The organism is Sphingomonas qomolangmaensis (genome assembly GCF_024496245.1).
In the GTDB taxonomy this organism is placed as follows: Bacteria; Pseudomonadota; Alphaproteobacteria; order Sphingomonadales; family Sphingomonadaceae; genus Sphingomonas; species Sphingomonas qomolangmaensis.
In genome coordinates this window covers 853,902-909,408 of record NZ_CP101740.1, presented here as the reverse complement: position 1 = coordinate 909,408, position 55,507 = coordinate 853,902, and the positions used below count along the sequence as shown (strand labels likewise).

58 protein-coding genes and 1 tRNA gene (2 of these 59 only partly in view) are annotated in these 55,507 nt (G+C 65.7%); 12 read left to right on the top strand and 47 right to left on the bottom strand.

Annotated features, from left to right (window positions below; all coding sequences use genetic code 11):
• The 3 genes from ntrX to hflX all read left to right on the top strand — a co-directional run.
• A protein-coding gene (gene ntrX / locus NMP03_RS04380) for a nitrogen assimilation response regulator NtrX (protein WP_256507309.1) crosses the window boundary here: on the top strand, nt 1-536 show its 3' portion. Its footprint begins 844 nt before the window's first position; 536 of the gene's 1,380 nt are visible here — the last part of the coding sequence; its start codon lies beyond the left edge, outside the window; its stop codon occupies nt 534-536.
• A 128-nt stretch (nt 537-664) separates the two neighbouring features.
• Nucleotides 665-1,156, top strand: a complete 492-nt coding sequence (gene hfq / locus NMP03_RS04375) for an RNA chaperone Hfq (protein ID WP_256507308.1) — start codon at nt 665-667, stop codon at nt 1,154-1,156.
• Nucleotides 1,153-2,439 (top strand): GTPase HflX, encoded by a 1,287-nt coding sequence (gene hflX, locus NMP03_RS04370; protein WP_256507307.1) that lies wholly within the window; start codon nt 1,153-1,155, stop codon nt 2,437-2,439. Before hfq ends, hflX begins: the two co-directional genes overlap by 4 nt.
• Nucleotides 2,440-2,443: 4 nt before the next feature.
• On the opposite strand, the gene mazG is transcribed toward hflX, so the two are convergent.
• The 10 genes from mazG to NMP03_RS04320 are packed head-to-tail and all read right to left on the bottom strand — an operon-like array spanning nt 2,444 to nt 11,598.
• Nucleotides 2,444-3,184: a nucleoside triphosphate pyrophosphohydrolase gene (gene mazG / locus NMP03_RS04365; protein WP_256507306.1), complete on the bottom strand. Its 741-nt coding sequence runs from the start codon at nt 3,182-3,184 to the stop codon at nt 2,444-2,446.
• Nucleotides 3,185-3,243: 59 nt separating this feature from the next.
• A complete protein-coding gene (locus tag NMP03_RS04360; protein WP_256507305.1) occupies nt 3,244-3,855 on the bottom strand; it encodes a retropepsin-like aspartic protease family protein in 612 nt (203 codons plus the stop codon).
• On the bottom strand, nt 3,852-4,616 hold the full coding sequence (locus tag NMP03_RS04355) for an MBL fold metallo-hydrolase (protein ID WP_256507304.1): 765 nt from the start codon (nt 4,614-4,616) through the stop codon (nt 3,852-3,854). Before NMP03_RS04355 ends, NMP03_RS04360 begins: the two co-directional genes overlap by 4 nt.
• Nucleotides 4,613-5,389 carry a TatD family hydrolase gene (locus NMP03_RS04350; RefSeq protein WP_256508004.1) on the bottom strand — a complete coding sequence of 259 codons (777 nt, stop codon included), beginning with the start codon at nt 5,387-5,389 and terminating at the stop codon, nt 4,613-4,615. Before NMP03_RS04350 ends, NMP03_RS04355 begins: the two co-directional genes overlap by 4 nt.
• A complete protein-coding gene (gene metG, locus NMP03_RS04345) occupies nt 5,389-6,945 on the bottom strand; it encodes a methionine--tRNA ligase (RefSeq protein WP_256507303.1) in 1,557 nt (518 codons plus the stop codon). Before metG ends, NMP03_RS04350 begins: the two co-directional genes overlap by 1 nt.
• 53 nt (nt 6,946-6,998) lie before the next feature.
• Entirely contained in the window at nt 6,999-7,973 is a 975-nt protein-coding gene (locus NMP03_RS04340) for an AAA family ATPase (protein WP_256507302.1), read from the bottom strand.
• Nucleotides 7,970-8,593: a dTMP kinase gene (tmk, locus tag NMP03_RS04335; protein WP_256507301.1), complete on the bottom strand. Its 624-nt coding sequence runs from the start codon at nt 8,591-8,593 to the stop codon at nt 7,970-7,972. Before tmk ends, NMP03_RS04340 begins: the two co-directional genes overlap by 4 nt.
• The gene (locus tag NMP03_RS04330) at nt 8,590-9,753 is read right to left on the bottom strand and encodes a D-alanyl-D-alanine carboxypeptidase family protein (protein ID WP_256507300.1); all 1,164 of its coding nucleotides are present in this window, start codon (nt 9,751-9,753) and stop codon (nt 8,590-8,592) included. The genes tmk and NMP03_RS04330 overlap by 4 nt, the downstream gene beginning before the upstream one ends.
• Before the next feature lie 29 nt (nt 9,754-9,782).
• Nucleotides 9,783-10,586: an SPOR domain-containing protein gene (locus tag NMP03_RS04325; RefSeq protein ID WP_256507299.1), complete on the bottom strand. Its 804-nt coding sequence runs from the start codon at nt 10,584-10,586 to the stop codon at nt 9,783-9,785.
• A complete protein-coding gene (locus NMP03_RS04320; protein ID WP_256507298.1) occupies nt 10,570-11,598 on the bottom strand; it encodes a lytic murein transglycosylase in 1,029 nt (342 codons plus the stop codon). Before NMP03_RS04320 ends, NMP03_RS04325 begins: the two co-directional genes overlap by 17 nt.
• A 150-nt stretch (nt 11,599-11,748) precedes the next feature.
• Here NMP03_RS04320 and NMP03_RS04315 point away from each other — a divergent pair.
• Nucleotides 11,749-11,838, top strand: a tRNA-Ser gene (locus NMP03_RS04315).
• Nucleotides 11,839-11,969: 131 nt separating this feature from the next.
• On the opposite strand, the gene NMP03_RS04310 is transcribed toward NMP03_RS04315, so the two are convergent.
• Both NMP03_RS04310 and NMP03_RS04305 read right to left on the bottom strand, forming a co-directional pair.
• The gene (locus NMP03_RS04310) at nt 11,970-12,464 is read right to left on the bottom strand and encodes a hypothetical protein (RefSeq protein ID WP_256507297.1); all 495 of its coding nucleotides are present in this window, start codon (nt 12,462-12,464) and stop codon (nt 11,970-11,972) included.
• A 9-nt stretch (nt 12,465-12,473) separates the two neighbouring features.
• A complete protein-coding gene (locus NMP03_RS04305; RefSeq protein ID WP_256508003.1) occupies nt 12,474-12,668 on the bottom strand; it encodes a helix-turn-helix domain-containing protein in 195 nt (64 codons plus the stop codon).
• Between the two features lie 182 nt (nt 12,669-12,850).
• Here NMP03_RS04305 and NMP03_RS04300 point away from each other — a divergent pair, with 182 nt between their 5' ends.
• The 3 genes from NMP03_RS04300 (at nt 12,851) to NMP03_RS04290 (ending at nt 13,897) form a co-directional block, all read left to right on the top strand.
• Nucleotides 12,851-13,117 carry a hypothetical protein gene (locus NMP03_RS04300; RefSeq protein WP_256507296.1) on the top strand — a complete coding sequence of 89 codons (267 nt, stop codon included), beginning with the start codon at nt 12,851-12,853 and terminating at the stop codon, nt 13,115-13,117.
• The gene (locus NMP03_RS04295) at nt 13,110-13,367 is read left to right on the top strand and encodes a hypothetical protein (RefSeq protein WP_256507295.1); all 258 of its coding nucleotides are present in this window, start codon (nt 13,110-13,112) and stop codon (nt 13,365-13,367) included. Before NMP03_RS04300 ends, NMP03_RS04295 begins: the two co-directional genes overlap by 8 nt.
• 113 nt (nt 13,368-13,480) lie before the next feature.
• Entirely contained in the window at nt 13,481-13,897 is a 417-nt protein-coding gene (locus tag NMP03_RS04290; RefSeq protein WP_256507294.1) for a helix-turn-helix domain-containing protein, read from the top strand.
• A 20-nt stretch (nt 13,898-13,917) separates the two neighbouring features.
• Here NMP03_RS04290 and NMP03_RS04285 read toward each other — a convergent pair whose 3' ends face one another.
• Nucleotides 13,918-16,386 carry a hypothetical protein gene (locus NMP03_RS04285; RefSeq protein WP_256507293.1) on the bottom strand — a complete coding sequence of 823 codons (2,469 nt, stop codon included), beginning with the start codon at nt 16,384-16,386 and terminating at the stop codon, nt 13,918-13,920.
• A gap of 3 nt (nt 16,387-16,389) precedes the next feature.
• Nucleotides 16,390-16,821 (bottom strand): Bbp16 family capsid cement protein, encoded by a 432-nt coding sequence (locus tag NMP03_RS04280; RefSeq protein ID WP_256507292.1) that lies wholly within the window; start codon nt 16,819-16,821, stop codon nt 16,390-16,392.
• Between the two features lie 35 nt (nt 16,822-16,856).
• Here NMP03_RS04280 and NMP03_RS04275 point away from each other — a divergent pair, with 35 nt between their 5' ends.
• Nucleotides 16,857-17,222 (top strand): hypothetical protein, encoded by a 366-nt coding sequence (locus tag NMP03_RS04275; RefSeq protein WP_256507291.1) that lies wholly within the window; start codon nt 16,857-16,859, stop codon nt 17,220-17,222.
• Here NMP03_RS04275 and NMP03_RS04270 read toward each other — a convergent pair.
• The 16 genes from NMP03_RS04270 to NMP03_RS04200 form a co-directional block, all read right to left on the bottom strand.
• A complete protein-coding gene (locus NMP03_RS04270; protein WP_256507290.1) occupies nt 17,219-19,684 on the bottom strand; it encodes a lysozyme family protein in 2,466 nt (821 codons plus the stop codon). The two genes, NMP03_RS04275 and NMP03_RS04270, sit on opposite strands and share 4 nt — an antisense overlap.
• Entirely contained in the window at nt 19,675-21,732 is a 2,058-nt protein-coding gene (locus NMP03_RS04265) for a hypothetical protein (protein ID WP_256507289.1), read from the bottom strand. The genes NMP03_RS04270 and NMP03_RS04265 overlap by 10 nt, the downstream gene beginning before the upstream one ends.
• Entirely contained in the window at nt 21,732-22,244 is a 513-nt protein-coding gene (locus NMP03_RS04260; protein WP_256507288.1) for a hypothetical protein, read from the bottom strand. Before NMP03_RS04260 ends, NMP03_RS04265 begins: the two co-directional genes overlap by 1 nt.
• A gap of 13 nt (nt 22,245-22,257) precedes the next feature.
• Nucleotides 22,258-22,899, bottom strand: coding sequence for a hypothetical protein (locus tag NMP03_RS04255; protein WP_256507287.1), 642 nt, complete (start codon nt 22,897-22,899; stop codon nt 22,258-22,260).
• 19 nt (nt 22,900-22,918) lie between these two features.
• On the bottom strand, nt 22,919-23,287 hold the full coding sequence (locus NMP03_RS04250) for a helix-turn-helix domain-containing protein (protein WP_256507286.1): 369 nt from the start codon (nt 23,285-23,287) through the stop codon (nt 22,919-22,921).
• Entirely contained in the window at nt 23,284-23,619 is a 336-nt protein-coding gene (locus tag NMP03_RS16195; RefSeq protein WP_406698205.1) for an HGGxSTG domain-containing protein, read from the bottom strand. Before NMP03_RS16195 ends, NMP03_RS04250 begins: the two co-directional genes overlap by 4 nt.
• Before the next feature lie 189 nt (nt 23,620-23,808).
• Complete coding sequence (locus NMP03_RS04245; protein ID WP_256507285.1) at nt 23,809-25,110, bottom strand: AAA family ATPase; 1,302 nt, start codon at nt 25,108-25,110, stop codon at nt 23,809-23,811.
• Nucleotides 25,107-25,439 (bottom strand): hypothetical protein, encoded by a 333-nt coding sequence (locus NMP03_RS04240; protein WP_256507284.1) that lies wholly within the window; start codon nt 25,437-25,439, stop codon nt 25,107-25,109. The genes NMP03_RS04245 and NMP03_RS04240 overlap by 4 nt, the downstream gene beginning before the upstream one ends.
• On the bottom strand, nt 25,436-25,768 hold the full coding sequence (locus NMP03_RS04235; RefSeq protein WP_256507283.1) for a hypothetical protein: 333 nt from the start codon (nt 25,766-25,768) through the stop codon (nt 25,436-25,438). Before NMP03_RS04235 ends, NMP03_RS04240 begins: the two co-directional genes overlap by 4 nt.
• On the bottom strand, nt 25,765-26,079 hold the full coding sequence (locus tag NMP03_RS04230) for a hypothetical protein (RefSeq protein WP_256507282.1): 315 nt from the start codon (nt 26,077-26,079) through the stop codon (nt 25,765-25,767). Before NMP03_RS04230 ends, NMP03_RS04235 begins: the two co-directional genes overlap by 4 nt.
• Nucleotides 26,080-26,225: 146 nt before the next feature.
• Nucleotides 26,226-26,390: a helix-turn-helix domain-containing protein gene (locus NMP03_RS04225; RefSeq protein ID WP_256507281.1), complete on the bottom strand. Its 165-nt coding sequence runs from the start codon at nt 26,388-26,390 to the stop codon at nt 26,226-26,228.
• A gap of 106 nt (nt 26,391-26,496) precedes the next feature.
• A complete protein-coding gene (locus NMP03_RS04220) occupies nt 26,497-27,090 on the bottom strand; it encodes a hypothetical protein (RefSeq protein ID WP_256507280.1) in 594 nt (197 codons plus the stop codon).
• A gap of 13 nt (nt 27,091-27,103) precedes the next feature.
• A complete protein-coding gene (locus NMP03_RS04215; RefSeq protein WP_256507279.1) occupies nt 27,104-28,447 on the bottom strand; it encodes a tyrosine-type recombinase/integrase in 1,344 nt (447 codons plus the stop codon).
• Between the two features lie 74 nt (nt 28,448-28,521).
• Nucleotides 28,522-29,229, bottom strand: a complete 708-nt coding sequence (locus NMP03_RS04210) for an alternative oxidase (protein WP_256508002.1) — start codon at nt 29,227-29,229, stop codon at nt 28,522-28,524.
• A gap of 40 nt (nt 29,230-29,269) precedes the next feature.
• A complete protein-coding gene (locus tag NMP03_RS04205; RefSeq protein WP_256507278.1) occupies nt 29,270-29,800 on the bottom strand; it encodes a GNAT family N-acetyltransferase in 531 nt (176 codons plus the stop codon).
• Nucleotides 29,801-29,898: 98 nt separating this feature from the next.
• Nucleotides 29,899-30,834 (bottom strand): L-lactate dehydrogenase, encoded by a 936-nt coding sequence (locus NMP03_RS04200; protein WP_256507277.1) that lies wholly within the window; start codon nt 30,832-30,834, stop codon nt 29,899-29,901.
• 144 nt (nt 30,835-30,978) lie between these two features.
• On the opposite strand from NMP03_RS04200, the gene NMP03_RS04195 reads away from it, so the two are divergent.
• The gene (locus NMP03_RS04195; protein WP_256507276.1) at nt 30,979-33,522 is read left to right on the top strand and encodes a cation-translocating P-type ATPase; all 2,544 of its coding nucleotides are present in this window, start codon (nt 30,979-30,981) and stop codon (nt 33,520-33,522) included.
• 48 nt (nt 33,523-33,570) lie between these two features.
• Nucleotides 33,571-34,560 carry a L,D-transpeptidase gene (locus NMP03_RS04190; RefSeq protein ID WP_256507275.1) on the top strand — a complete coding sequence of 330 codons (990 nt, stop codon included), beginning with the start codon at nt 33,571-33,573 and terminating at the stop codon, nt 34,558-34,560.
• Nucleotides 34,561-34,588: 28 nt separating this feature from the next.
• Here NMP03_RS04190 and NMP03_RS04185 read toward each other — a convergent pair whose 3' ends face one another.
• The 13 genes from NMP03_RS04185 to rpsB all read right to left on the bottom strand — a co-directional run bounded on the left by NMP03_RS04185 (nt 34,589) and on the right by rpsB (nt 46,874).
• Nucleotides 34,589-35,041, bottom strand: a complete 453-nt coding sequence (locus tag NMP03_RS04185; RefSeq protein ID WP_256507274.1) for a hypothetical protein — start codon at nt 35,039-35,041, stop codon at nt 34,589-34,591.
• A gap of 161 nt (nt 35,042-35,202) precedes the next feature.
• Nucleotides 35,203-35,445 carry a 50S ribosomal protein L31 gene (rpmE, locus tag NMP03_RS04180; RefSeq protein ID WP_256507273.1) on the bottom strand — a complete coding sequence of 81 codons (243 nt, stop codon included), beginning with the start codon at nt 35,443-35,445 and terminating at the stop codon, nt 35,203-35,205.
• A gap of 99 nt (nt 35,446-35,544) precedes the next feature.
• Nucleotides 35,545-36,027, bottom strand: a complete 483-nt coding sequence (gene fabZ, locus NMP03_RS04175; RefSeq protein ID WP_256507272.1) for a 3-hydroxyacyl-ACP dehydratase FabZ — start codon at nt 36,025-36,027, stop codon at nt 35,545-35,547.
• Nucleotides 36,024-36,674: an OmpH family outer membrane protein gene (locus NMP03_RS04170; protein WP_256507271.1), complete on the bottom strand. Its 651-nt coding sequence runs from the start codon at nt 36,672-36,674 to the stop codon at nt 36,024-36,026. The genes fabZ and NMP03_RS04170 overlap by 4 nt, the downstream gene beginning before the upstream one ends.
• 35 nt (nt 36,675-36,709) lie before the next feature.
• Nucleotides 36,710-39,508, bottom strand: a complete 2,799-nt coding sequence (bamA, locus tag NMP03_RS04165) for an outer membrane protein assembly factor BamA (protein WP_256508001.1) — start codon at nt 39,506-39,508, stop codon at nt 36,710-36,712.
• An 88-nt stretch (nt 39,509-39,596) separates the two neighbouring features.
• A complete protein-coding gene (rseP, locus tag NMP03_RS04160; RefSeq protein ID WP_256507270.1) occupies nt 39,597-40,730 on the bottom strand; it encodes an RIP metalloprotease RseP in 1,134 nt (377 codons plus the stop codon).
• A complete protein-coding gene (locus NMP03_RS04155) occupies nt 40,727-41,884 on the bottom strand; it encodes a 1-deoxy-D-xylulose-5-phosphate reductoisomerase (protein WP_256507269.1) in 1,158 nt (385 codons plus the stop codon). Before NMP03_RS04155 ends, rseP begins: the two co-directional genes overlap by 4 nt.
• Nucleotides 41,881-42,672: a phosphatidate cytidylyltransferase gene (locus NMP03_RS04150; RefSeq protein WP_256507268.1), complete on the bottom strand. Its 792-nt coding sequence runs from the start codon at nt 42,670-42,672 to the stop codon at nt 41,881-41,883. The genes NMP03_RS04155 and NMP03_RS04150 overlap by 4 nt, the downstream gene beginning before the upstream one ends.
• Nucleotides 42,669-43,394 carry an isoprenyl transferase gene (locus tag NMP03_RS04145; protein WP_256507267.1) on the bottom strand — a complete coding sequence of 242 codons (726 nt, stop codon included), beginning with the start codon at nt 43,392-43,394 and terminating at the stop codon, nt 42,669-42,671. Before NMP03_RS04145 ends, NMP03_RS04150 begins: the two co-directional genes overlap by 4 nt.
• Nucleotides 43,395-43,533: 139 nt before the next feature.
• Nucleotides 43,534-44,091, bottom strand: a complete 558-nt coding sequence (frr, locus tag NMP03_RS04140; RefSeq protein ID WP_256507266.1) for a ribosome recycling factor — start codon at nt 44,089-44,091, stop codon at nt 43,534-43,536.
• Between the two features lie 12 nt (nt 44,092-44,103).
• Entirely contained in the window at nt 44,104-44,826 is a 723-nt protein-coding gene (gene pyrH / locus NMP03_RS04135) for a UMP kinase (protein ID WP_256507265.1), read from the bottom strand.
• A gap of 119 nt (nt 44,827-44,945) precedes the next feature.
• Nucleotides 44,946-45,878, bottom strand: coding sequence for a translation elongation factor Ts (tsf, locus tag NMP03_RS04130; protein WP_256507264.1), 933 nt, complete (start codon nt 45,876-45,878; stop codon nt 44,946-44,948).
• A gap of 96 nt (nt 45,879-45,974) precedes the next feature.
• Nucleotides 45,975-46,874: a 30S ribosomal protein S2 gene (rpsB, locus tag NMP03_RS04125; protein WP_256507263.1), complete on the bottom strand. Its 900-nt coding sequence runs from the start codon at nt 46,872-46,874 to the stop codon at nt 45,975-45,977.
• Between the two features lie 274 nt (nt 46,875-47,148).
• On the opposite strand from rpsB, the gene NMP03_RS04120 reads away from it, so the two are divergent.
• Nucleotides 47,149-47,370, top strand: coding sequence for a hypothetical protein (locus NMP03_RS04120; protein WP_256507262.1), 222 nt, complete (start codon nt 47,149-47,151; stop codon nt 47,368-47,370).
• Here NMP03_RS04120 and NMP03_RS04115 read toward each other — a convergent pair.
• Nucleotides 47,321-48,103 carry a CDP-alcohol phosphatidyltransferase family protein gene (locus tag NMP03_RS04115; protein ID WP_256507261.1) on the bottom strand — a complete coding sequence of 261 codons (783 nt, stop codon included), beginning with the start codon at nt 48,101-48,103 and terminating at the stop codon, nt 47,321-47,323. The genes NMP03_RS04120 and NMP03_RS04115 overlap by 50 nt on opposite strands.
• Complete coding sequence (locus NMP03_RS04110; RefSeq protein WP_256507260.1) at nt 48,103-48,834, bottom strand: phosphatidylserine decarboxylase; 732 nt, start codon at nt 48,832-48,834, stop codon at nt 48,103-48,105. Before NMP03_RS04110 ends, NMP03_RS04115 begins: the two co-directional genes overlap by 1 nt.
• Nucleotides 48,835-48,955: 121 nt before the next feature.
• On the opposite strand from NMP03_RS04110, the gene NMP03_RS04105 reads away from it, so the two are divergent.
• Nucleotides 48,956-50,176 (top strand): NADP-dependent isocitrate dehydrogenase, encoded by a 1,221-nt coding sequence (locus NMP03_RS04105; RefSeq protein ID WP_256507259.1) that lies wholly within the window; start codon nt 48,956-48,958, stop codon nt 50,174-50,176.
• Between the two features lie 115 nt (nt 50,177-50,291).
• Here NMP03_RS04105 and NMP03_RS04100 read toward each other — a convergent pair whose 3' ends face one another.
• Nucleotides 50,292-51,923, bottom strand: a complete 1,632-nt coding sequence (locus NMP03_RS04100) for a long-chain fatty acid--CoA ligase (RefSeq protein WP_256507258.1) — start codon at nt 51,921-51,923, stop codon at nt 50,292-50,294.
• A gap of 86 nt (nt 51,924-52,009) precedes the next feature.
• Nucleotides 52,010-55,507: the 3' portion of a DNA polymerase III subunit alpha gene (gene dnaE / locus NMP03_RS04095; RefSeq protein ID WP_256507257.1), read on the bottom strand. The gene runs 60 nt beyond the window's last position; the window shows 3,498 of its 3,558 coding nt (coding positions 61-3,558); its start codon lies beyond the right edge, outside the window; the stop codon is at nt 52,010-52,012.

Here is a 55,507-nt window from a genome sequence, read left to right as displayed (position 1 = left end):
TGATCGACGAGATCGCCGAGGGGCGGTTCCGCGAGGATCTGTATTACCGACTCAACGTGGTGCCGGTCGCGATCCCGTCGCTCACCGAACGGCGCGAGGATATTCCCCCGCTGGTCGAGCATTTCGTCGCGCATTATGCCGCCGAACGCCGCGTGCCGACCCCCGACATCGCGGGCGACGCGATGGTCGCGCTGCAATCCTATGAATGGCCGGGCAATGTCCGCCAGCTGCGCAACGTCGTCGAGCGCACCGTCATCCTGACGCCGGGCAACCGGATCGGCCGGATCGATCTCGACTTGCTGCCGCCAGAAGTGCTCGGTACCGGCAGCGACGGCGGGCAGGGGATGGGCGCGGGGGCGATCATGGGAACGCCGCTGCGCGAGGCACGCGAAACCTTCGAGCGCGAATATCTGCGCGTCCAGATCCGCCGCTTTTCGGGAAATATCTCGCGTACCGCCAGCTTCATCGGGATGGAGCGCTCGGCGCTGCACCGCAAGCTCAAGCTGCTCGGGATCACCGAAACGCGCGACGAATGAGCCTCCGGCTGGACGTTCGCGGGCCGGCTTCCTAGATTAACGGCGCGGGCGCAGCGATGCGCGCGCGACCGACGTCGGGGAACGGCGCATTCGCGGGACATGTCCCGCCAAAAACAAAGGCAGCCATCATGGCCGAAAAGCAAACCTCGCTGCAGGATCAGTTCCTGAACGCGCTCCGCCGGACCAAGACTCCGGTCACCATGTTCCTGGTCAAGGGCGTCAAGCTGCAGGGCATCGTCACCTGGTTCGACAATTTTTCGGTGCTGCTCCGCCGCGACGGCCAGTCGCAGCTGATCTACAAGCATGCGATCTCGACGATCATGCCTACCGGCCAGATGGACCTGGCACCGATCATCGAAAGCGTGGCAGCTTCGCAGGCCAAGCAGCCGGTTTTGCAGGAGATCTTCCTCACCGCGGTGCGCAAACAGGCTGAGCCGGTGACGATGTTCCTGGTCAATGGCGTGATGCTGCAGGGCCAGATCGCGGCGTTCGACCTGTTCTGCATGCTGCTCCAGCGCGACGGCATGTCGCAGCTCGTATACAAGCATGCGGTATCGACGGTGCAGCCAGCCAACCCGCTGAACCTGGCTGACGAGCAAACCCAGCCGGACGCGACTTGAGCACCGGCTTCGAACGCGACGGTGAGGATTTCGCGCGTGGCGCGCGGGCGATCGTGGTGCTGCCCGACCAAGGCGGATCGACCCGCGACACCGATGCGCGGCTCGAAGAGACTGCCGGCCTGGCAGCAGCAATCGGCGTCAAGGTGCGCGAGCGGATCGCCTTCCGCATCCGCGCGCCCAAGCCCGCGACGTTGCTGGGTGCGGGGCAGGTCGAACAGCTGGCCGAGAAGGTGCGCGACGACGCCATCACCCTCGCGGTGTTCGATTCGGCGCTGACCCCGGTACAGCAGCGCAACCTCGAGACCGGGCTCGGCTGCAAGGTGATCGACCGCACCGGGCTTATCCTCGAGATCTTCGGCGAGCGCGCGCGCACTGCCGAAGGCCGGCTTCAGGTCGAGCTGGCGCATCTCGACTATCAATCGTCGCGACTGGTGCGCAGCTGGACCCATCTCGAACGCCAGCGCGGCGGTTTCGGCTTTCTCGGCGGTCCGGGCGAAACGCAGATCGAGGCCGATCGTCGGCTGATCCGCGATCGGATGGCGCGGTTGCGGCGCGAACTCGACCAGGTCAGCCGTACACGCTCGCTCCATCGCGATCGGCGGCAGCGTGCACCGTGGCCGGTGGTGGCGTTGGTCGGCTACACCAATGCCGGCAAATCGACGCTGTTCAACCGGCTGACCGGCGCCGCGGTGATGGCCGAAGACCTGTTGTTCGCGACGCTCGACCCGACCTTGCGCCAGATCCAGTTGCCCGGCGTCGACAAGGCGATCCTGTCGGACACCGTCGGCTTCGTCTCGGACCTGCCGACTCAGTTGGTGGCATCGTTCAAGGCGACGCTCGAGGAGGTCATCTCCGCCGACCTGCTGATCCATGTCCGCGACGTCGCGCACCCTGACAGCGACGCGCAGCGCGCCGATGTTGAAAAGGTACTGAGCGAAATCGGCGTTGCCGAGACGACGCCGCGGCTCGAGGCGTGGAACAAACTCGACCTGCTTGACGACGAAGCGCGCGAATATCTCACCAACAAGGCGGCGGCGCGCGACGATGTCGCGATCCTGTCCGCGCTGACGGGGGAGGGTGTCGATGCGATGATCGAGGTCGCCGCCGCGCGGCTGACGCAGGGGCATCGGCGCTATCATCTGACGCTCGAAGCCGGCGACGGGGCGGGGGCTGCCTGGCTCCACCAGCACGGCGAAGTGCTCGATCACTGGATCGAGGAGGGCGATGCGATCTACGAAGTCCGGATGGCGCCCGCCGATCGCGTGCGGTTCGCCCAGCGCTGAAGCGTCAGCACCGGGCTTCGCTCGCCTTTGCGCCAAGCCACAGCGCTTCCTTTTCGTCGAGGCTCAGGCCGGGGAAATCGCTGCCGGCTTGCCGCTCCATCGCGCGGAAACGGCGTTCGAACTTGGCATTGGCGGCGCGCAGCGCGGCTTCGGGATCGACGCCCTGGTGCCGCGCCCAATTGACGACCGAGAATAGCAGATCGCCGATCTCTCCCTCGATCTCGCTCGGCGATGCGCCCTCGACCTCGGCGAGCTCTTCGTCGATCTTCGCGCGCGCGCCGCTGGCGTCGGGCCAGTCGAAGCCGACGCGGGCGGCGCGTTTCTGCAGCTTTTCGGCGCGCAGCAAGGCAGGCATCCCCAGCGCCACGCCGTCGAGCGCGCCCGAATCGGCACGCGCATGGCGTTCGGCGGCCTTCATTTGTTCCCAGCCAGGGAAATCCACCGCGTCACCGAAGATATGCGGGTGGCGGCGCGCCATCTTGTCGCTGACCGCAGCGACCACGTCGGGCAGCGCGAAAGCACCGGCTTCCTCGGCCATCCGGCTGTGGAACACGACCTGGAGCAACAGGTCGCCGAGTTCGTCCTTGAGGTCGATCATATCGCCGCGATCGATCGCATCGGCGACTTCATAGGCTTCCTCGATCGTATAGGGCGCGATCGAGGCGAAGCTCTGGGCAAGATCCCATTCGCAGCCATGCTGGGGGTCGCGGAGCCGTGCCATGATCGCCGTCAATCGCTCAATCATCTGACCTCCGAGTGACGCTATCCGTCGAACTGATAATATATATTATGTTAAATACAAGATCACGGTTGGCGGTCGGGCTCGAGGATCAGCGTGCGTTGCTCGACGCGCCACGACCCCAATCGCGACAGGAAGTTCATGCCGATCACGTTCACGTCGCCGAAGCTCGGCGCCACCACTACCGAAAGGTCGCGGGTTTCGAGTTGCCCGTCAATCGACACGGTTTGCGCCACCCCGCGCCGCGCCGATACGGTGCCGTTCGCCGTGTTGAGCAACACCGGCAAGCCGGCGCGCGATACGTCGATGCCGGCGCGCTCGGCGGTTTCCACCGACAAGGCAGTGATCGTCGCACCGCTATCGATCAGCATCCGCGTCGGCTCGCCGTTGATCGACACGCGCGCATAGAAATGGCCGTCGGGCGATTGGCGGATCCGCACGGTATCGCCCTCGACCGACTGGCCCGAAATTCCGAGCCTTTCACCGACCCCGCCCAGCGCCATCTCGATTCTGTCGCGGTTGAGTACCGCGACATAGATCAGCCCGATGATCAGCACCCAGCTGATCAGCGACCGCAGGAACAGCCCCAACGACATCCGGCGCAAGCTCAGCGAACTCAGCACCAACACCAGCACCCCGATTCCGAGCACCAGGTTGAGCGTGTCGTCCTCGGTCATGCGATGATTTCCATCCCGTCATAGCCGGGTTCGACCCCCGGCGGCAGCGATGCCCGCAGCGCCGCATAGTCCATCGACTGGTCCATGTGGATCAGCGCGGCAAAACGCGGCCGGATACGCGCGATGTAGTCGAGCGTGGCCTCGAGATGGGGGTGCGAAGGATGCGGCTGGTGGCGAAGCGCATCGACCACCCAGACGTCGCATCCTTGATACAAAGTCTCCATATCGCCCGTAAGCTCATGGAAATCTGTCGAATATACGATAGATGAATCCCCATGGTCGAAGCGAAGGCCGGCGCTCGTGATGTCGCCGTGCGGCTGATCGACCACGCGCACCACGACATCGCCGATCGTCACGCTATCATCCAACGGTTGCAGCCCGACCGTCGGCGGATACGCGCCGCGACCGTGGAAGACATAGGCGAACCGCCTTTCCAGTCCCGAGAAAGTGTGCGGCCGCGCATAGCCTGCGACCTGCCGACCGCGATTGTGCGCGATCTGGCGCAGATCGTCGATACCGTGGGTGTGATCGGCATGATCATGCGTCCAGATCACCGCATCGACGTCGCCGACATCGGCCCGCAGCAGCTGCTCGCGCATGTCGGCACCGGTGTCGATCAGGATACGCGTCGTCGCCGTGGAAACCAGCGCCGCGCAGCGGGTACGGCGGTTGCGCGGCTCGCCCGGATCACACGCGCCCCAGTCGTTGCCGATCCGCGGCACGCCGCTCGACGTGCCCGATCCCAGCAAGCGGATTTTCACGCGTGGGTCTTGCCGAACAGGGTGTGGAAATTCTCGGCGGTGGCCTTCGCCAGCACCTCGACCGGCTCCCCGCGCAGCTCGGCGAGGAACGCTGCGGTGTCGGCGACGAACGCGGGCTCGCCCAGCCGTCCGCGATGCGGCACCGGCGCCAGGAAAGGTGCGTCGGTCTCGATCAGCAGCCGATGGAGCGGCAGCCGTGCGGCGATCGCCTGCAGTTCGCGCGCGCTCTTGAAGGTCACGATACCCGAGATCGAGATGTAGAAACCCAGCGCAAGCGCTTGATCTGCAAAGCCGCTAGTGCCGGTGAAGCAGTGGATTACCCCGCCAAGGGCCCCCTTCCCCAGCTCGTCGCGCAGGATAGAGACGGTATCGTCCTCGGCGTCGCGGCTGTGCACGACGATCGGCAGCCCGGTTGCGCGCGCGGCGGCGCAATGCGCGCGGAAGATGATCGCCTGCGCCGCGCGGTCGCTATGGCCATAGTGATAGTCGAGCCCGCATTCGCCCAGGCCGACGACGCGCGGATGGTCGGCCGCTGCGGTCAGCGCATCGGCATCGACATGCGGGTGCGCATCGGCGTCGTGCGGGTGGACGCCGATCGTCGCCCAAACATCGGGCTCGCGCTCGGCGGTCGCGACGACGTCGCCCCACTCGCTCTCGCGCGTCGAGATGTTGAGCATCGCCCCCACCCCGCGCGCCCGCGCCCGCGCCAGCACCGCCGGCTGTTCGTCGACCAACCCCTTGTAGTTCAGGTGGCAGTGACTGTCGGCCAGCATCATGCCGCCGGTTCCTCCTCGGGGATTTCCAGTCGAGGGAAGATGGGGGTTGGCGACGCGATCCGAAACCCCGTCGCTGCGTGCGCGGCGTACCAGCCTTCGTCGGCAAGGGCCGCGTGGCTGCGATCCTCGACCCCCAATTGGTCGAGCATCGCGCCGGCGGCAGCTGGCACCACCGGCAGGATCGTGATCGCGCACAGCCGGATCGCGCGGATCAGCGTGCCGAGCACCGCCTCCATCCGCTCGGGATCGGTCTTGCGCAGCGCCCAGGGCGCCTGCGCATCGATATATTGGTTGCAGGCGAACACCCCGCGCATCCAGGCCTCGAGCGCCTGGGTGAGCCCGTGATCGCCGAACAGCCGGACGAACTCGGCGTTCGCTTCGCCCACGGTCGCCAGCAACGCCGCGTCGGCAGGGTCGCCGCGCCCCGCCCCCGGCATCGCGCCGTCGAGATTCTTGGCGATGAACGCCAGCGTGCGCTGCGCCAGATTGCCGAAGCTGTTCGACAGATCGGCATTGGCGCGCATCGCGATCGCGCGCGGCGAATAGCTGCCGTCCTGCCCCCAACCAATGTCGCGCAGCAGGAAATAGCGCAGCGCATCGACGCCGAACGCATCGGCGAGCGCCATCGGATCGGCGACGTTGCCGAGCGACTTCGACATCTTCTCGCCACGGTTGAGCACGAAGCCGTGGCCGAACACTTCCTTTGGCAGCGCGAGCCCCGCCGACATCAGGAACGCCGGCCAATAGACCGCGTGGAAGCGGACGATGTCCTTGCCGATGATGTGCGACGCCGCCGGCCAATAGCGCGAAAGCTCGCCGCCATCGGGATAGCCCGTGCCGGTGAGGTAGTTGGTGAGCGCATCGACCCAGACATACATCACATGGCCGTCGCTGCCCGGCACCGGCACCCCCCAATCGAAGCTGGTACGCGATACCGACAGGTCGATTAGCCCACCCTCGACGAAGCGGAGCACTTCGTTGCGGCGACTTTCGGGGCGGATGAAGCCCGGATTGGCGGCGTAGAAATCGAGCAAGGGCTGCTGATATTTCGACAGGCGGAAGAACCAGGTCTCCTCGGCGGTCCATTCGACCGGAGTGCCTTGCGGCGAGAGCTTGATGCCCCCTGCCCCCTCGGTCAGTTCCTTTTCCTCGTAGAAGGCTTCGTCGCGAACCGAATACCAGCCTTCGTAACGATCGAGATACAGGTCGCCGGCGTCCTGCATCGCCTGCCAGATCGCCTGGCTCGCGCGGTAATGTTCGGGCTCGACGGTGCGGATGAACCGGTCGCATGAAATGTTCAGACGTTGCGCCATGTCGCTGAAATATCCCGACATCTCGTCGGCAAGGTCGCGCACCGGCACGCCGCGGTCGCGCGCGGTCTGCACCATCTTCAGCCCATGCTCGTCGGTGCCGGTCTGGAAGCGCACGTCGCGCCCCGCCTGGCGCTGGAAGCGCGCAATCGCGTCGGCGGCGATCATTTCATAGGCGTGGCCGATATGCGGCTTGCCGTTGGGATAATGGATCGCGGTGGTGATGTAATAGGGTTCGGCCATGCGCGGCGTTTAGGGGGTGGGAGGGGCGTGGCACAAGCCCTGTCACCCGTTGGTCAGCGTGCCAGCCTGGCCACGATCCCGCCGATTTCGAACACCGCTGCGCCGGCATCCTGCGACAGTCCGATCGCCGCGCCCGCCACGTCCTTGGCGGCGGCATGCGCGTCGAGCGCATCGCGCAGCGCCCTGCCCTCCAGCAGCCGCGCCCGCTCGGCGAGAAAGGCGGGCACGCGTTCGAGGAAAGCCACATAGCGTGGATGCGCGGCCTTTACCCCGAGCGCCTTGGCGAGCCGCGTGCGGATCGCATTGTCGGCATCGCCGCGATCGGCGAGCAGCGTCAGGTCGCGCTCGATCGACGCCATGTCGAGCCCGGCAAAGCGCAGCGCGCGCCCCGGCGACCCCGCGCCTGCGCGTACCAGCACCGCGATCTCGTCGTCGCCCGCCTCGGGCAGTTCGTGCCGCAGCACCGCCGCCACCTCGGCATCCTCGATCGCGGCGAAGCGTAGCAGGCGGCAGCGCGAGCGGATCGTCGGCAACAGCCGCCCAGGCGCATGGCTCACCAGCAGGAAGATCGTCCCTGCCGGCGGCTCTTCGAGGTTCTTGAGCAGCGCATTGGCGCCGCCGCGCTCTAGATCGTCGATCGAATCGATCAGCACCACGCGGCGCGACGACATCGACGGCTTGGTCGCAAACATCGGCTGGAGCGTGCGCACCTGCGCGATCGTGATGCTGCGCGCGATGTCCTGCTCGGGCTTGTCGGCGTCCTTGGGCAGCCGCGCCAGCAGCCGGAAATCGGGATGCGACCCGGCATCGAGCAACGCGCCGATCCGATGCCCCGCCGGCACTGCGGCGGTAGGGTCGAGCGAAGGATCGGCGGCATGGGCCAGCATCCGCCGCGCCATATCATGCGCGAACCCCGCCTTGCCGGTGCCCTCAGGACCGGTGATCAGCCACGCATGATGCAGCGACCCGCCCGCCATCGCCGCGGCGAACGCGGCGCGCGGCGCGGCGTTGCCGACCGCTGGCGTCATGGCAGCAGGTCGGCGAGGCCGTCGAGCATCGCCTGGGTCACCTCCGGAGCCGACCGCGCCGCGTCGATCCGTCGCACCCGATCGGGCTCGTTCGTCGCGATCGCCTCGAACCCTGCCGCGACGGCATCGTGAAACGGCGCATCGCGCGCTTCGAACCGGTCGTTGGCGGCGCCGTCGCGCGCGCGCGTCCGCTGCTGGCCCGCCGCGCGCGGCAGCGCTAGGAAGAAGGTGCGATCGGGCAACAACCCCTTCGATCCGAAGCCGTGCAGCGCCAGGATCGCGGCATCGTCGATCCCCTGTGCCCCCTGATAGGCACGCGTCGAATCAAGATAGCGATCGCAGATCACCCACGTCCCCGCCGCGATCGCCGGGCGGATACGCTTCTCGACATGATCGGCGCGCGCCGCGGCGAACAGCAATGCTTCGGCATGCGCGCTCCACCGCGCGACATCGCCCTGCATCAGCAGCTGGCGGATCGCCTCGGCGCCCTCGCTCCCGCCCGGCTCGCGCGTGACGAGCACGGGCAGCCCGCGCGCTTCGAGCGCGGCGGCGAGCGCGGCAGCCTGAGTCGACTTTCCCGCCCCCTCGCCGCCCTCGAGCGAGATGAAGCGCCCGATCAAGCGAACAGCGACATCAGGCCCGCCCAGACGCGCCCGAAGAAGCCAGCTTCCTCAACCGCGGCTTCGGCGACCAGCGGCATCCGCTGTTCGCCGGTGTCGGCGCTGGTGATGACCAGGTCGGCGATGTGCTGGCCCGCGGCGATCGGCGCCTTGATCGGCCCCTGATACACCACCTTGACGGTCACCGGCGCACTGGTGCCCGAGGGTACGGTGATCGACAGGTCGCGCGGCGCGACCAGCCCGACGGTCGCCTCGCCGCCCAGTTGGACGTCGGCGGTCTCGACGCGCTTGCCCTTCTTGACGATCGGCCGCGATTTCCACGCGCCGAAGCCCCATTCCATGAAGCGCACCGATTCGCTGATGCGCTGGTTCGCGCTGGTCAGCCCGGCAAGCACCATCACCAGCCGCCGCCCGCTCTGCTCGGCCGATCCGGTGAAGCCATAGCCCGCTTCCTCGGTGTGCCCGGTCTTCAACCCATCGGCGCCGTCGACGCGCCCGAGCAGCGGGTCGCGATTGGCCTGGGTGATCGCGTTGCCGCCCATCGTCTGGCCCCAGGTGAAATCGCGGCGGGTGTAGAACTTCTTGTAGAGCTGCGGATGCTGCTCGATCGTCACCTTGGCGAGCGTCGCCAGGTCGCGCGCGGTGACATAGGTGCGGCCTTCATCGGGCCAGCCGTTCGAATTGCCGAACCGGCTGTTGCTCAGGCCGATCGCCTTGGCGCGCTGGTTCATCAAATTGGCGAACGCTTCCTCGGTGCCGGCAATCCCCTCGGCGAGCACGACGCAGGCGTCGTTCCCCGACAGCACGACCACGCCGTACAGCAGATTCTCGACGCTCACTTCCTCGTTGGGCGACAGGAACATCGTCGAGCCCGCCTTGGGGCCGTGCCAGCGCTCCCAGGTCTCGGGGCGGACGCGGAACTTCTGGTCGAGCTTCAGCTCGCCCTTCTGGAGCATGTCGAAGATGACATAGGTCGTCATCATCTTGGCCATCGACGCCGGCGGCATGCGGCGATCGGCGTCCTTGGCATACAGCACGGCGCCCGACGACAGATCCTCGATGAACGCCACCGGCGCAGGCGTGTCATAGGGCGGACGCTGCGCCGAAGCGGGCATCGCCAGCGCGAGGAACAGCGGCGGCAGTACGAGCAGTTTCTTCATGGAAAACACGAACCCTGGTGGCTTGAGGATCATTTCGAACGAAAGACGGTGGCGTCGCGATAGCCGCTTCCGGCGGCGCGTGCGCGGGCCGAATTGGCGGCAGTGGCATCTGGAAACGGTCCGAGCTGGACGCGCCAGAAGCGGCCTGCGGCGATCGAGCGGCCGTTCAATTGGCTCGCCAGCGCCCTGGCGCGCGGCTCGCTGGAGAGCGCGGCGACCTGGACGAACCAGGTGCCGGTGGCAGCGGGCTTTGGTGGCGCAGGTGCCGTAGGCACCGGGCGAGGCGATGCGGGCTTGGGGGCTGGCTTTGCGGCAGCAGGCTTGGGCGGCGCCATCGGCGTTGGCGTGGGTAGCACCGCCGCCATCTGCTTGCGCAAGCCGTTGAGCAGCACCGGCGGCGCATCGAGCCGCGGCAGCCCGGGACGCCCCGCCTGCAACGCCGCCTGATCCTGCGGCGAAGGCGTCACGCCGCGCACCCGAACGCCGGCCTGCGCCGCAATGCCAAGCGCCGAAAGCGCGCCGGGTGCCAGCGCGATCACTTGGCTACCTGCGGGCAGCTGCGCGACGATCGGCACCAGGATCGTTCGGCCGGTGTCGAGCGCGGTTACCTCGGCGACGCTCCCCATCGGCAGCGTCGCATGGGCAGCACCGATCGGATTGTCGAGCGCGCTCGCCAGCCCCACCGCGCCGACTTCGTCGTAGCGCTTTATCTCGCCCGAAGTACCCAGCGGTCCCGAAGCCGCGACGACTTCGGCGGGCGGCGCGTCCTGCGCCGACGCCGCCCCCGCAGCGCCCAGCAGGCCGAGGATCAGGAACTCAGCGCGAGACTTCATCGGCCAGCAACCCCACCGAAAGAGCATAGAAGTTCGAACAATTATAATCGAGGATGACGCGATAATTGCTCGTCAGCAGGAAGGCGGTGCGCCCCTGGCCATCGGGTTCGAGCAAGGTCGCCTGCACATTGTCGGCGGGCAACGCGCCGCCCTGCGGGGTCACCCCGAGCGCGCGCCATTCGGCGATCGTGCGCCACTGGCTATGCCGGTCGAACACCCGCGGACAGCGCGGCGAGACGGTGCGGGTTTCGAGCGGCGCACGCGCGAGGCCTGCGGGCACGTTCACCGCAACGCCCCAGGGCTGGCCGCGCCGCCAGCCGGCGTTCGACAGATAATTGCCGATCGACGCCAGCGCATCGGCTTCGCTCGCCCAGATATTGGCGTCACCATCGCCATCGCCGTCGACCGCGAGCCGCAGGTAGACCGACGGCAGGAACTGCGGATAGCCCATCGCGCCCGCCCAGCTGCCCTTCAGCCGCTCGCGCGGCACGCCGCGATCGATGATCTTGAGCAGCGCGATGAACTCGCCTTCAAACAGCGGCCGGCGGCGTCCCTCGAAGGCGAGCGTGGCGAGCGAGCGCGGCAGATCGAAATCGCCGGTATAGCCGCCATAATTGGTCTCATGCCCCCAGATCGCGACCAGGATCGATCCGGGCACGCCATAACGCTGCTCGACCGCGCGCAACGTGTTCAGGTTGCCGCGATAGGCGCTGCGACCGCGTCCGATCCGCGCGGCATCGACATGCCGTGCGCGATAGGGGGCAAAGTCGGAGATCGGCGCATTGGGGCTCGAACTGCCCGGCTGGTCGCGATCGAGCTCGATCACCCGCGGGTTCACCGTCAGCGAGGGCAGCACCGAATTGAGCGTGCGATCGCTCACCCCCTCGCGCAGCGCCTTGCTTCGCACCGTCGCCAGATAGCTCTGGAAGCTCGCATTGTCCTGAGCGGCCGCCCCGCCGCCCAAGCCGCCGAGCGCAATGCCGGCCAGAAGGATCGCCCCGAAAATACGCATTACACAGCTCCACCCCGGCCCCGCCGGCCGTGGTGCCGACTATTGGCACACTCCCCCCCGGTGCTGGAACCCCTTGGCGAGCGCGGGCTTGCAGAAAACCCGCCGACCTGCGTAATCGGGGCGTGCCAGCATGCTGAGTGGCCGGCATGCGGAGAGGTGGCCGAGTGGTTTAAGGCAGCGGTCTTGAAAACCGCCGTGGGTGGAAGCTCACCGTGGGTTCGAATCCCACCCTCTCCGCCATTGCTGCGCCAGTTTACAGCGCGTTTGCAGGAACTTAGCGGCATTGACCGCTAGTCGATCCCACATTCCATACCACTTACCGAAAGGGCTTTACGATGCCGATTTCGGCTCGGGTCAACCGAATCGAGCGATCAGGTTTCGGGACTATCCGGATCGTGAAAACCGGTGCGGCGCGGCTCTTCGCCAGCCTGCACTGGCAAGGCTTGCAGCATCACGTTTAGCTGCGTGACGTGCTGCACGGCGCTCACCCGATGGCCATTTTGATCTTCACCCGAGAACACAAGTTTGTCGGGAGCCAGATACGAGATACGCTGTGGAAACATCAGAGACCCCGATGGCCCGCCGACGAAGCAGAGGAAAGCTTCTTCATCCTCGGTCAGGCTATCCTCGAAGTTTTTCACCTCACCCAATATTTGAGCGCACGTGATTTCCGCGGCTTCCATTTGATAACGTGAAGCCTCAGCAACCTGGCGGGATCGCTCGCCTTGCTCGGCTACCCTTCGATTACCTTCTTCAAGTGCTTCCTCCATCGCGTCCGTGTTAAAAGCACTGATGGACGGGTACAGAGGTGTTGATAAGCGGCGAAGGGACATGTTGAGATTTGGCAGCTTCTGGTCATTGCTCATGAAATATTCCTATCCTGCTCGCGTCTGATAGACACCGCCTGCCATCTTGCCGCTGTCTATGAACCGTATGCGCCGCGATTCGAACGCGGATCGCAGAGCCTGGGCCGTTTCGTCCTGCACCGACTGTCCTAGCTCGAACCGCGCTGCTGTCGCGCGACCGACGCCCGCCGCTTCCGCCAGATCGGAAAGCGACCAGTCGAGCATCACGCGAGCCATCTTAGATTGTTGAGGCGTCATGCTGATAACTGTATTATCAGAACGCGATTGACGCAACCCGATTAACTATGATAACAGCGTTATCACCCTCGAAGGAGGGTGGCCGGATGGGGGAAGGTAGTAGCTCCCCCACATCCGGCCTGACCCTGACGTCTGTTAAGGAGACAATCATGGCTACCGATCCCAGTACCACAGGCATGCCGCCGCGCGTACCCACTTCTGCCGATTTCGACCTAACGAAGTTGGACGATGTCTCATCGAAAATGGACGTTCTCAAATCGTTGATTTGGGTGGCGATCGATCTGCAGCAGGCTGACGCCTACCACGCGGAAAACCTGATGCACGGCGCTTTGTTGGTGCATCAGGTCTGCGACGAAGCGATCTGCGATGTTCATAACGACCTGCTGGCGATCCGCCGGGAGGCGTCAAATGGTTGACCCTGCACCGTTCCGGATCAACGACGTGACGATCGAGCATAACGAAGCCCCCGACTATTTGGAACAGGCCCACGCGGTTGCATCGTGCCTGGAGCTAGCCGCCAGCGAAGACGCGAGGGCGAACCGGCAAATCTTGGTCGCAGCGGCCAATGCGGTCGGCACACTGATACTGCTGGCATCGCAGGCACATGCCAAGGAGCGCGAGGAAACTAACGCCCTGTGGCACACTCGCGGTTCGGCGCTCGCCTAATATCTCCCGATTCGCCGAACGGCTGACAAAATACCCGGTCCGTCGAAAGGCGGGCCGGTTCTTTTTGAGGGCGTGCCATCTTCGACCACTGCATCGAACTGGTGGAGCCGACCATGATCTGTCGTGTGAAGGACAATCGACGCGAACTGTACGACTCGGGAATGAGCGACGCGAAGATCGCACGGTCGATCGGCCGCGATAAGTTTACGATCTCGCATTGGCGAACCAGATACGGGCTGCCGGCCCATTTCATTACACCACCCTCGCAGCAGCGGCACTTCCCCACTCTTTACGAGAATGGTCAAAACGACTCCGACATTGCCCGCATAGTCGGTTGTCACCGTTCCGCCGTTCAACGATGGCGTAAGCGGTCCGGCTTTCCGAAGATACAGGCACGGCGACGGATACTTCCGCGGGTGCGAATAATCAGCCTGGACTATGCGTTCGAGAGCGGCGCTACATTTCACTCGATCATCGCGGATGAGAGCTGGTCGAACTGGCTCGAGGAAAACGGCGCTACCGTCTGGTGAGACATCGCCCCGGCCTAGGCTCACCGCGAGCGTACGGCGTTCTCCAATCGTGGGCCCCGCTTAGGTACTTCGGTACCCGGGGCCCACCAATATTCCTGCCCATTGTCGCGCGCCCACTGCTCCAGCTCGAATTTCGAGTTGAGATAATCCGGGTCGGTTTCCTCGGCCAAGCGATCGAGGATGGTCCGCTCATACGCGGCGCGCAGGTACCAGATATTGCCGCCGGGGGTGTACCGCTTCGCGAACCGCGTGGCGGCCTTGCCGGGGTTGCCCTCGCGCACGGTGCCGTCGTCCCGCTCATTGGGCAGCGCCGTGCGAATCGCCGATCGGGTGTCGTTGACCAGCCCGTACATCGGCCCCAGCGCGAAGCCTGCCAGGCTGTTGATGCGATCGCTGCTGACCGATCCGATCAGATCGCCGAAGATGCCCAAGCCGCCGCCCTGCAACGCTGCATCAGCCCAGAACTCCTCATCATCCATCGGGCGCGGGTCGCGGCCCTTGGCGATTTCGCGCAACTGGATCGCCGCGGCACCGAACAGTGTCATGCCGACGAAGAACTGCCCGCCATATGCCGCCGCCCGGTACGGCCCCAGCATCGCCATGCGCTGCCCCTGTTGCATCATCAGCGAGAACGCGAACGATTTGAACTGGAAGCTGTTGCGCAGGAACTCGCCCTGCAGCGTGCCGGGCCGGGTGCCGGCGATCATGAACGATCGCGCGCTGGCGCTGCTTTCCTGCACCGCTGCCGACGTCTCGCCCAATACGAAGTCCATCAGGCGGCCCGATGCCTCGGGGTCCTGCACGTTGCGGGCATTGACCCATTCGGCCCCGCTCAGCCGCTCAGGGGGCGCGGTGCGAATCGCCTCCCACTGCCTGGCGTCGATGCCATAGCGCTCCATGCCGGTGCGTAGCTTCTCGGGCAGCTTGCCGAACACCAGCCCGCGGTTGTCACCCAGCTCGCCAAGCAGATCGAGCCCGAACGCCCGCTGCCCTGCCTCGGTCCATTTGTTCAGCCCCGACACGCGCAACACGTCGTCGGCGATCACGGACGTGATTTGCGGGCCATGGGTTTCCCCATAATAGCGCGACAGTCCCAATAGCGCCCGGCTGGCGTCGCGCATCCCGAGCCCCAGCCGGATCGCCAGCTTCCGATCGCGGGACGATGCGGGGTTCAACTGGCGAAGGTATCCCGCCAGCACGTTCGTTTGCGGAAGGCCGACAAGCTTGCGGGTCATCAGCTGGGTGTTGATGTCCGATATCGCCGACAGCGGGGCCGATCCGAGCAGCGAGGCGGTGAGCAGATCGCGCGCGCCCGAGACCCCTTTGAGCGCGATGTACGACGGACGTTCCATCCAGCCCTCGGCCAGCACCGGGACGTTGTACCGGCCTTGCAGGTAATCCCAGAGTCGCTCGGTACGCTCCCGCCCGCCAGAGGTGCCGGCGACGACACCAGGGCGAAGCTTATCGGATGCCGCTTCCGCACGATCCACCGTATCAAGCAGCAAGCGGACCGTGGCGTTCGGGTTCGGACCGAACCGCTCTAGCGCGGCAATGTCCGATGCCATCCCGCGGATATGGCCCAGGATCGCATTGAACGGGGCGCCGGTGCCGTAGACAGCATCATAGCGCATCCATGCGTCGCCATCGCGAAAGACGAATTCCCGGTGATCCGCGCGCGTGCTGGCCAGCTTCAATTCGCCGGCAAACGTTGCTTCGGCTTCCCCGATCAGCCCGCCGGTGCGGATGGCCTCATAGGTGTTGCGCAGCACGTCCGACAGCCGTTCCTCGGTGAGCTTGCCGCCCGTATCCGGGTCGCGCATCGCGGCGGTGTCCAGCTCGCGCAGAACGTCCTCCCGCCATTTGGCATAGCCTGCCCGGCGCACCTTCAACGGGTCGTGCGTGTGGGTCAGCCCGAACCCTTTCAGCTTGCCGATATTGCCGCCGGCCGCGTTGAAGCGCTGGCGCAATCGTTCGAACACGTCGGTTACGGCGTCGGCGAACACTTTCGAGCGCGCGTTGCCGGTCGATTGGCCATGCAGCTCGCGCACGACGTCGGACACGCCCTCGCGATCCTTCGGCTGACCAAGGAAATCCCGGCGGTGGCGCTGGATGAAGTCGGACAGGTCAGCCTGCGCCTGGAAGTCGATAGCTTCGGCGCGGCGCACGATGTTCTCGTACGGGGCTCGGGCATCGCCATCCATCATGGCGCGGATCCCGGCATAGCCCGATTCGCCCTTGAACTTGCCAAGGTCCGCCAGCGCTCGTTTTTGTGCCGATACCTGCAACATCGTCTGGCGCTTCTTGAGCGCCGACTGTGCCACCAACTGCTTGAGCGTTTCTTCGCTGGCCTGCGCCGCCGCAGCCTCGGGGCTCATCCGCTTGGCGAATTCGGTCTCGAGTTGTTCGAATAGAGCGGACATGCGCCGGCCGCGCGCCGCGTCGATCTCGCCGCGTTCCACCATGCCGGGGATGCAGTTGCCGAGTGACATGGCTCAGTACCCGTGCGTTTCGAAGCGTGGCCGTTCCGCCGATCGCGTCTCTATGCCGGTCGTCAGCCCAGCCGTGATCGAGCCCGCGGTGAACGAACCACCCTGCGGCGTGAAGCGAAACCCGAAATAGGGCTTGGTTGTGGCCGGCAGCGGCGTGTCGACCAGGACCCTTTGCCCGAGCAGATCGGCTGCGATCGCACCGGTGGTGCCAAGCACTTCGACATTGGCCGTCAGCGCCGAATTGTCAGCTTGGATCATGTCAACTGTGATGCCCGTTGCGGCGCCCGCGAAGTCCGCCTCGACCGCGGCGAAGCATCGCAGCTTGCGGGTTCGATCTGCCCCCACCAGATCGCGCATCAGTAGGGAATCGTCGGATACCGCGGCACCAGTGATAGCCTGCCATTCCGAGCAGAGCAGTTCCTTGTCGGTCAGCATGTGATATAGCCCCTCAATCTGGGATGGAGCGAAGCATGAATTGGAATCAGCGGGATCGCCGGACCATCATCACCGTCGCTGTCATCGCATTGTGGCCCATCATAGGCCTGGCGGTGGCCCTTATTGCGGGAGGAAGCACAGGCGCTTGGACTGCACTGGCGATTGCGCTGGTGCCGGTGCTTGGCGGTCTCGCCGCCCTTTGGTTCCTGTTCGTCAACCGGATGGAGATGGAGCACGCGGCGCTTGGTCTGGTCTTTGGCCTGCCCGTGCTGATCTACGCCTTCGGAGTGTGGCCTGCGGTCGCTGTTCTCGCCGTGTCGGCTGTCATGCGGCTCATTGGCGCGGCGATCGCCGCCCGCCGCGCACCACCCCCTGCTACCCTGCCAATGTCGGCCCGTTAGGGGACCATGCAGGCGCGCGCTGCCAGAATAGCGGCAGCGTCGTCATCCAGATCCTGCAGCACGTCAGCCAGCCGGGCTACTTCGCCTTCGTCGCTCAACCGTACCGGCGTGTCCGGAGCTTCGACCGCAATCATTCGCACATCGTGCTCTATCGTCTCGTCGAGCGATCGAGGCGTGGCACTGTCGAACGGGTCATCGTAGCGCGCCAGCGTCTCGCGCGATGGTGGTGCGCTATCCCTTCCGGCCAGGGCGACAGGAGCGTCGCCTCGTGGCGGGAACGCTACACCCACGTTGCCCGTCAGTCCGCCCTCCGTGACGTCTCTACCCTCCCTCGCCGCGGTCGCCGACAACCGAGCAATAATCCGGTTCTGCTGTGCCGATGGGCGCGCGGATCGCCGCAGAGCTAATTCGCCGCCAAATGTCGTTATCGCCGCAAAGCCAGACAGGTCTGTAGCACCAGCCTCCGCCGCAAACGCGTCGTGCGATACGCCGTCATTGAGCAAGTAGATCTTGCCATCAGGCGATATGACATACGCCCGCTGAATAGAGGATGCGTCTCTAATCAGGTCACCAGCTCGGATGACAGTGGCTTGGCCTTGCAGAAGGTCAGGTTCCGGCCGAGCGGCCGGTGCCGTTCGCTCTCGCGGTGCCCGCCACGCATCAGCGGCAGCAGGATCGATCGATCGCACCCGCGCGCCGGCGGCGTCAGGCGCGACAGGAGCAATATCGTCCAGGATCGCCCGCGGCACGTCGACCGGGACAACATCGCCGCCGCCCGCAATGGCTATTGCCTCGGCTTCGGTCTCGAAAGCACGGGTATCATCCCCCGCCGAACGATAGAGGCGAGCCGAATCGGTGCCCCCGATATCCACGGCCTGCGGTGCCGGATCGTCGGCGATTGCGGTCCAGCGTCGCTCGGCGGTCTGCACCACATCTTCGATATCCGCATCGGCACGGGCGAGCGCCGCTTCTTCGGCATCCACGGCCCGCTGAGCGGTGGCCCATTCTTCGTCGGCGTCGAACTGGTCGCGTCGCAGGGTCGGCGCAGTGTCCGGCGCCTCCCCCATGCGCGAGTGCGCCCATTCGATCGTATCGCCCACCGTGCGACCGCGCAGGAACGGATTGGCCTCCACCACCTTGCGTCCGACGATGGCCTCGATCGGTGCGTCACGGCCCGCGCGAAGGATGGCCTGGCCACCGCCCTGTCCGAAGACGTGCATCAGGTACAGATTGCCGCCGGTCTCGCGCGCTCCAACCCGTGCCAGCGATGCTGCGTTGTCGTTGGTCAGCACCTGCATGAGGCGATCCTGCAAGCCGCCATCGGACCGTTGCGCCAAGCGCTGGGCATCGGACATCGTGCCGCCGACGACGCGCTTATGGTAGGTCAGCCAGGTGCTATCAAGGAACTGATAGCGCCCGGTCGCGGTCGATCGCGTGTTTCGAGCCGCATCGTTCCCACCGCTCTCGGCGCCGCGCAGCCGCCGGTAATAGGCATCGCGTGAAACCGGCGGGGGCGGCGCGGTCGGTGGTATGCTGGCGGGGTTATCCAACGCGCGCTCGGCAGCGTTCAGGCGAGCGGCATGGCGTTCGCTATCCCGCCCGGGGTTGAATGGGCTTGTCGCCGCGATCTCGACTTCGCGTTCGAGCTCGCCAACCGCCGCCCGTTCGGCTGGGGTCGCGCTGTCGAGGCCTACGCGCGCCTTGAAGCTCTCGATCAGGTCCGCGACCGGACCCGCCAGCCGGCTTGCACCGCGCACCACCAGTTCGCCGCCGCCTTGCAGCACGCCCGCGCCTACGCCTGCGGTGCCGATGTTGGCTGCGGCTTCGGTCCCGGTCAGCGTTTCGCCCCGCTTGGCACGCTCGTTGGCGATCAAGGGCTGCTCGACGGCTTCGGTGGTCGCGCCGATCACTGCCTGGTTGAGGATCCGGCGCGCGATAGTGGTGCCGCCCCCGCCACCGATGGGCGCGGTCAGCAGGTTGAACGGATCGAGCACGCCGGCAGCGAGTGACCCGGCACCCCATGCGACCGTGCCCCCGCGCTCGACAGTCCTTTGATCGGCGGCGCGGCGTTCCTGCACCCGCTTGAGCGTTGCCGCCCTGAATTCGTCGACGGTGGTAGGCGTGCCCTTCATGAAGTCCGGCTTGCGAGCCCGTACCGCCGCCAGATCCTCGAACACCCGCTGCTCGTACACACTGCCGCCGCCGCGCCCGGTGCTCACATAGGAATTCATCGACCGCCCGGTCTCTGCCTGCAGGGCTTCGACCAGCGGGCCATAGTCGTTGACCACCTCCTGTTCGGACTGAGATGGCCAATCGTCCTGCACCACCCGAAACGACGACGTGAAGGTCTCGGACCACGACGAACGCGGCATGGCCTCGGGCTGAGCGCGGGGCTGCGCTTCCAGATCGACCTCGTAGAACGACAGCGGATCGCGCGGCCGGCGGTCCTGGCTCATTTCCATGGCAGCCTCGTAACGTCGATTGTGTAGGGCTGCCCGCGCACGTTCTTGGACTGCACCAGCCCGGCGCCAGACTTGTCGCGGAACCCATAGACGGTCTCGCCAAGCCGAACCGGGATGAGCTGCCGTATCTGCCCTAGCGATACGTTCGTGCCATCGGGCCAGACCGGGCTTCCGTTGATCGAAGCGCCGATCAGGTCGTCACGCTCGCCGCGCGCGATACGACGCATCAGGCCGTCATGGGTCCAGCCGGAAGGCAGCGAGACCGGCACGCCCTGCACGCGGGTAAAGCCGCCGATCACCTGTCCCTGCCCATTGCGATACTGCCCGGTCACCGTCGCAACCGCGGTGCGGAAAGCATCGGCGCTCCAGGCGGTGCCCCCGGCCCGCGTCGTGCGTGCGAAATACAGCGACTTGGCCGCGTCGAACACGTCCCCGGCATAGTCAGGCATCCCCGCCAGCGCCGGCCCCGCATACTGATTGAACAGCAACCGGGCTTCCTGTGCCCTGAACGCGTCCGGGTTCGTGCGCTGGGCATCAGCGCCCCGCAACACGTCGCGAGCATTCATGCTGCCGCCGGGCTGAAGCATCAGCGTCGATGCGATCCGGAACGCGCCATCGTCCGCGCCCGCCACCTGCTTGGCTGCACCACGAATGGCGCGCGGATCGCGAAAGCGGGCGATCTCCTCGAGTGCCTTCGTCCGTTCAGCGGAGTTGCCGGCGACAAGGGCGCGCAACTGGGGCAGTTCAGCCTCGGTCAGTGGCTCGATCGAGGGGCTGCCATACCGCCGGGCAGCGGCCAGCGCGGTATTCGCCCGGCGCTGGAACGACGCGTCATCGCTCAGGGGCGCGAGCTGCTGACCGGTGGCCAACTGCAGTTGCGCCATCAAGCCGCCCGGTGCGTCCAGCCGCGCCTTGGTCTGGTCACGCACTTTGCGCAGCCCGTTCAATTCGGCTGCCTGATCGGGCACCAGCCCCTTGCCTGCCGTCTGTGCCGTCAGTTCGTTGATTCGACCGTCGATATCCGACAGCGACGCGCCCCGATATTGCTCGGTGACACGCGTTTCGCCCGCCCTTAGGCGGGCAGAAGCCGCCGACGAGCTATCGTCCAGCGCTTCATAGCCGATGGCCAGCGCCTCCCAGTCGGCAGCACCACCCGCGCCGGCATCGAGGTTGACCCGCAAGGTATCGAGCTGCTCGCGCTGTTCGCGCCGCTGCTGTGCAGCCTGGGCCTCGACTTCGGCCTGTTGACGACGGGCTTCCGCTTCGTTCCGTGCCCGCTGCACCCGGATACGATCGCTGACCTGTCGGCCTTGGTCTGGCGTGAAGCCGCCTTCGTGCTGGCGATACCAAGCTTCGGCGTCTTCGACACTGGCGTCGATCATCCGCGTGGCGACGTCGGTGCGGATATCCGATTCCGCGCGCAACCGCTCTTGCTGTAACTGCTCCTCCGACCAACCATTCATCGGACGGCGGGCCATGTCCCCGAGATAGTCCCGCGCCTGCAGCACATATTGCTCGACCAGATCGGGGTCCTGCCATGCGGCACCGCCGTTCATCTTGGCCGACGACACGAGCGCCTCGGTCTGGGCATTATCGAACTTCGACCGCTCGACCGCCGTGTGGCGGGCCAAGGCGCTATCGAATTGCAGGATTTGCGGGGTCACTCGTTCCTTGAACAAGGCCTTTGCGCGAGGCGCGGTCAGCCCATCTTCGGCTTCGCGGGCCTTGGTCCTGAGCGCCTGCGTGGTCGGCGTGTAGGCGTCCAGCGCGGCCTTGCCGCCCCTGAACATGGCACCTTCGTTCGGATCGTAAACGAGCGTCGACGCCTCGGCATCCCAGTTGATCAGCGCCTGTTTCGCCTCGCGGTCGTCCTGCTCGGCCTCGATCTGGGCACGAAGCTCCGCGGCGTCCATCACTTGCCCGGAAAGCTCTCCCAGCCCCTTGGCGATGCCAGCCGCCAGGCCGGTTGTGTCAGTGGGGCGAAGGCGCTGCCGCGCTACCGGATCCAGCGCGACGCGGTTGCCTTGTGAGCCGACGACGACGACCATCAGTAAATCCCCCCGGCAGACACGCCGTAGGGGTTGCGAGCCCGGCCCATCCGCTTGAACTGCTGCGCACTACCCAGGGCCGACGAAGCCACCCCGAAGGCTCCACTGATCGCGGCGCCGGTGGCGGCGCTGCGTTGCGCTGACGCTTCACCCCGATAGTTCGCCGCCTCCCGTTCCATGCCGCGCGCCTCGCGCGTTGCGTTTTCGCGGATCGTGGCGGCGTCCTGCTGTCCGACGCGCGCCGTATCGGCCACGAAGCTGGCAGCCGATCCGAACGTCAAGTCGATGCCGTTTGCGGCCATGGCGGCCCGTTGTGCCCCCATCGTCGATGCGGTCTGACGCTGCGACCGTTCCTCCTCGGTGCGTCCGCGCGCCAGGGCATCGCGGGCGGACTCCTGCTCGAGCGCCGCGTTGCGATCGGCAACGGCAGCGCGATACCGGGCCTGCTGGACATTCCCTACGGTCGCCACCGTGCCGGATACAGAGGTCATCACCGCCGACGCGGCCATCATGCCTGTTACCGGATCAAGACACATCGCTGAGGTCCTTCAGTTCGGGCAGCGCTTCGCTCAGGAAGCGGCGGAGACCCGCATGATCGACGATATCGCCAAGCTTCACCCCGCGTGCGCTGGTCGCGTAATTGGCAAGCGTGGCGTCGCGGATGCCGCTCTCGTAGACGGCACCCAGCATCCATCGGACGTGGTGTTCCCGCCCGAGCTGCCGGGTCAGGTTCTCCCGGCGCTCCTGCTGTCGGAACGCGTCGGGGTGCGCGAGGTGCTCGTAGGCGGCTTCGGCGATCTCGATATCGGACCGGGCAATCGTCTCGATCCCCTGCTTGATGGACGCGAATGCCTGATCGATCTGTTCAGCCGCCGCCTGGCGTACCGACAGCGCCTTAGCGACAGCCTGCGCGGCACCGGCGCGACGGGCCAGCTTGGCCGCTTCCTGCGCCTCCAAAACGAGCTTGGTTGCCGGCTCCCGTGCCTGCTCCAGCTCCTGTATCGTGGTCTCGGCTTCGTCGACGTCATGCCGCGCACGCCTGAGCGCTTCGCCATCGCCGCGGCCTTCGAGGTCGGCGAGCACCTGCTTGTTTAGCCGGGACTTTGCGCCCCCGAGCGCGCCGCGCGCGATCTGCAGCCGCGTGTTCAGTTCCGTCAGTGCGTTCATGTTCGACCCCTCAACCAATCTAGGTCAAGGCTAGCCGCGATTGTCGCTGGTGGGCTGCGAGACGCACATGCTCAAACGCTCGACGCGCGTCCGACCGGAATTGCGGGTCGGTGTTCCATTGAGCGCGCGCCGCCCGCTGCGCACGGGCGACCGATGAATGGTCGCGCCCGATCGCGCGGGCGATGGCGGGATAGGAAAAGGCGAACTCAGTCGCAGCGATGTAGATCGCCATCATGCGCAACCGTACCGTCTCTTCGTCCAATGCTGGGGAACGCATCAGCGCGACGACTTCGGAATCGCCCTGAGCGACCGCGAAGATCGCGCGGCAAAGGGCTGGGTGCGTGCCGGTGTGAAGCGCCAGTGCCTCCGCTGTCTGGTGCGCGATCATGAATTCCCGCCCTTTGCCTCGCGCGCGCGCATGGAAAGCTCCCGAAATGCGGGTGCGGGTGGCGATCCAACCTCAACATTTCCCACCCTTTCATGGGGTTCGGATCGCCCCCCGACCGAAACGCTGCACTTTCCGGGCCGGATATCAGGTTTTGCGGGGTTCTCATGGGGTTCGGATGCCCACCTCTTTGCAAAGTTCGCCTTCGCCGCGGCTTTCCCGGCCTCGGTCTTCGGGCCCTTCGACATGCCGCCGTGGAACTTGCAGCGCCCGTTGAGATAGATCGAGGTGAGCAGGCACGCGTTGCCCCGGCGCGTCTTGGCACCACACTGCATCCCTACCAGATCGGCCGGAAGGGGCCTATGCGGAGGGGGCGGATAGGGACAGCCTGCGTCCCACCAGCGCGCGTTCCGTTCGGCGCTCGCCTCGTGGTGTTGGCGATATCGCTTCCGGCGATCGGGCGTCGATTCCTGCGGTGACCTCGCGTACGCGCGTGCGCGGGCGCGTATTGCTCCCACTTCCATCTAATCCTCCCATCCTGGCACGGGTTCGTCGCCTGTTTCGCCGGGGGCGAAGATGAGCGCCGACTTGGCGGTTGGGACGGGCGGGACAACGGGACACTCCCTAAAGGGAGTTGTCCCGCCTGTCCCGGTGTCCCGGTCCCGTCCCGCCGGTTGTCCCGGCACTGTCCCGGCAAGGTGGTGCGTGATCCACGCCCATTCCTCCCAAACCCGCACAACTCCGGCGTTTCTCAGCGCTGGGAGGGCGCGATTGAAGGCACGCTTTCCCGTGTCCCGGTTATGTCCCGCCCCTGTCCCGGCAGCGGAAATCGACTTGTCCCGCCACGCATCGAGCGACGCGACCTTGCCGACCCGTCCGCGGTCGATTGCCCCCTCGGGAATGGCGGTCGGGATCTGCGTTCCCTCGGTCTCGAGGAGCTCGCCTAGTTGCTCGTAAACGAGGCGGTTGCCGGCGCTGAGCTTGCCAACGGCCATGGCGAATGGATCGCGGACGCGGTTGGTGTCGATCTCGGTGGGTTCAACTACGCAAGACGTTACCGTTTCGCCGTCCTCATCCTCACCAAGCTCGACGACGCGCAGGTTGAACAGCATTCGCTCGCCAAGCTCGCCGTCCTTCTGCTTGGTCACTTCGGCCCGCTTCGTCGCGCCAGCCTCGATGAGCACGACGGTGTCGACGCCGCCCTTCAAGCTGCTGTGGCCTCGCGGCTCGGTGCTTTCGGCATCCTTGGGGCGGTGATGCACCGGAACCACGCAGCACGAGAATTCAGCCGACAGCCGCTGGCAGTTGCTGACGTAGGTGGCCATGTCGTCGGTGTTCTCCTTGCCCGCGCCGAAGGTCTTCGACAGCGTGTCGATGACGATCAGAACCGGCTCAGCATCGAACGCCGCCGCTTCCGCGCGCACCGTTGCGGCAAGGGCCTTCACGTCGGCGTCAGGGGCCTGCAGGTCGATCGGGCAAGGGATCAGGCTGAAGGGAATATCGCCTTCAACTTCGTGGTGCCGGCGGAAGGCAACGATGCGATTGCGCAAGCCGCTGACGCCCTCGGCACCAACATAAATCACCAGCCCCTGCCGAACCTTGCGCCCCAGCCAATCCCAGCCGAGCGCGATGTGCAGCGCCCCGTCGAGCACGAAGAAGGTCTTTCCGCTGCCGGGATGCCCGTAGAACAACGCCAGGCCAGACGCAGGCAGCAGTCGCTTCACCAACCACAACCCGCTGAGCTGGGGTTGTATGTCCGAGAAGCGTTCTATCGGCAGCAAGCGATAGTCGTCGGGTTCGGTCGCGAACTTTGCGGCGGCCCTCATAGCTCCACCTTTCCACGCTCGAGGTTGCGGGCGGCTTCGACCATCAGCCAAATCGCCATGCGGATGTGCAACAGCGCGTGTGTCGAATGCCCCGACAGTGCCGCCAGCGTTCCGATGCGCGCGGCTTCGGCAAGGACGGGATAAGCGTCCGGTCGGCATCGATTGCACCCTGCCGCCGCCTGGTCGCGTAGCTTCATGATCTCGACGCGCGTGCCGATCGCCATATCGTCGATGTTCGGCAGATGGGTGCGGATCGAGGCGCGATAGGCGTCCTCGTCCGGTGCTACCGGGAACACGTCAGCAAGCGTGATCTTTGCGGGCGCGTTCATGCCGCGTCCCCGATCGAATCGAGCTGGTTGATATGGAAGGGCCGCATATGGCGCTCGCCAGGACGGACATAGGCAACGGGCAGCCGATGCTTGCACCACGCCTGAGAGACGACCGCCTTCGCCTCGTCATGGCTTGCGCCGACGTAGAGCCAGTCCGGTTTCTTCCAGACACCGTATCGGCGCTCCATCAGGGCGACGCTCCATTGGCCACCGATCGTTTGCCGCAAGACGAGCGACCTGATCACCGCCAAGCGCGGCGATCGGCCAGTCGAAGCGCGCGCAGCACGGGCGCGGAACCAGTCGGTCGCCGGATAGACATGCGCGCTCATGCCGCGTGTCCCCCGTCAAAGTTATCGCGCGGCCAAAATTTGCCCGGTCCAAAATCTGGATCAATGATGCCTACGTGATCCCAGATCAGCAGACGTCCGTGGCGCCACGAAGCCGAATTCGCCATTTCGATCGCATCGGCTGCCGCACCATCGCTGAACACTTTCAGGCAATGCCAAGGGTCGCGATGGCTGGGGCCTCGTGGACCGGCCAATGCGACGTACAGGTCATTGGAAATGCCGCGAGTGATCTCGACGATCTCGTACCGACCAGCGGCCGGCGGGAGCTCGAAGGGGATGATCTCGGCGCTCATTTGGCACCGACCTGTGCGAACTGACGCAACCGATGCTGGCGGGTTGTATCCGGAAGGTCCCTCGACCGGATCGGCCCTGCGGTTTCAGTCCCCGCGGGGCCTTTTCGCTTTTTGGGGGGCGACCCCTTTCTAATAATGGACACCGGTCACGCCGCTTCGACTAGTTGGCGAATGCTGTCGGTTCGAATGAGCGTGCGCCGGCCAAGCTTGACCCGCTTCAGATGGCCTTCAGCCATCAGCTCGTAAATCTTGGTGGTGCCGATGCCGAGGACGCGCTTGGCTTCCTCGACCGATACGGTGATTGGTTCCATTTCTTCTCTCCGGCGACCGGCGAAAGCCAGCGACGAAGAGCGTTATTGAAATTAGCGGCCCAACTATCGCCGCGAAATACCGCGAAATACGGCGAAATTGATTTCGCTAGGACCGCATTCGATCGATTGTGCGCCTTATCAGATCGTTGGTTTGTCGGGGATCAGGCCCCTCTATCCCACGTAGGGCTAGCCGATTTGCGATAGCATTATGCACGGACGCGATTTCACCTGTGGTCTGAACCGGAAGACCGAACTCGTGAAAATACATCGCAAGCTCTTCCGCGAAGTCCGGCCAAGATGCCTTCGGTGGACGCCCCGGGGATCGTTTTCGATCGACTGACGGGGCCGATAGCGACGACCCGCTACGCCCAAGCTCGGCGGCCAACGACGCAATACCATCCTCTTCGAACTTCATGCCGGACACCACCAATACGCGCCCGCGGATGCTGGTTAGCGACCGGAATTCTCCAGTCTTCCAAGCGGCCAGCGGCCATGGCCCCTTCATCCAGAACTCGCTGGGCACCGACGCTTCCTTGTACCAGGGCCCGCCCCCGTCTTCATCGTAGATCAGGATACGGTTCGCATCATATTCCAGCGATGCCGCCTGCGCGCGAAGAACGATCGCGTCTGACGCTTCTTCGAAAGGCACGCCAGCTTCCAACATCGACTCGATCGCCGCTTTAGATGTGACGTATTTCATACGCCCTCCACGGTCAGCGAGCACGTTGAGCTCCCTTCAGGAGCGCGATATCGCGATCACCCTCGCCGTCCAGAAACTCGCCCCAAGCCATCATTAGTTCCGCTCGCTGCTCGAGGTACATGGTGCGACGGTAGGCGGCCTCCACCTTGTTCTCGGGCAAATGAGCCAGAGCGACTTCGGCCACCTCGCCTGGTACATGCTTCATTCGTTCGGCGCACCAATCGCGAAACGTTGACCGCATGCCGTGGACGGTGGCCACCCCGCCGCCCATCTCCTTCAGCGCCTTTGTCATGGTGGCGCCCGATATTGGGCCACCGCGACCGGGGAAGATCAGATCGGTTGGCTTCGAAGGCACAAGCTGCTCCATCTCACGCAGGACTGCCGCTGCCTGGGAGCTGAGTGGGACGGTGTGAGGCAGGCCGGCCTTCATCCTTTCGCCGGGAATTGACCATGTCCCTAGAAGCATGTCGATTTCCCCCCACGTCGCGCCCCGTGTCTCGCCCGATCGGGCGGCAGTGAGGATGGTGAATTCCAAAGCCCGCCGCCCGACCGACATTTCCGCGTCTCGCAGGTTCCGCATGAACATGGCGGCATTGACGTACGGCATCGCCGCGTAGTGCTTCCGTGGCTTGCTGTTGGTCTTGGTCCGCTTCGGCAGGCCCCCGGCTATCGCCTTGGTCGGCGCTTCAGCCGGTCGCCACCGTTCAGCGTGGGCATGGTTCAGCACAGTGATGACGCGTTGGCGCACCCGCATGGCGGTCTCCGGCTTTTCTAGCCAGATTGGCATCAGTACCCCAATCACGTCCGCAGCCTCGATCGTGTCGATCCGCATGTCGCCGATCCGGTTGAAGGCATACTCGCGAAGGGTCTGGATCCACTGGGCCGCGTGCTTGGCGTTCTTCCAGCTCGACAGGTGCTTCGTGTGATAGGCCTCGGCAGCCTTTCGAAACGAGGGAATGACCGCGCGCAGCTTCTTCCATTCGTAGGCGGGGTCTAGCCCTTCCTTCGCCCACTTGCGCCCCTGCGCCGCCTTCTCACGAGCTTCGGCGAGCGTGATGACCGACGTGGAGCCGAGCCCGATATCCCGACGTTTGCCATCCACCTGTACCCGGAGCACCCAAGCCTTCGCACCAGTTGGCTTGACGACCAGGCATAGTCCTTTACCATCTACATGCCGACCGGGCTTGGCATGCTTCACCTTTAGCGCCGTTAGCCTATCCGCCAGCATCCAAACCGCTCCCACAACCGATACCACATTCTTAACCGGCTGTGGGCGAACGTCAACGGTAGAACGCGAATAGAACACGCACGTATTTCCGCCGCTTTTCGGAGCCGCGCGGATGGTGGCGACGGTCAACGAAGGCTAATTCGGCGGACACCCTCTCCGCCAGCCGCGGCGCCGATCGTGGTTCGATCGTCACCGCGCGATGGTCAGGCGGCCACCCGGATGTCGGTGGCGTGCGCCGGGTACGGCGCGATCTTGGTTTCATCGATCGTGCCGCCGGCCAGCTGGCTGGCGAAGCCGTGGTTGACGTCGCGGTGATGCGCTTCGTCGGCGCGCACCACCAGTACGACGTCGCGCAGCGTCGCATCGTCTGCCATCTGCCAATAATGTTTGGCGATCGCGGGCGCTGGCACGTTGACCGAGCGGCCTTCGTCGATTTCCTTGAGGTACATGGTGTAGCTGATCACCGCCTCCTCCTCGAAATAGCCGACCACGCGGTGCGCGGTACGCGACGACAGCAGGTACAGGATCGAGAATCCGACCAGGAACACCCCCTGCACCCCCAGGATCACCATCCGCTCGAACCAGGTCGGCTTGGCGATCTCGATGAAGGTCATCAGGTGCATCCGCTCGTTCTCGGCCTCTTCCATCAGCGTGCGGATCCAGCCTTCGTCGTCGCGCATCCAGCGCAGGCACGTCAGATGCGTGAACATCGCCCCGACCATCCCGGGCACCGCGGCGACGGTCTCGAGCACGATCGCGCGATGGCCGTAGCGCTTGGCGAAGAAGGTGTCGGCCGTCAGCCGCAGCAGTTTGGTGAAGCCGAGCGCGAAGTGATCCGAGAAGCCCGAGGGGATGTGATGGATCTGGGGTTGCGCCTCACGCTCGTCGTGCAGGGCTTGGGGACTGGGCATAAGGATGGTGTTGGTCATGCGGGAGCCTTTCGGGGGAATGTCAGAGCGCGGCGGAAAGCGGCAGCTTGCGCTCGACCAGCACCAGCGAGGAATCGTTGGGATAGGCGCGCGCGGTGAAGCCCATCTCGCGTTCGAGATCGATCGCGGCGTGGTTGGCGTAGCTCTCGATCGATTGGAGCGTCTGGACGCCGCGGGCTTCGGCATAGCGCGCGACGTGCGCGAGCAGCGCCCAGCTGATGCCGCGCTGCTTATAATCCGATCGAATGCTGATCGCGACCTCGCCGACCTCTAGGGCGGCATCGCAGGCGAGCATCGCCGCGGCGATCACCGTCACGCCATCGTCGGCGAAGGCGAGGAAGGTTTCGGACCGGTAGTGATCGACGCGGACCATCGCCGCCAGCCGGTCGGGTCCGACGACGGCCAGCCCGGTCAGGAAGCGGAACCGCAGGTCCTCGGGCGTGACGTGGGTGAAGAACTCGGCGAGCGCCGCCTCGTCGCGATCGGTCACCGTGCGCACCAGGAACCGGTGCCCGGTCCGGGTCTCCAGGTCTGCGTTGCCGTGCGGGGTCATGCGATTCTCCGGGGTTGCACGACAACGGTGTCGGCTTCACCGGGGCCAGTGCACCGCATCGGGCCGGCACTCTATGCGTAGAACCCCGCATGGTGCCGTCAGGCTGAATCGCGCTTCATGCCCTCCATCGCGTCCTCGAGCGCCTTCGACGACCGCTTGAGCGCGTCCCGCTCTTCGTCGGTCAGTTCGGGCAGGACCTGGCGTTCGATGCCGCCCGCCCCGACCAGGCACGGCAAGCTCATATAGGTACCGCCGAACCCGCTATCGTCCGCTGGCATCGTGGAGACGGGCAGTACCGACCGTTCGTCGCGCAGCACCGCTTCGCAGATGCGGACGATGGCGGTGGCGATGCCGAACGAGGTGTATCCCTTGCCGGTGGCGATACGATAGCCGGCCTCGCGCACCTCGGTGGCGATTGCGGCGCGGTCGAGCGGCGGTTCGGCGGCGGCGAAGGTATCCAATGGCAGGCCGCCGACACGGATTGTCGAAAAGACGGCGACTTCGCTGTCGCCATGCTCGCCGAGCACGAAACCCTCGACGGCCGAAGGCGCAACGTCGAACCTTTCGGCGAGCGTCTGACGCAGCCGCGCCGAATCGAGCAGCGTGCCGGTGCCGATCACGCGTTCGGGCGGCAGCCCCGACGCGCGCAGCGCAACCTGCGCCATCAGGTCGACGGGGTTCGCTGCGACCAGCAATATGCCGTCGAAGCCGTTATCCATCAACGATGCCACGCATTGCTCGACGATCGCCGCGCTGCGCGAGGCGACCGACAACCGGCTTTCATCGCCATGCGTCGCCGCGCCCGCGGTGAGCACCGCGATCCCCGCGCTGGCGGCATCGGCATAATCACCCGCCCAGATTCTCGCGGGGCGTGCCAAGGCATCGGCGTCGGCCAGGTCGGCGGCTTCGGCCTCGGCCAGTTCTTGATTCGCATCGATCAGGACGATTTCGCGGACGAGGGCACGCAGCATGAGGGCATAGGCTGCGGTCGCGCCGACATGGCCCGCGCCGATGATCGCGATTCGATGGGTCAAGGCTCGTTCCTTCGGTGGTTGCCGCATTCAACGCGCCGGTCCGGCGCACGATCCGGACATAGTGGTTTCCCGCATATCGGTGGCGCGCCGGATGCCTAAGGGTCCGAGCGGTCGCGCGATCCGTGCGGAGGCCTCGGGAACGCCATGCCTGTCACCAAAGACACCGCCGCCGAGATGCACGGCCTCACGTCCGCCGAGGCTGCCGCACGGCTGCTGGCCGAAGGGCCGAACGAACTGCCGCGCACCGGCGATCGTTCGGTGCTGCGCATCGCCCGCGACGTGCTCAAGGAGCCGATGCTCGCGCTGCTCCTGGCGGGCGGCGTCGCCTATCTCTTGCTCGGCAGCCTGGGCGAAGCACTGATCCTGCTCGCCTTCGCAACCTTCTCGGTGGTGGTTACGATCGTGCAGGAAACGCGGACCGAGCATGTGCTCGAAGCGCTTCGCGACCTGTCGGCGCCCAGCGCGCGTGTCGTCCGGAACGGCGAACAGCGCGCGATTCCGGGCCGCGAAGTCGTGCGCGGCGACCTGCTGCTGCTCGAACCGGGCGACCGGATCGCCGCCGACGCGCTGCTGCAATCGGCGATCGACCTGCAGGTCGATGAATCGCTGCTCACCGGCGAATCGGTCGCGGTGGGCAAGCTGGCATCGGCAGCGCCCGGGGATCACCGCCCGGGCGGTGAGGACCAGCCCTTTATCTATTCGGGATCGATGGTCACGCGCGGCAGCGGGTCTGCGCTGGTCACCGCGACCGGCGCAGCTACCGAGATCGGTCGGATCGGCCAATCGCTCGCAAGCCTCGATACCGAGGCGCCGCGGCTGCGCATCGAAACCGCGCACATCGTCCGGCTATGCGCGATCGGCGGCGCTTTGGTAGCGAGCGCGGTGATCCTACTCTACGGGCTGCTCCGCGGCGGCTGGATCGACGCCGTGCTCGCGGGAATCGCGATCGGCATGGCGATGCTGCCCGAGGAGTTCCCCGTCGTGCTGACGATCTTCCTGGCGATGGGCGCCTGGCGCATCGGCCAGGCGGGCGTGCTGACCCGGCGCGCCGCGGCGATCGAGACGCTGGGATCGGCGACGATCCTGTGCACCGACAAGACCGGCACGCTGACGGAAAACCGCATGGCGGTCGCCACGCTTTGGCTGCCCGACGGTTCGACGCTGACGCCGCTCGCCGACATCGCGGTGGGCGAACCGTTCGAGGCGCTGCTCAAGGCAGGTACGCTCGCGAGCGCGCCGCACCCGGTCGACCCGATGGAAGTCGCGATCGCCGCGGTACAGCCGCCCTCCCCCAGCGACGCCGTGCTCGTCCATGGCTACGGCCTTCGCCCCGACCTGTTCGCCATGGCCAATGTCTGGCGATCGGGCGATGCCGCAGCGACCGTCGCCGCCAAGGGCGCACCCGAGGCGATCGCCGATCTCTGTCGCCTGCCCTACGAAGCCCGCGAAAGGCTGCTCGCCGCGGTCAACATGATGGCCGCGCGCGGGCTTCGCGTCCTGGCGGTCGCATCGGCCACCGCCAGCGACACCGCGCTACCTGAGGACCTCCACGCCTTCGCTTTCGAGCTGCTCGGCCTGATCGGGCTCGCCGATCCCGTTCGACCGGGGATTGCCGAGGCGGTGTCGGCCTTCCGCGCCGCCGGGCTGCGCGTGGTCATGATCACCGGCGACTATGCCACCACCGCGCGCGCGATCGCCACCCAGGCGGGGATCGCGCGCGGCGAGGTCGTCACCGGCGCCCAACTCGCCGCGATCGACGATGCCGACCTCGCCCGCCGGCTGCCTGCAATCGCGGTGTTCGCGCGGATCATGCCCGAACAAAAGCTGCGCATCGTCGAAGCCTTCAAGGCCGCGGGCGAAATCGTCGCGATGACCGGCGACGGCGTCAACGATGCGCCGTCGCTCAAATCGGCGCATATCGGCATCGCGATGGGCAAGCGCGGCACCGATGTCGCGCGCGAAGCCTCGGCGATCGTGCTGCTCGACGACGATTTCGCCGCGGTCGTATCGGCGATCGGGCTGGGCCGCCGGATCTACGACAATATCCGCAAGGCGATGGCGTTCATCTTCGCGATCCATGTGCCGATCGCCGGCCTTGCCCTGCTCCCGCTGGCGCTTGGCCTGCCGATCCTGTTCGGCCCGATCCACATCGCGTTGCTCGAAATGGTGATCGATCCGGTCTGCGCGCTCGTGTTTGAGGCCGAGCGTGCCGAGGAGGACAGCATGCGCCGACCCCCGAGACCCGCGAGCGAACGGCTCTTCTCGCTCCCGATGATCGCGTGGAGCGTAACCCAGGGCGGCATCGCCTTCGCCTTGCTAGCGGGCTTGTTCGTCATCGAAAGCCACGTCGGCATGCCCGAACAAGAGGTGCGCGCGCTCATCTTCTTCGCATTGCTCGCCTCGATGGTTGCGCTGATCTTGGTGAACCGGTCCTACGGCACCTCATTGCGCGCGATGTTCGGCCAGCAGAACAAGGCGCTGCGCTATGTGTTGGCGACGCTGGTGGCGGTGACGCTGTTGATCCTCTTCGTCGCGCCGCTGCAGACGCTGCTCCGCTTCGAGCAGCTTCACGCGAGCGACCTCGGCGTTGCGCTGGCGGTTGGCGTAGTGCTGCTCGCGATCCTCGAACTGCTCAAGCCCGCGGCAAATCGCGCGATCCTAGAGCACCAGCGTGCCCGCATCGGCTAGGTAATGTTCCGCGGTTCGCCCCAGCACCACGACCGATAGAGTGCGCGAATGGCAATCGCTCGGTTCCCCCTGATGACAGGCGGCGCGCTCGCGCTGCTCCTTGCGATGGGGTTGCCCGCGCCCGCGATGGCGGGGCTGCAGGTAACCGACACGCCGCTCACCATCGCCGATGCGGTCGCGCGACTTAAGCCCGGCGAATATATCTGGACCCCGCAGGTGTCGCCCGCCGGCCCGGTGATGATCGTCGTTAGCCTCGCCCGGCAGCGCGCCTATGTCTATCGCAACGGCGTCATCATCGGGGTGTCGACCGCATCGACTGGTACGCCGGCCAACGCGACGCCGACGGGGGTGTTCACAATCCTGCAAAAAGAGGTCGACCACGTGTCGAACCTGTACGACGACGCGCCGATGCCGTTCATGCAGCGGCTCACCTGGGGCGGAGTCGCGCTCCACGCGGGCAAGATACCGGGCTATCCGGCATCGCATGGCTGCATCCGCCTGCCCACAGCCTTCGCCCGGCTGTTATACGGGGTCACCACGCGCGGAATGACGGTGATCATCACCGACCGCGTCGCGGTCCCGCGAGTTGCCCCTGCGGTCGATCTCTTCGCTGCCGGCGGCGCCGAGATCGCAGCGCCCACCGCGCCCGAGTGGCAATGGCTCGATTCGATCGCCGCCTCGGGGCCGGTATCGGTGGTCGTCAGTGCAGCCGATCAACGGCTGCTGGTGCTGCGCAACGGCAAGCCGATCGGGTCGGCGCCGATCGTACTGCGGCGCCCGGTCGACAGGACCACCGCCTATACGATGGCGGCGGCAGATGGTGGCACCCCGAAATGGTCGCGCGTCGCGCTGCCGTGGGACGGGGCGGCCGATGCGCCGCCCACCGAAGGCGACGATCGCGATCCGGTCATCCTCGACGAACGCTTCCGGCAGGCGCTCGTCAAAATCCTTGCCCCCGGTACCACGGTGGTGGTCACCGCCGATACGCTGCAATCGGGCAGCGCGGGTGAAGCGCTGGCGGTGCTCAGCAGCGAATGACGCCGAACGGGCGGGTGCCCAAGCCGACTCAGTCGATCAGCGCGCTGGTCACCCGCATCAGCGCGCCGCCGATACCCCCCATCGCGAAGTCGGGATCGGATCGCTGGCCGGGATCGAGCCGCATCGACATCCGCGCGTCGACTGCGGCGCTCGGGGCACCGCGGCGTTGCTGGCGATAGTCGAGATTGCTGATGTCGAGGATACGGTCGCCCGGCATCGGATCGAGCGCGCCATCGGCGGACGATGCGATACGCAGCGTTTCGGCAACTCTCGCCTCACGACCGGTGACGCGAAACGCGGCGATCGCGTCGCGTAGCTGCTGCCGCTCGATAGGTTCGAAATCACCGGAGGCGGGCGCAAGCGCGACCGAAGATGCGACGCCCGACGCCGTTGCCGATGCCAGCACCGCGGCCTTGTTGTGCTGCGGATCGTCCTCGGGAGCAGGTGACGCCAGCAGCGCCAATGCCATTCCCGCGATCATGCCTGCCACCATCCAAGCCTCCGACCACGATTATGGCCGGATCATGGCGGGTTTGGCGCGGGGTGGAAAGCGATTCGTGTCGCGAGCGGCAAGGCGCGCGAGCGGCGGCGAAGGCATTGCCTCCGCGCCGAGCCCGCGCGCCCTGACGCCGCAGCCTGGTGTCAGGCTTCCTTCTTGGCGCGAAGCGAAAGCCCGCCACCGAAACGCTTGTTGAAGCGTGCCACCTGGCCGCCCGCATCGAGCAGGCGCTGGTTGCCACCGGTCCATGCCGGATGCGCCAGCGGATCGATTTCCAGCTGCATCAGGTCGCCTTCCTTGCCCCAGGTCGAGCGGGTCTCGAACACGGTGCCGTCGGTCATCTGGACCTTGATCATGTGGTAGTCGGGGTGGGTATCTTTCTTCACGTCGAATTCTCCGAGGTCATGCCGCTGGTTTCCGACCAGTAGCGAAGGCGCGGCCCCTAGCAGAGCCGCGCCGTTGGTGCAATCTTCAGTCCCGGTGCGTCAGGCGGGCTTGGGCGGGTCGGCGATCATCGCGGTGAAGTTGGCGGTCGCCGCCACCTGATCACCCAGCATCGCGCGGCCGGCGAACTTGCATACGCTCGACCGCTTCTGGACGAACTCGACCTCGAGCGTCAGCAGCACGCCGGGCTCGACGGGCTTGCGGAACTTCGCTTCCTCGATCGCCATGAAATAGACCAGCTTGCCCGATCCTGCGAGCCCCAGGCTTTCGACCGCAAGGATGCCCGCGGCCTGCGCGAGCGCCTCGACGATCAGCACGCCCGGCATGATCGGTCGCCCAGGGAAATGCCCTTGGAAAAAGCCTTCGTTGATCGTCACCGCCTTGATCGCGCGGATCGACCGGTCGGGGACCAATTCCTCGACGCGGTCGACCAGCAGCATCGGATAGCGATGCGGAAGCGCCGCCATCACCCGCCCGATATCGAGCGGGCCGATCGCGGCCTTGGCTTCAGCCGCCTCGCTCATCGGCCCCGGGGGGCGGCAGGAGCAGGTGCGGCTGCGGCAGGCGCTGCGGCAGGCGCCGGCTGGCCCTGCTGGCCGGGCTGCCAATTGGCGGGCGGCGTGATCGTCACGCTGGGAACCAGGCGGTTCAGTTCGGTCGTCACGTCGGCGGTGATGTCGTTCGACGGCTGGGTGTACAGCGCGGCGTCGGGACGCAGCAGCAGCGTGACCTTCTTGCGCGCGACCGCGGCGTTGACCGCGGCAGGAAGCTGCGCGCTGATCTGCTCGACGACATAGGCGCGCGCGCGCGATGCCGGTGCGGTCAGCCGCTGCAGCTCGGCATTGGCCGCCTGCTCGCGCTGCTGGATCGTCGTCGCCTGGGTGCGAAGCGTCGCTTCGTTGGCGTTGGGTGCCGCACGCGCGGTTTCGAACGCAGTCACCAGCGGGCGCAGTTCGTTCTGCAGCGCGGTCTGGCGGGCCTGTGCCTGGTCGAGCTGCGCCTTGTAGGTCGTCTGGATCTGCGACTGCGCGGTGCGCCAAGCGTTGCTCTGGGCGACCGCGCCCTCGGGGTTGGCGACGGCGATCCCACCGGTCTGCGCGGCAGCCGGAACGGGCATTGCGGCGATAGCGACGGGCGCGGCGGCGAGTAGCAGGGTTTTGAACATGGTCATGATACGGGTCCTTGATCGAAAGATGATGATGGGGGTCAGAAGCCGGCGCCGACGTTGAAGGTCAACAGCTTGGGATCGTCGCCGTCGATCGAAATGATGTCCTTCGCCAGATCGATCCGGAGCGGACCGAAGGGCGAGTTCCAGTTCACGCCGATACCCACGGTGATGCGCGGCTTGATCGAATCGCCGACGAAGCGCTCGAGGAACGGCGTGGTGGTGTTGACCGCCGCGCTGTTCTGTTCGGTGCCTACGCAAGGGGCGCCAGCCGTATCGGCATAGCCGGTGCTACAGGTCGTCGATCGCTGGCCGGGAACGCCGTTGCTCGTGAAGGTATTGATGAACAGCGGCGCGCCTTCGCTGTTTCGGATCGGTGTCGTCGCGGGCAGCAGGTTCGGCGAGCCATCGACGTTGAACAGCGGATTACCGCTCGAATCGGTGGCCTGGGTGAAGGTGATCGTCGGCAAAGGCCGCGTGACGTTGAACAACGCACCCGCCATCACATACACCGAAGGCCGAAGCCCCAGTTCCTGCGCGCCCGAGCCCAAGGGGATCTCGACCTCGGCCTTGGTGAGGTAATAGCCCTTGCCGCCGATCGCGTCGTCGACGATCTGGTCGCGGTCGGTGACCAGGATGGTGTTGCCGTCCTCGTCGGTGGTGAACGGGATACGCTGGACGCGCGGACCGACGCCGCGGATGTCGAAACCGCGGAACTGCGGTTCGCCAAGGTAGAAGCGGTCGATGATCCGCACCGGATCGATCCCGGGCCCACGGCTGTCCTCGAGCGCCTTGATGTAGCCGCCCTGCGCCGCGGTCGACAGGATGAACCCACCGCCCATGTTGAAATATTTGATGCCATCGACGCGCGCGCGGACATAGCGGACATCGCCGCCGAGCCCTGCGAAATCGGCGCCGATCAGCAGCCGCTGGCCCGCGGTCGGGCGAAGCCGGCTGTTGAGGCTGTCATACACCACCGATGCGCCGACCAACGACGTGATCCGGTTACCGAGCTGTTCGCAAAGGAATCGCCCGGCGCGCAGCGGATCGCACTGGCCGTTGGTGAAGAAGGTCGATTCGTCGAGCGACACATCGTCCTGCTGCAGATTGTAGCGGCCCGACAGTGACCAATATTCGGTCAGCGGGATGCCGGCGACGATGTTGAAGCCCGTCGATACCTGTGCGTAGGTGGTGTTGCGCTCGTTGCCGACGAAATTGAAGTTGCTGAAATCGCGGCGGAACACGGTGCCGCCAAGCGCGATGTTCTTGTCGAAGAGATAGGGTTCGGTGAACCCCGCCTCGATCGACTTCGAATAGCTCGAATAATTGACCTGGAGCCGCAGATCCTGCCCCTTGCCGCGGAAATTACGCTGGCGGATCGAGCCCTGCAGGATGAAGCGCTCGAGGCTCGAGAAACCCGCCGAGAGCGTGAGCTCGCCGGTCGAGCGTTCCTCGACGTTCGAGGTCAGGATGACGCGGTCGGGGGTCGATCCCGGCTGCTCCTCGATCTCGAACTTGTCCTGGAAATAGCCGAGCGAATTGATCCGGTCCTGCGATCGCTTGCGCAGGAACGAGTTGTACGCATCGCCCTCGGCGATGCGCATCTCGCGGCGGATCACCTCGTCCTGCGTCTGGGTATTGCCGGTGATCTCGATCCGCTCGACATAGGTCCGCTGGCTCTCGGCGATGTTGAAGGTCAGCCCCATCGTCAGCGTCTCTTCGTCGCGCTGATATTCGGGCCGCACATCGGCAAAGGCATAGCCGAACAGCCCGGCCGCCTCGCTGAGCGAGGTCACCGAATCCTCGACCAGCTTGGCGTTGAACCATTCGCCCTTTTTGATCTGCAGGCTCTTGGCGAGCTGCTCGCCGTTGAAGTCGCGGATGCCGCTGTCGACGGTGACGTCGCCGAACTTATAGCGCGGGCCCTCCTCCACCACATAGGTGATGATGAAGTCTTCCTTGTCGGGGGTCAGCTCGGCGACCGCCGAGATCACCCGGAAATCGGCATAGCCCTCGGTCAGATAATATTGCCGCAGCTTCTGCTGGTCGTAGGCGAGCCGATCCTGGTCGTAGCTCGTCGCCGAACTGAAGAAGCGGAAGAAGCGCGCCTGCTTGGTCGCCATTTCCTTGCGCAGCGCATTGTCGCTGAACTGCTCGTTGCCCAGGATGTTGATCTGGCGGACCTTGGACTTGGGCCCTTCAGCGATCTCGAACACCACGTCGACGCGGTTCTGGTCGAGCACAACCTGCTTGGGCTCGACCACCGCGGCAAAGCGCCCCTGGCGGCGATACAACTCGACGATCCGGCCGACATCGGCGCGCACCGCGGTGCGGGTGAAGATCTGGCGCGGCGCCAGCTTGATCTCGGGGAGGATCTTGTCGCTCTTGAGCCGGCGATTGCCCTCGAGCACGACGCGGTTGATCACCGGGTTCTCGCGGATGCGGACAATCAGGTCGCCGCTCTCGACCCCCTCGATCTGCGCCTCGGCGATCAGGTCGCTGGCGTACAGGTCCTTGATCGCGGCATCGACGCTCTCGTTGGTGTAGGGCTCGCCGACGCGAAGCTTGGTGTACGACAGCACCGTGTCGGGCTCGATCCGCTGCGACCCCAATACGCGAAGCGAGCGGATCGTCCGCGCAGGCTGCGCGACCACGGTCGTGGGAGTCGCGGTCTGCGGCGCACCCTGCGTCGTTACCTGCGGGGCCGGGGCGGGTGCCGCCTGGCCCGGGGTAGGCGCGGGCGCCGGTGTCGAAGGCGCGGTCTGCGCTTCGGCGACGCCCGCCAGCATCGTTCCCGCCAACAGCACCGCCGCAGCCTGTGCGCGATATTTGCTACCCATGATCGCCGTCACCGTCGTTCCATCCCGAAATACTGGAAAATATCGTTCCGGGCGTACCGGCATCGCCACGCCCCCTGCCCCAACGGGCTCAACCGATCAAGCCGGCCAGGCTGCGCCAGACCCCGAACGCGCCCAGATCATTGACCGTCACGAAGAACATCAGCGCAAGCAACGCCACCAATCCGCCACGAAACGCCCATTCAAACACTTCGGGCTTCACCGGCCGCCTGCGCACCGCCTCTATTGCATAGAATAGCAGATGCCCGCCATCGAGCATCGGCACTGGCAATAGATTGATGAACCCCAAATTAATCGAGATCAGCGCGATCAACCCGACATACTCGACCATGCCGAGCGACATTTGCTGGCCCGAAACCTGTGCGATCCGCAGCGGCCCGCCAAGTTCGTCGATCGAGCGCCGCCCGGTGATGATCTGGCCGATCGTATCGACCATCATGCCGACGATCTCGCCGGTCCGTTCGATCCCGATGAGCGGTGCCTGCAACAGGCTGACCGGAACGCGCACCGGCTCGACCGGCCCGATGCCGATCCGCCCGAGCTCGAACTGGTTGCCGAACCGGTCCTGCTCGCGGACGACGCCGATCTGCAGGTCGGTGGTCGCAGGCGCATCGCCGCGGACATAATCGACGCGGACGCGTTCCTGCGGGCGGATCCGCGCATAGCTAGCCAGATCGTCGAAGGTCTCGACGCTGCGCCCGCCGATCGCGGTGATCCGGTCGCCAACCTGCAACCCGGCATTGGCCGCGGCGCTCTGCTCGGCGACCAGGCCGATCACCGGCAACGTCTTGCTCTGGCCATAGGCATAGGCAAAGCCCGCCAGGATCAGGATCGCCAGCGCGAAATTGATCGCCGGCCCCGCGGCGACGACGATCGCCCGCTGCCATAGCGGCTTTGCCTGGAAGGTCTGCGCGCGCTCGGCGGCGGGCAACGCGAGCCATTCGGGGTCGGGCTGGCTGGCCGGGTTCATGTCGCCGGCGAAGCGGACATAGCCGCCCAGCGGCAGCCAACCGAACTGCCAGCGCGTGCCGCGCCTGTCGGTAAAGCCCGCAATCTCGCGCCCGAAGCCGACCGAGAAGGCCTCGGCCTTCACCCCGAACCAGCGCCCGGCGAGATAATGCCCCATCTCGTGGACGAACACGAGCGGCCCTAGCACCAGAATGAACGCGACCAGCGTGAACAGGAAGCCGGGGGTTTCGATCAAGCGACGCAATCCCTCACACGGGCACCGGCAATTCGCCGCGCCTCGGCATCAACCACCAGCACCTCTTCGACATTGCCGGGTGCCGGCGGGTCATAGCTCGCAAGCGTATCAGCGACGATTGCGGCAATTTCGAGGAAGCCGATGCGGCGCGCCAGGAATGCCGCGACCGCGATCTCGTTGGCGGCATTGAGGATCGCCGGCCGCGCACCGCCCGCCTCGAGCGCAGACCGCGCCAGCGCCAGCGCAGGGAAGCGCACCGGATCGGGCGCTTCGAAGTCGAACCGGGCCATCGCGACGAAATCGAGCGGCGCCATCGGCGTCGCCATCCGCGCGGGCCAGGCCAGCGTATGCGCGATCGGCACGCGCATGTCGCTAGGTCCCAGCTGCGCCAGGATCGACCCGTCGACATATTCGACCATCGAATGGATCACCGATTGCGGGTGGACGATGATGTCGATCTGCTCGCCGCGCACCGGAAACAACCGCGCCGCCTCGATCAGCTCGAGCCCCTTGTTCATCAGCGTCGCCGAATCGACCGAAATCTTGGCGCCCATCGTCCAATTGGGATGCGCCACCGCCTGCTCGCGCGTCACGCCGCGCATCGCCTCGGTAGACCATTCGCGGAACGGCCCGCCGCTGGCGGTGAGGATCAACCGCCGCACGCCCTCGGGGCGATCGCGGTCGAAGCACTGGAAGATCGCATTATGCTCGCTGTCGGCGGGCAGCAGCGTCGTCCCCGCCGCAGCCGCAGCCGCCAGGATCACCTCGCCCGCCGAGACTAGCGGCTCCTTGTTGGCGATCACCACCACGCCGCCGCCCTCGATTGCCGCCATCGTCGGCTCGAGCCCCGCGCAACCGACGATCGCACTCATCGTCCAGTCGGTATCGACGCGCGCCGCATCGCAAATCGCTTGGGCGCCGCCGGCAACCGCGGTGCCGGTGCCCGCTAGCGCCGCGCGAAGTTCGGGCAGGCAGGCGGCGTCGGCGACCACCGCCAGCTTGGCGTGCGTGCGGATCGCCGCCGCGGCGAGCCGATCGACATCGCAATTGGCGGTGAGCGCGACGACTTCGAAGCGCTCGGGCTCGCGTTCGACCAGATCGAGTGTCGAGGTGCCGATCGACCCCGTTGCGCCGAGGATGCTTATACGTTTCATGCCAGCCATTCGGTCAGCACTACGAGCAGCGCAGCGACCGGCGCAACCGGGACCAGCCCGTCGAGCCGATCGAGAAACCCGCCATGGCCGGGGAGCAAGGTCCCCGAATCCTTGATCCCCGCCTGCCGCTTCAACCAGCTTTCATACAAATCGCCGGCGGCCGACAGCATCGCGAGCACCGGGGTCGCGAGGGCAAGCCATGGCGACAGGCCATAGGCCATCATCACCCCGCCCATCGCCGCCGCCAGCAGCACCCCGCCGGCAAAGCCCGACCATGTCTTGTTGGGGCTGATCGACGGCGCAAGCTTGGGGCCGCCGACCGAGCGCCCGACGAAGAACGCGCCGGTATCGGCCGCCCATACCAGCCCCATCGCCCAGAACGATAGGAACAGCCCGTCGTCGCGCCCCCGCAGGTACAAGATCGCCAGCGCCGGCAGCCCGACATACAGGATTCCACGCGCCAGCTCGGCGCGCCGGGTGGCGATGACGACGAACACCGCGGTGCCCACCAGCACGCCCAGCGAAAAGAAGCTCGGACCCGACGCGATCGGTGCCATCAGCGCCAGCGGCACCGACAGGGCGAACTGCCCAGTCCTTTTGGCCTTGGCCTCGGCCTTGAACATATCCGACCATTCGGACATCGTCAGCATCGCGCCGATCACGACGATCAGCCAGAAGAACAGTCCGCCGATCGCCAGCGCCACTGCCGCCACCGCCAGCAACGCGCCGCCGACCAGCAGCCGTTGGCGAAAATCAGCCTTGCGCCGCGCGGCGTCGTCGAGCGTCACAGACCACCGAAGCGGCGCTGGCGTTGCCCGAAGACGTCGATCGCGCGTGCCAGCGTGTCGCCGTCGAAGTCGGGCCACAGCGTCTCGACGAACAGCAATTCGGCATACGCCGCCTGCCACAACAGGAAGTTCGACAGCCGTTGTTCGCCCGACGTGCGGATCATCAGGTCGACCGGCGGCAAGTCCCCGCTCTGGAGCGCGGCGGCGAAGCGCTGCTCGTCGATATGCTCGACGCCGATCTCGCCTGCCTGTACCGCGCCCGCCAGATGGCGTGCGGCGGCGGCGATCTCTGCCTGCGCGCCGTAGTTCAGCGCGATCACCAGCAGCGGACCTGTGTTGGTCGAGGTACGTACGATCGCCCCCTCGATCAGCGCCACCAGGTCGTTCGACAGCGCTTGATAGTCGCCGATCACGCGCAACCGGACATTCTCGGCCACCAGGTCGTCGAGCTCGGCGCGCAGGAAGTGGCGGAGCAAGCCCATCAGGTCGTGGACTTCATCCTCTGGCCGGCGCCAGTTTTCCGAAGAAAAGGCGTAGAGCGTCAGCACTTCAATCTGCTGGTCGCGCGCGGCGCGGGTAACGCGGCGGACCGCCTCGACCCCCTGCTTGTGCCCGGCGATCCGCGGCAGGCGCCGGGCCTTCGCCCAGCGGCCATTGCCATCCATGATGATCGCGACGTGGCGCGGACGCGCCGCCGGCGCGGGCTCGACTGCCGTTGCCATTATTCGCCCCCCCTAATGCCGTTCGTGCCGAGCCTGTCGAAGCACTGCGCTTCTTTTGCCCGCGCGGCAAAGAAGAACGGTCCTTCGACCAGCGCAGGACGAACGGAACCAGGAAAGCCCCGTCGATCCAGAACCGACGTCACTTGTTCAGGATTTCCTTTTCCTTCGCCGCCGACGCAGCGTCGATCTCGGCGATGGTGGCGTCGGTGAGCTTTTGCACTTCGGCCTCGTGGCGCTTGCGCTCGTCTTCCGAATAGACGCCCTTCTTCTCGTCGACCTTCAGGCTGTCCATCCCGTCGCGGCGGACGTTGCGCACCGCGATCCGCGCCTTTTCGGCATATTGGCTGGCAAGCTTGGCAAGCTCCTTGCGACGGTCTTCGGTCAGGTCGGGGATCGGCAGCCGCAGATTCTGGCCGTCCATGATCGGGTTGAGGCCGAGCCCCGCCGAACGGATCGCCTTGTCGGCCGGGCCGACATTGTTTTTGTCCCACACCTGGACGCTCAGCATCCGCGGCTCGGGCACCGACACCGTCGCCAGCTGGTTGAGCGGCATGTGCGCGCCGTACACCTCGACGGTTACTGGATCGAGCAGCGAGATCGACGCGCGTCCGGTGCGAAGCCCGCCCAGATCGCCCTTGAGCGATTCGACCGCGCCAGCCATCCGGCGCTCCAAATCAGCCTTTTCATATGCGGCCATGCGAAATCCTCTTCAAACGTTGTTCTGGACGATCGTCGACGTGCCTTCGCCGCGCAGGACGGCGGACAGATTGCCCTCGCCGCGGATGTTGAAGACGACGATCGGGATATTGTTGTCGCGGCACAAGGCGACCGCGCTCGCGTCCATCACCTTCAGATCGTCGGCAAGGACGCGATTGAAGCTGAGGGTATCATAGCGCTTCGCGGTCGGCACCTTCTTGGGGTCGGCGTCGTACACGCCATCGACGCTGGTGCCCTTGAACAGCGCGTCGCAGCCCATTTCGGCGGCGCGCAAGGCCGCAGTGGTATCGGTGGTGAAGAACGGCAGCCCGGTGCCCGCGGCGAAGATCACCACGCGGTTCTTCTCCATATGCCGCTCGGCGCGGCGACGGATATAGGGCTCGCACACCGACGCCATCGGGATCGCCGATTGGACGCGGGTTTCGACGCCCGCCTTTTCGAGCGCGTTCTGCATCGCGAGCGCGTTCATCACCGTCGCGAGCATGCCCATATAATCGGCGCTCGCGCGGTCGAAGCCCTGCGCCGCACCAGCCAGGCCGCGGAAGATGTTGCCGCCGCCGACGACCATGCAGATTTCGAGGCCGGTCTGCTTGGCCGCGAGCACTTCGTTGGCCACGCGCTCGCAGGTCGCGGGGTCGATGCCGAACTGGCCCTGGCCCATCAGGACTTCGCCCGAAAGCTTCAGGAGGATGCGGTTGAAGCGGGGTTTGGTCATGAATTCCATCGGTCTTGAGGGAGCAGCAAAACGGCGCGGACCTTAGAAGGGCCGCGCCGCAATGCCAACCGGCGATTGGTAAACCTTCGCCCGCTGGCGGGACAAGGTTCGTGGGCCGGTTACGCCTTGTTGATGCCTGCGGTCGCAGCGACTTCGGCCGCGAAGTCGCTCTTCTCGCGCTCGATGCCTTCGCCCAGCTGGTAGCGGACATAGCCGACCAGCTTGATCTCGCTGCCGGCGTCCTTGGCCGCCTTGGCGACGACATCCGCGACCGGGGTCTTGCCGTCCATCACGATCGGCTGGCTCAGCAACGCGTTTTCCTTGGCGAACTTCTTGACCGAACCCTCGACCATCTTGGCGATGATGTCGGCAGGCTTGCCGCTGTCGGCAGCCTTTTCGGTCGCGATCTGACGCTCGCGCTCGATGATTTCCTGGTCGAGCTCGTCCTCGTGCAGCGCCAGCGGGAAGGCAGCGGCGATGTGCATCGCGATCTGCTTGCCCAAGGGCTCGAGCACATCGACGCCGGCAGCGCTCTCGAGCGCGACCAGCACGCCGATCTTGCCGAGGCCGGGAGCCGCTGCGTTGTGGACATACGGGATCACCGCGCCCTGGGACACTTCGATCCGGCTGGCGCGGCGCAGCGCCTGGTTCTCGCCGATCGTCGCGATGTTGTTCGTCAGCGCCTCGTCGACGGTGGTGCCCGACGGCATCTTGGCGGCCTTGATCGCTTCGATATCATCGCCGGTGGCGAGCGCGATCTGGGTCACCTCGCGAACGAACGCCTGGAACTGGTCGTTCTTGGCGACGAAATCGGTCTCGGAATTGACTTCGATCACCGCGCCCTTGGTGCCGGCGACGGCGATGCCGACCAGCCCTTCGGCGGCGGTGCGGCTCGACTTCTTCTGCGCGGCGGCGAGGCCCTTGGTGCGCAGCCAATCGACCGCGGCTTCCATGTCGCCGCCATTTTCGGACAGCGCCTTCTTGCAGTCCATCATGCCCGCGCCCGAGCGCTCACGCAGTTCCTTTACCGCAGCGGCAGTGATCTCGGCCATATTCATTTCCTTCATTATGGGTGCGGGCGAGGCAGTGCTTCACGCCCTGCCCCGCCCGAATTACAATCGAGTGACACCCCGCAAGGGGGCGTCGATTCAAGCGTCGATCTGGCGCTCGCCTTCGGCAGCCGTCTCGGACTCGCTGGCGGCTGCTGCCTGCTCGGGCTCGGCCACAGCCTGCTCAGCTGGTGCCTGCTCGGCAGCTGCAGGTGCTTCGGCTGCAACAGGTGCAGCTTCAGCCACAGGCTCGCTCAGCACGGGCTCTACCGGGGGTTCGGCCATCGCGCCGAAGTCCTGGCCACGCATCTGCGCTTCGTTGTTGCCGCGCGTGGCAGCGATCGCCATCGCTTCGCAATACAGGCGGATCGCGCGTGCTGCGTCGTCGTTACCCGGAACCGGGAACGCGATGCCGTCGGGCGAGACGTTCGAATCGAGGATCGCGACGACGGGGATACCCAGCGTGTTGGCTTCCTTGATCGCCAGCTCTTCCTTGTTCGCGTCGATCACGAACATGATGTCGGGAATGCCGTTCAGGTCGCGAATGCCGCCCAGCGACATTTCCAGCTTGTCCTTTTCACGGGTCAGCTGGAGCACTTCCTTCTTGGTCAGGCCCGCGGTGTCGCCCGACAGCTGCTCCTCAAGTGCCTTGAGGCGCTTGATCGAACCCGAAATCGTCTTCCAGTTGGTGAGCATGCCGCCCAGCCAGCGATGGTTGACGAAATGCTGGCCCGAACGGCGCGCTGCCTCTGCGACGGGCTCCTGCGCCTGGCGCTTGGTGCCGACAAACAGCACCTTGCCGCCACCGGCGACCGACGCCGAGACGAAATCGAGCGCGCGCGCGAACAGCGGAACGGTCTGCGAGAGGTCGAGGATGTGAACGCCGTTACGATCGCCAAAGATGTACGGCTTCATCTTGGGGTTCCACCGATGCTTCTGGTGGCCGAAATGCGCGCCTGATTCGATCAGCTGCTGCATGGAGACGACGGGTGCCGCCATAGGGATAACTCCTTACCGGTTGTTCCTCTGGGAAGCGAAGGACCTTGCCAGCCTGAAAGGCCGGTTGCGGCACCGGATATGTGCTTCCCATGTGGGGTTGAGCGGCGGCGCATACAGCAAGCCGGCTGCGTAATCAACTGTTGACACGAGGAACGGAAACGGAACATATAGCGCTTACGCCGGGAACACGGAACCTTTGTCCACAGGCTTTGGTTACGAAATCCTTACAACGTCGCTGAGCGTCCAGATTGCGTTCAGACCAGGAGCTGTTTCGATGAATAGTTTTCTTGCTGCCGCCTTGTTCTCGACGTCGCTCGCCGTGGCCGTCACGACGATCCTGCTGACCGTGCGGCCATATGCCCACCGCATCGTGTCGCTGTTGACGCACGGCGTGCAATATCGTTCGATGCCGCTCCCTGCGCCGCGCCCACGTGCGACGCTGCGGGTTACGCCAAGGGTGACGGTGATGCCGGCGCGGCTGCGCGCTGCCGCCTGACGCGGGCGTAGCTGGCGATGCTGAACGGGATAGACACCAGATAGGCGATGCACACTACCGACAGCGTCTGGAACGGCGCCGACACCATCGCTGCTGCGACGACTACCACGGCGATGATCGCCTCGAACCGGATCGTCCGCCGCAGCTTGAGCGATGACCAGGAGAAGGTGGCGAGGTTCGACACCATCAGGAACGCGACGAACGCGACCCAAGGCGTCACTAGCCAATAGGACCGGAAGATCTCCTCGCCGGTCCAAAACGACAGATACATTGGCAGCATCGCTAGCCCCGCACCCGCAGGCGCGGGCACGCCGGTCAGGAACCCCGCGGATTTATGTGGCTGTTCGACTACGTCGATCTGCGCGTTGAACCGGGCGAGCCGAAGCGCCGCGAACACCGCATAGACCAGCGCGACGATCCAGCCGACGCGCGGAAACGCCATCAGCGACCAAAGATACACCACCAAAGCCGGCGACACGCCGAACGAAATCGAGTCGGCTAGCGAGTCGAGCTCGGCGCCGAACCGGCTTTCACCCCGCACCATCCGCGCGATCTGCCCGTCGATGCCGTCGAGCGCACCCGCGAGCAGGATCATCAATACCGCGCGTTCCCACTCGCCCGATATGCCGTAGCGCACGCCGGTCAGTCCCGAGCACAGCGCCAGCGCGGTAACCGCATTGGGGGCGATGGCGCGCAGCGGAATGCCGCGCGCACGCGAAACGCGTTTGGCCATTATTGTGCCACCCCGCGGACGGCGGGCAGGCTGGGCCGGCCAAGCACCGTCTCGCCCGCGATGCTGCGCTGGCCCAGGGTCACCTGCGGCTCGATGCCTTCGGGCAGGAACACGTCGACGCGGCTGCCGAACCGGATCAGCCCGATACGCTGCCCCGCCACGACCATGTCGCCGGGCTTGGTGAACGCCAGGATACGCCGCGCGACCAGCCCGGCGATCTGGGTGAAGCCGATCCGCATCCCGTCGCTTGTCTCGACCACGATATGCTGGCGCTCATTCTCGTCGCTCGCCTTGTCGAGATCGGCGTTCAGGAACTTGCCCGAGATATAGATGACCTGGCGGATCGTGCCGGTCACCGGGGTGCGATTGATGTGGACGTCGAACACGCTCATGAAAATCGACACGCGCACCAGCGGCAGATCGCCCAAGCCTCCGGGGCCGCGAAGCTCGGGCGGCAGCGCGACGCGCTCGATCATCGTGACCAATCCGTCGGCTGGGGCGACGATCAGCCGCTCGCCCTGCGGCGTCACGCGCACCGGATCGCGGAAGAAGGAAATGACCCAGATCGTCAGCGCGATCATCGGCCATCCCCAGAACCAGCCGCCCCACAGGACGGCCAGGAAAGAGATTGCTCCAGCGACGAGCGCGTATTTACGGCCCTCGGGGTGCATTGCGGGGAAGCGCCACTTCACCGTCGATGTGACGGTGGGCGGCTTGTCTAGCGATGCCATATTTGAGGGATAGCGATCCGACCGCGGCGATACAACGCTTCATCGCTGCCGCGCGGTTGATCCCGCCGCCGCATCCCCGTAGACGGCTGGCAACTCCCCCTTCAGGAATAGCGAGACATTGATGGCGAAGATCAAGGTAAAAACGCCCGTCGTGGAAATCGACGGCGACGAGATGACGCGGATCATCTGGGCATGGATCCGCGAACGGCTGATCCTTCCCTACCTCGACATCGACCTTGAATATTACGACCTGTCGATCGAGAAGCGCGACGAGACCGACGACCGCATCACCGTCGACAGCGCCAAGGCGATCCAGAAATATGGCGTCGGCGTGAAATGCGCGACGATCACCCCCGACGAGCAGCGCGTCGAGGAATTTGGCCTCAAGAAGATGTGGAAGTCGCCCAACGGCACGATCCGCAACATCCTGGGCGGCGTGGTTTTCCGCGAGCCGATCGTGATCTCGAACGTGCCGCGTCTGGTGCCCGGCTGGACCAAGCCGATCGTTGTCGGCCGTCATGCGTTCGGCGACCAGTATCGCGCGACCGATTATCGCGTGCCCGGCCCCGGCAAGCTGCGGCTGGTGTTCGAAGGCGATGACGGCGTCGTGATCGACGAGGAAGTGTTCCGCTTCCCGAGCGCTGGCGTCGCGATGGCGATGTACAATCTCGACGATTCGATCCGCGACTTCGCGCGTTCGAGCCTGAACTACGGCCTCGACCGCAAATGGCCGGTCTATCTGTCGACCAAGAACACGATCATGAAGGCCTATGATGGGCGCTTCAAGGACATCTTCGCCGAAGTGTTCGAGACCGAGTTCGAGGCCCAGTTCAAGGACGCGAACATCGTCTATGAGCATCGCCTGATCGACGACATGGTCGCATCGGCGCTCAAGTGGCACGGCGAATTCGTGTGGGCGTGCAAGAACTATGACGGCGACGTTCAGTCGGACACCGTCGCGCAGGGGTTCGGCTCGCTCGGGCTGATGACCTCGGTGCTGATGACCCCCGACGGCAAGACCGTCGAGGCCGAAGCAGCGCACGGCACCGTTACGCGCCACTATCGCCAGCATCAGCAGGGCAAGGCGACGTCGACCAATCCGATCGCGTCGATCTTCGCCTGGACCGGCGGCCTGAAATATCGCGGCAAGTTCGACGGCACCCCCGAAGTGACGCAGTTCGCCGAGACGCTCGAGCGCGTCTGCGTCGAGACCGTCGAATCGGGCCAGATGACCAAGGACCTCGCGATCCTGATCGGCCCCAACCAGCCGTGGATGACCACCGAGCAGTTCTTCGAAGCCGTTCGTGTGAACCTCGAAACCGCGATGGGCGCACAGCGCTAAAGATCGCGAGCGACGCCTTGCCAGCTTCGGCAGGGCGTCGCTCCAAATCCGTTTGTTTCACGCGGACCCGGTCGGTTGGTTTCGGACGCACCGGGTCCGTTAGGTTGGCCCAGTTTCAGCCTGCGGCGGTCGGCGCCTCGCTCAGGCTGAAGTCCTTATATTGCTCGCGGATCGCGGTCTTGAGCAGCTTGCCCGTCGCGGTGTGTGGCAGCGAATCGACGAAGTGGATTTCGTCGGGCAGCCACCATTTCGCGACCTGCGTCGCCAGATGCGCCTGGATCGCCTCGACCGACACATCGCTGTCGGGCTTGCGCACCACCAGCAGGATCGGCCGCTCTTCCCAGCGCGGATGATACACCCCGATCGCCGCCGCCTCCGCCACCCCCGGACAACCGACCGCGGCGTTCTCGAGCTCGACCGAGCTGATCCATTCACCCCCCGACTTGATGACATCCTTCGCGCGATCGGTGATCTGCATCGTGTTGTCGGGGTGGATCATCGCGACGTCGCCGGTGTCGAACCAGCCATCGGCGTCGCAGCACGGCACCTCCTCGCCATAATATTGGTGGATCACCCAGGGACCGCGCACCTGCAGCCGCCCCGAGCTCGCGCCGTCGCGCGGCAGGACGGTGTCGGCATCGTCGACGATCCGCATCTCGATTCCGAAGGGTGCGCGCCCCTGCTTGCAGACCTGATCGACCTGCTGCTCGAAGCTCAGCTCGTCCCAATCATAGCTCTTGGCGCCGATGGTGCCGATCGGCGAGGTTTCGGTCATCCCCCAGGCGTGGTTGACGCGCACCCCCATCTTCATGATCCGCTCGATCATCGATCGCGGCGCCGCCGACCCGCCGATCGTCACCACCTGCAAATGCTGCGGCGCCTCGCCGGTCGCGTCCATATATTCGAACATGCCGAACCACACCGTCGGCACCCCGGCAGAGTGCGTGACCTTTTCGCGGTTCATCAGCTCGCACAATATCCTGGGCTCGTTGACGCACGAGAAGACGAACTTCAGCCCTACCGCGGGCCCGGCGAAGGGCATCCCCCACCCCACCGCATGGAACATCGGCACGATCGGCATCGCCACCGAGCGCGCCGACAGATCGAACACCGACGGTTGCAGCTCGACCAGCGCATGGATCATCGACGAGCGGTGGCTGTAGAGCACGCCCTTGGGATTGCCCGTCGTGCCGCTGGTGTAGCACAGCATGCACGGATCGCGCTCGCTGCCCTCGACCCAGGCATAGTCGCCGCCTTCGGGGGCGATCAGCGCCTCGAAGCTGTCGGTGGCGGCATCACCCGCTCCAGTCTCCGATCCCGGATCGAAGACGATATAATGCTCGATCGTCGTCCAATGCGGCTTCATCTTGTCGACGATCGGTTGGAACATCCGGTCGTACATCAGCACCCGGTCTTCGGCGTGGTTGGCGATATAGGCGAGCTGGTCGGGGAACAGCCGCGGGTTGATCGTGTGAATGATGCCGCCCATCCCGATCGTGCCGTACCAGGCGATCAGGTGCCGCGAATGGTTCATCGCCAGCGTCGCGACGCGGTCGCCGGGCTTGAGCCCGAGCCGCTCGAGCGCTTGCGCCAGCTTGCGCGAGTCGCGTGCTATGCCCGCCCAGTCGGTCCGCGTTTCGCTGCCATCGGCCCAGCGGGTGACGATCTCGCGCGTCGGATGCTCGCGCTCGGCATGTTCGACCAGGCGCGGCACGCGCAGCTCGAAATCCTGCATTCCACCCAGCATCGCTCTCTCCATTCGTTTCTTTGGTATGGAGAATAGCCGCTGAGCCCCGCGCGTCCAGCAGGTTCGAGTATGGTGAAGGTGGCGGGCTAGCCGGCGAGCGCCAGCTTGGGGCTCATCAGGTCGACCGCGCGCACCCCGGGTATCGCGCCCAGCCCTGAAACCAGCTCGTCGTCGAGCAGGAAGTCCTCGCCCAGCAGCACTTCGGCCTCGGCACCGTCGGGCAGCGTCGCCATCACCCGCACCCGTCCGCGCCCGCCGCGCTGGTCGCGCAGCGCCGATGCCAGCAGCGGCAGCGCCGATGCCGCGTCGACCCACAAGGTCAGCACCAGCTTGGCGTTGTTCGACAGCGTCTCGAACCCCTGGACGGTCTTCACCGTCACGCGCGCGGCATCCTCGCCCGGGCGTCGATCGAGCTCGACCTGCAACAGCCCGCATCCGCCCGCCTTCGACGCTTCCTCGAGCGCGTTGGCGGTCGATTCCTCGAAACAGGTGGCGGTGATCGTCGCCGATGCATCGGACAGCGTCAGCATCATGTAGCGCTTGCCGCGCGCCGAGGTGCGCCAGCGCGCATCCTCGATCAGCGCCGAGATCGTCGCGCCCGCGCGCGCGCCATCGGGCACATGCACGTCGCCCAGCGCCGCGATCGGCCGCGCGGCGTGGACCTTGGCCAAATGGGCGTAACGATCGAGCGGATGCGCCGAGAAGAAGAAACCGAATGCGTCCTTCTCCGCGCCGATCCGCTCTGCGAGCGACCAGCTCGCCTTGGCGGGCAGGCGGATCGGCGGCTCGCTCGCTTCCCCCTCGCCGAACAGCCCGCCCTGCCCGCTGGTCTTGCCGGCATGGACCCGCTGCGCGGTCGCCAGGATCGTCTCGGCGGCAGCGTGGACGCCGGGGCGGTTGGGTTCGATCGCATCGAACGCGCCTGCCGCTGCCAGCGTCTCGACCTGGCGCTTGTTGAGCATCCGCGGATCGACGCGGCGCGCAATGTCGTCGAGCGAGGCGAAGCTGCCGCCAGTGCGGCGTTCGTCGGCAATCTGCTCCATCGCCCGCTCGCCGACGCCTTTCAGCGCACCGAGGGCATAGCGCACCGCCAGCCCGTCGCCATGCGCCTGCACGTCGAACTCGGCCTCGCTCGCATTCACGTCGGGGCCTAGGCAAGTAACGCCCAACCGCTTCATGTCGTCGACGAAGATCGCCAATTTGTCGGTCTGCCCCATGTCGAAGCACATCGACGCCGCGTAGAATTCGTGCGGGTAATGCGCCTTCATCCAGGCGGTCTGGTAGGCGAGGAGCGCATAGGCGGCGGCGTGCGATTTGTTGAAGCCATAGCCCGCGAACTTGTCGATCAAGTCGAACAGCGCGTTGGCCTCTGCCGCCTTGATGCCGTTGACGCTCAGGCAGCCATCGACGAAACCCGCGCGCTGCGCGTCCATCTCGGCCTTGATCTTCTTGCCCATCGCGCGCCGCAGCATGTCCGCACCGCCCAGGCTATAGCCCGCCAGCACCTGCGCCGCCTGCATCACCTGTTCCTGATAGACGAAAATCCCGTAGGTTTCGTTCAGGATCGGCTCGAGCAGCGGGTGCGGATAGGTGACGGGTTCGCGGCCGTTTTTGCGCGCGCCGAACATCGGGATATTGTCCATCGGGCCTGGCCGATATAGCGAGACGAGCGCGATGATGTCGCCGAAGTTCGACGGGCGCACGGCCGACAGCGTCCGCCGCATCCCTTCGGATTCGAGTTGGAACACGCCGACGGTGTCGCCGTGCTGGAGCAGTTCATAGACCCCGGCATCATCCCATTCGAGCGTGTCGAGATCGACGCTGATCCCGCGCTTGGCGAGCAGGTCGGTTCCCTTTCGCAGCACCGACAGTGTCTTGAGGCCCAGAAAGTCGAACTTCACCAGCCCGGCACCCTCGACATATTTCATGTCGAACTGGGTCACCGGCATGTCCGATCGCGGATCGCGATAGAGCGGCACCAGTTGCGCCAGCGGCCGGTCGCCGATCACCACGCCGGCGGCATGGGTCGACGAATGGCGTGGCAGGCCCTCTAGCTGCTTGGCCAGGTCGAGCAGCCGGCGAACATCGTCCTCGCGCTCATAGGCATGCGCCATTTCGGACACGCCGTTGATCGCGCGTTCGAGTGTCCAGGGGTCGGTCGGGTGGTTGGGCACCAGCTTGGCGAGGCGATCGACCTGGCCATAGCTCATCTGGAGCACGCGCCCGGTATCCTTGAGCACTGCGCGTGCCTTCAGCTTACCGAAGGTGATGATCTGCGCGACATGGTCGCTGCCATATTTCTGCTGGACGTAGCGGATCACCTCGCCGCGGCGGGTTTCGCAGAAATCGATGTCGAAGTCGGGCATCGACACGCGCTCTGGGTTCAGGAAGCGTTCGAACAGCAACCCCAGCTTCATCGGGTCGAGATCGGTGATCGTCAGCGCCCAGGCAACGACCGAACCCGCACCCGAACCACGGCCCGGGCCGACGGGAATGCCATTGTCCTTCGCCCATTTGATGAAATCGGCGACGATCAGGAAATAGCCGGGAAAACCCATGCCGACGATGACGTCGAGCTCGAATTCGAGCCGGTCGCGATAGGGCTGGAAACGATCCCCGTTCGTTTCGAGCGCAGTCGAGAAACCCTGGTCGGGCGCGGGCTTCTCGACTTCGCTCGAAGCGAACGGTTCTTGTTTTGCCGCCTCGATCGCGAGGATCTTCGCCAACCGCGCTTCCAACCCCGCGCGCGCATCATCGCGCAGCTTCGTCGCCTCGCCTTCGCGGTCGCCGGCAAGGCTGGGCAGGATCGGCTTGCGATAGGGTGCCGCCACCGCGCAGCGCTGCGCGACGACCAGCGTGTTCGCCAGCGCCTCTGGCAGGTCGGCGAACTGCCGCTCCATCTCCTGCGCGGGCTTCATCCACGCCTCGGGCGAGCTGCGCGTCCGGTCCTCGGACATTACATAGGACGAGCTGGCGATGCACAGCATCGCGTCGTGTGCCGCATGAAAATCGGCTTCGGCGAAGCAAGAAGGGTTGGTCGCGACCAGCGGCAGATAGCGATCATAGGCGAAAGCGATCAGGCCGGCCTCCGCGCGGATCTCGATCGGGTCGCCGCGCCGCGTCAGCTCGATATAGAGCCGGTCGGGAAATAGTTGTTCGAGCGCGGCGAGATAGGCGGCGGCCTCGCTGTCCTGCCCCTCGGCGAGTAGCCGAGCGAGCGCACCCTCGCCGCCCGCAGTCAGCGCGATCAGCCCGTCGGTGCGCCCTTCGAGCGCCGAGAGCTGGACATGCGGCTCCCATTCGACCGGGCGGCCCAGATGCGCCTCGGACACCAAGGCGCACAGATTGTCGTAGCCGGCTTCGTCCTGCGCATAGAGCGCGATCCAGTCGACGATCGGCGCGCGCCCCTCGGGGCTGCCCGGCCGCGCGATCGACAGCATCGTGCCGACGATCGGCTGGACGCCCTCGCTCTTGCACGCGTCGCCGAACGCCATTGCAGCGTACAGCCCGTTGCGATCGGTCATCGCGACCGCGGGGAATTTCAGCCGGCGTGCGTGCTTGGCGATCGCCTTGGGCTCGATCGC

Coding starts and splice junctions, on each gene's coding strand:
- NMP03_RS04225 (WP_256507281.1), bottom strand. CDS start 26,390: ATGGAACCAATCACCGTATCGGTCGAGGAAGCCAAGCGCGTCCTCGGC.
- frr (WP_256507266.1), bottom strand. CDS start 44,091: ATGGCCGCATATGAAAAGGCTGATTTGGAGCGCCGGATGGCTGGCGCG.
- NMP03_RS04120 (WP_256507262.1), top strand. CDS start 47,149: ATGAATAGTTTTCTTGCTGCCGCCTTGTTCTCGACGTCGCTCGCCGTG.
- NMP03_RS04310 (WP_256507297.1), bottom strand. CDS start 12,464: ATGAGCAATGACCAGAAGCTGCCAAATCTCAACATGTCCCTTCGCCGC.
- tsf (WP_256507264.1), bottom strand. CDS start 45,878: ATGGCCGAGATCACTGCCGCTGCGGTAAAGGAACTGCGTGAGCGCTCG.
- NMP03_RS04100 (WP_256507258.1), bottom strand. CDS start 51,923: ATGCTGGGTGGAATGCAGGATTTCGAGCTGCGCGTGCCGCGCCTGGTC.
- NMP03_RS04295 (WP_256507295.1), top strand. CDS start 13,110: ATGGTTGACCCTGCACCGTTCCGGATCAACGACGTGACGATCGAGCAT.
- NMP03_RS04320 (WP_256507298.1), bottom strand. CDS start 11,598: ATGCGTATTTTCGGGGCGATCCTTCTGGCCGGCATTGCGCTCGGCGGC.
- NMP03_RS04280 (WP_256507292.1), bottom strand. CDS start 16,821: ATGCTGACCGACAAGGAACTGCTCTGCTCGGAATGGCAGGCTATCACT.
- NMP03_RS04155 (WP_256507269.1), bottom strand. CDS start 41,884: ATGAAACGTATAAGCATCCTCGGCGCAACGGGGTCGATCGGCACCTCG.
- NMP03_RS04290 (WP_256507294.1), top strand. CDS start 13,481: ATGATCTGTCGTGTGAAGGACAATCGACGCGAACTGTACGACTCGGGA.
- NMP03_RS04285 (WP_256507293.1), bottom strand. CDS start 16,386: ATGTCACTCGGCAACTGCATCCCCGGCATGGTGGAACGCGGCGAGATC.
- NMP03_RS04360 (WP_256507305.1), bottom strand. CDS start 3,855: ATGACCGAGGACGACACGCTCAACCTGGTGCTCGGAATCGGGGTGCTG.
- NMP03_RS04350 (WP_256508004.1), bottom strand. CDS start 5,389: ATGCTGGCCGACAGTCACTGCCACCTGAACTACAAGGGGTTGGTCGAC.
- NMP03_RS04325 (WP_256507299.1), bottom strand. CDS start 10,586: ATGAAGTCTCGCGCTGAGTTCCTGATCCTCGGCCTGCTGGGCGCTGCG.
- NMP03_RS04210 (WP_256508002.1), bottom strand. CDS start 29,229: ATGCCCAGTCCCCAAGCCCTGCACGACGAGCGTGAGGCGCAACCCCAG.
- NMP03_RS04255 (WP_256507287.1), bottom strand. CDS start 22,899: ATGAACGCACTGACGGAACTGAACACGCGGCTGCAGATCGCGCGCGGC.
- NMP03_RS04185 (WP_256507274.1), bottom strand. CDS start 35,041: ATGATCGCGGGAATGGCATTGGCGCTGCTGGCGTCACCTGCTCCCGAG.
- NMP03_RS04300 (WP_256507296.1), top strand. CDS start 12,851: ATGGCTACCGATCCCAGTACCACAGGCATGCCGCCGCGCGTACCCACT.
- NMP03_RS04250 (WP_256507286.1), bottom strand. CDS start 23,287: ATGATCGCGCACCAGACAGCGGAGGCACTGGCGCTTCACACCGGCACG.
- NMP03_RS04270 (WP_256507290.1), bottom strand. CDS start 19,684: ATGGAAATGAGCCAGGACCGCCGGCCGCGCGATCCGCTGTCGTTCTAC.
- NMP03_RS04170 (WP_256507271.1), bottom strand. CDS start 36,674: ATGACCATGTTCAAAACCCTGCTACTCGCCGCCGCGCCCGTCGCTATC.
- NMP03_RS04275 (WP_256507291.1), top strand. CDS start 16,857: ATGAATTGGAATCAGCGGGATCGCCGGACCATCATCACCGTCGCTGTC.
- NMP03_RS04240 (WP_256507284.1), bottom strand. CDS start 25,439: ATGAACGCGCCCGCAAAGATCACGCTTGCTGACGTGTTCCCGGTAGCA.
- pyrH (WP_256507265.1), bottom strand. CDS start 44,826: ATGACCAAACCCCGCTTCAACCGCATCCTCCTGAAGCTTTCGGGCGAA.
- NMP03_RS04330 (WP_256507300.1), bottom strand. CDS start 9,753: ATGAAGAAACTGCTCGTACTGCCGCCGCTGTTCCTCGCGCTGGCGATG.
- NMP03_RS04340 (WP_256507302.1), bottom strand. CDS start 7,973: ATGACGCCAGCGGTCGGCAACGCCGCGCCGCGCGCCGCGTTCGCCGCG.
- NMP03_RS04115 (WP_256507261.1), bottom strand. CDS start 48,103: ATGGCCAAACGCGTTTCGCGTGCGCGCGGCATTCCGCTGCGCGCCATC.
- NMP03_RS04205 (WP_256507278.1), bottom strand. CDS start 29,800: ATGACCCCGCACGGCAACGCAGACCTGGAGACCCGGACCGGGCACCGG.
- NMP03_RS04265 (WP_256507289.1), bottom strand. CDS start 21,732: ATGGTCGTCGTCGTCGGCTCACAAGGCAACCGCGTCGCGCTGGATCCG.
- NMP03_RS04190 (WP_256507275.1), top strand. CDS start 33,571: ATGGCAATCGCTCGGTTCCCCCTGATGACAGGCGGCGCGCTCGCGCTG.
- metG (WP_256507303.1), bottom strand. CDS start 6,945: ATGGCCGAACCCTATTACATCACCACCGCGATCCATTATCCCAACGGC.
- NMP03_RS04235 (WP_256507283.1), bottom strand. CDS start 25,768: ATGAGCGCGCATGTCTATCCGGCGACCGACTGGTTCCGCGCCCGTGCT.
- NMP03_RS04195 (WP_256507276.1), top strand. CDS start 30,979: ATGCCTGTCACCAAAGACACCGCCGCCGAGATGCACGGCCTCACGTCC.
- NMP03_RS04145 (WP_256507267.1), bottom strand. CDS start 43,394: ATGGCAACGGCAGTCGAGCCCGCGCCGGCGGCGCGTCCGCGCCACGTC.
- NMP03_RS16195 (WP_406698205.1), bottom strand. CDS start 23,619: ATGCAGTGTGGTGCCAAGACGCGCCGGGGCAACGCGTGCCTGCTCACC.
- fabZ (WP_256507272.1), bottom strand. CDS start 36,027: ATGAGCGAGGCGGCTGAAGCCAAGGCCGCGATCGGCCCGCTCGATATC.
- rpsB (WP_256507263.1), bottom strand. CDS start 46,874: ATGGCGGCACCCGTCGTCTCCATGCAGCAGCTGATCGAATCAGGCGCG.
- hfq (WP_256507308.1), top strand. CDS start 665: ATGGCCGAAAAGCAAACCTCGCTGCAGGATCAGTTCCTGAACGCGCTC.
- NMP03_RS04245 (WP_256507285.1), bottom strand. CDS start 25,110: ATGAGGGCCGCCGCAAAGTTCGCGACCGAACCCGACGACTATCGCTTG.
- bamA (WP_256508001.1), bottom strand. CDS start 39,508: ATGGGTAGCAAATATCGCGCACAGGCTGCGGCGGTGCTGTTGGCGGGA.
- NMP03_RS04110 (WP_256507260.1), bottom strand. CDS start 48,834: ATGGCATCGCTAGACAAGCCGCCCACCGTCACATCGACGGTGAAGTGG.
- NMP03_RS04305 (WP_256508003.1), bottom strand. CDS start 12,668: ATGCTCGACTGGTCGCTTTCCGATCTGGCGGAAGCGGCGGGCGTCGGT.
- NMP03_RS04230 (WP_256507282.1), bottom strand. CDS start 26,079: ATGAGCGCCGAGATCATCCCCTTCGAGCTCCCGCCGGCCGCTGGTCGG.
- NMP03_RS04105 (WP_256507259.1), top strand. CDS start 48,956: ATGGCGAAGATCAAGGTAAAAACGCCCGTCGTGGAAATCGACGGCGAC.
- mazG (WP_256507306.1), bottom strand. CDS start 3,184: ATGATTGAGCGATTGACGGCGATCATGGCACGGCTCCGCGACCCCCAG.
- NMP03_RS04260 (WP_256507288.1), bottom strand. CDS start 22,244: ATGATGGCCGCGTCGGCGGTGATGACCTCTGTATCCGGCACGGTGGCG.
- NMP03_RS04220 (WP_256507280.1), bottom strand. CDS start 27,090: ATGAAATACGTCACATCTAAAGCGGCGATCGAGTCGATGTTGGAAGCT.